This window comes from Pseudomonas sp. W15Feb9B (assembly GCF_000828175.1).
Lineage (GTDB): Bacteria > Pseudomonadota > Gammaproteobacteria > Pseudomonadales > Pseudomonadaceae > Aquipseudomonas > Aquipseudomonas parakoreensis.
On record NZ_JTKF01000017.1, the window covers coordinates 1 to 43,961 of the forward strand.

General features: G+C 62.9%; 16 protein-coding genes. 6 read left to right on the top strand and 10 right to left on the bottom strand.

Annotation, left to right across the window (positions count from 1 at the left end):
- Positions 1-322: 322 nt before the first annotated feature.
- The 4 genes from OC71_RS10230 to inhA all read right to left on the bottom strand — a co-directional run bounded on the left by OC71_RS10230 (position 323) and on the right by inhA (position 4,389).
- Positions 323-835 (bottom strand): hypothetical protein, encoded by a 513-nt coding sequence (locus tag OC71_RS10230; RefSeq protein ID WP_041068223.1) that lies wholly within the window; start codon positions 833-835, stop codon positions 323-325.
- A gap of 176 nt (positions 836-1,011) precedes the next feature.
- Complete coding sequence (locus tag OC71_RS10235; protein ID WP_003223402.1) at positions 1,012-2,577, bottom strand: PAS domain-containing methyl-accepting chemotaxis protein; 1,566 nt, start codon at positions 2,575-2,577, stop codon at positions 1,012-1,014.
- Between the two features lie 102 nt (positions 2,578-2,679).
- A complete protein-coding gene (locus OC71_RS10240) occupies positions 2,680-3,471 on the bottom strand; it encodes a CPBP family intramembrane glutamic endopeptidase (RefSeq protein ID WP_041068225.1) in 792 nt (263 codons plus the stop codon).
- Positions 3,472-3,702: 231 nt separating this feature from the next.
- A complete protein-coding gene (gene inhA / locus OC71_RS10245) occupies positions 3,703-4,389 on the bottom strand; it encodes an isonitrile hydratase (RefSeq protein ID WP_041068227.1) in 687 nt (228 codons plus the stop codon).
- 89 nt (positions 4,390-4,478) lie between these two features.
- On the opposite strand from inhA, the gene OC71_RS10250 reads away from it, so the two are divergent.
- On the top strand, positions 4,479-5,462 hold the full coding sequence (locus tag OC71_RS10250) for a GlxA family transcriptional regulator (RefSeq protein ID WP_041068229.1): 984 nt from the start codon (positions 4,479-4,481) through the stop codon (positions 5,460-5,462).
- On the opposite strand, the gene OC71_RS10255 is transcribed toward OC71_RS10250, so the two are convergent.
- From OC71_RS10255 to OC71_RS26795, 5 genes are all read right to left on the bottom strand, one after another.
- Complete coding sequence (locus OC71_RS10255) at positions 5,431-6,324, bottom strand: alpha/beta fold hydrolase (RefSeq protein ID WP_256198921.1); 894 nt, start codon at positions 6,322-6,324, stop codon at positions 5,431-5,433. The two genes, OC71_RS10250 and OC71_RS10255, sit on opposite strands and share 32 nt — an antisense overlap.
- Positions 6,325-6,500: 176 nt before the next feature.
- The gene (locus OC71_RS10260) at positions 6,501-6,890 is read right to left on the bottom strand and encodes a hypothetical protein (RefSeq protein ID WP_041068233.1); all 390 of its coding nucleotides are present in this window, start codon (positions 6,888-6,890) and stop codon (positions 6,501-6,503) included.
- Positions 6,891-7,282: 392 nt separating this feature from the next.
- Positions 7,283-9,109 carry a glycoside hydrolase family 15 protein gene (locus OC71_RS10265; protein WP_041068235.1) on the bottom strand — a complete coding sequence of 609 codons (1,827 nt, stop codon included), beginning with the start codon at positions 9,107-9,109 and terminating at the stop codon, positions 7,283-7,285.
- The gene (locus OC71_RS10270) at positions 9,102-9,902 is read right to left on the bottom strand and encodes a glucose 1-dehydrogenase (protein WP_041068237.1); all 801 of its coding nucleotides are present in this window, start codon (positions 9,900-9,902) and stop codon (positions 9,102-9,104) included. Before OC71_RS10270 ends, OC71_RS10265 begins: the two co-directional genes overlap by 8 nt.
- A gap of 87 nt (positions 9,903-9,989) precedes the next feature.
- Positions 9,990-11,537, bottom strand: a complete 1,548-nt coding sequence (locus OC71_RS26795; protein ID WP_052510589.1) for a family 2 encapsulin nanocompartment cargo protein terpene cyclase — start codon at positions 11,535-11,537, stop codon at positions 9,990-9,992.
- A 334-nt stretch (positions 11,538-11,871) separates the two neighbouring features.
- Between OC71_RS26795 and OC71_RS10280 the strand changes: the two genes are divergently transcribed.
- On the top strand, positions 11,872-13,044 hold the full coding sequence (locus OC71_RS10280) for an MFS transporter (protein WP_041068239.1): 1,173 nt from the start codon (positions 11,872-11,874) through the stop codon (positions 13,042-13,044).
- A 179-nt stretch (positions 13,045-13,223) separates the two neighbouring features.
- Here the strand turns inward: OC71_RS10280 and OC71_RS10285 are convergent, their stop codons facing one another.
- Complete coding sequence (locus tag OC71_RS10285; protein WP_041068241.1) at positions 13,224-14,357, bottom strand: cupin-like domain-containing protein; 1,134 nt, start codon at positions 14,355-14,357, stop codon at positions 13,224-13,226.
- 133 nt (positions 14,358-14,490) lie between these two features.
- Between OC71_RS10285 and OC71_RS10290 the strand changes: the two genes are divergently transcribed.
- From OC71_RS10290 to OC71_RS10305, 4 genes are all read left to right on the top strand, one after another.
- A complete protein-coding gene (locus tag OC71_RS10290; RefSeq protein ID WP_041068243.1) occupies positions 14,491-15,225 on the top strand; it encodes a thioesterase II family protein in 735 nt (244 codons plus the stop codon).
- Positions 15,226-15,454: 229 nt separating this feature from the next.
- Positions 15,455-27,775, top strand: coding sequence for a non-ribosomal peptide synthetase (locus tag OC71_RS10295; RefSeq protein ID WP_041068245.1), 12,321 nt, complete (start codon positions 15,455-15,457; stop codon positions 27,773-27,775).
- A complete protein-coding gene (locus tag OC71_RS10300; protein ID WP_041068247.1) occupies positions 27,775-42,771 on the top strand; it encodes a non-ribosomal peptide synthase/polyketide synthase in 14,997 nt (4,998 codons plus the stop codon). The genes OC71_RS10295 and OC71_RS10300 overlap by 1 nt, the downstream gene beginning before the upstream one ends.
- A gap of 67 nt (positions 42,772-42,838) precedes the next feature.
- Positions 42,839-43,798, top strand: a complete 960-nt coding sequence (locus OC71_RS10305) for an alpha/beta hydrolase (RefSeq protein WP_041068249.1) — start codon at positions 42,839-42,841, stop codon at positions 43,796-43,798.
- Positions 43,799-43,961: the final 163 nt, after the last annotated feature.

Below are 43,961 nucleotides of genomic sequence, written 5' to 3' on the forward strand. Positions count from 1 at the left end.
TGACAGCCGACCAATTTCTAACTGATGGCACCCGATCCCACTGTGGGAGCTGGCTTGCCAGCGATGGCGGCCTGACAGCCGACCAATTTCTAACTGATGGCACCCGATCCCACTGTGGGAGCTGGCTTGCCAGCGATGACGGCCTGACAGCCGACCAATCTCTAACTGATGAGACCTGATCTCACTGTGGGAGCATGCTTGCTCGCAAAAGCAGTCTGCCAGGCACCATGAGTTTCAGGCTGGCAATAAAAAGCCCGGACGCTTTCGCCGTCCGGGCTTTAAAAGTCAAAGGATCGCATCCTGCGGCCGCGCCTGCACGAAGTCATTCTTTCAACGGATGTTGAGGTGGGCTTGCCCGGAATTGCAGTGAGCCGGCTTCAGTCGGTCTCACCCGGGTCATGGTGAAAGTCCCCTTGGGCTTCAGACGATAGCGATTACTTTTGAACAAGGCCTCGAATGATCCGGTAGCGATGTCCGTTTCAGGGTCATATTTGATGCTGAGGGTCGCCGAGTCGGCGTCTATCGTAGCCATTCCGATGAATCCCGGTGGCGCAGGGATCCAATGGCTGTGTACACATGTCAGCCCTTGGTCGAGGTGATAAACACCTGTGAGAGTCTCATCGGATTGGTAGGGCAGAGTCATGGAGAAAGCAAAATAGTTTTCATCGTCGAAATTCCCTGTTCCACCGCTTATGGCCCAATAAAACTCCCCCAAAAACTCGCCTAGATAGAAGGAGCTGAATTCCGCTGTTTTCTGTTTGTCGCCCAATCTCCATTGAAACTGGTCATCGCGCACCGGTGGCGTTTTCGGAAGAAAAATAGCGTGAGTGGTCATTGTTAAACCTGCCTTTTCGAGTAAGAGGAGGTGTTACAACCGACTGCAATTACGGTTTCTCTTGATACCCGCTCGAACAGGTAGGCGTCTACTGTCAGATCTGACAGGTAGCACAGCAATAAAAAACCCGGAAGCTTTCGCTGTCCGGGTTTTCAGATGAAGCGGTGATCTTGCCTTTAGCGGTTAAACCGCTCCACCAACGAATACTGCGTATTCGCCGTCTTGGTCAGCTCTTCACTCAGCAGCGCCGAGTTATGCGCCTGTTCCGAGGTCTGGTCCGCCAGTTCCGAAATGTTGCTGATGTTGCGGCTGATCTCCTCAGCCACTGCACTTTGCTCTTCGGTCGCGGCGGCGATCTGGGTGGTCATGTCGGTGATGTTGGCCACCGCTTCGCTGATGCCGACCAGGGCCTGATCCGCTTCCAGTACCCGCGCTACACCTTCTTCCGCCTGACGATGCCCGGCTTCCATGGTCTGTACGGCACTCGAAGCGGTCTGTTGCAGCTTGGCGATCAGGGCGTGGATCTGGCCGGTGGATTCGCTGGTGCGTTGTGCCAGTTGGCGGACTTCGTCGGCGACCACGGCAAAACCACGGCCCATCTCGCCGGCACGTGCGGCTTCAATCGCAGCGTTGAGCGCGAGCAGGTTGGTCTGGTCGGCGATGCCTTTGATCACGTCGACCACGCCGCCGATTTCGTCGCTGTCCTTGGCCAGTTGCGTGACGGTCAGGCCGGTTTCCCCGACGACGACCGACAGGCGCTGGATGGCTTCGCGGGTTTCCCCGGCGATGTCGCGACCGCGACCGGTCAGGCGGTTGGCTTCTTGTGTCGCGTCAGCAGTGCGCTGTACGTGGCTGGCCACTTCCTGGGTGGTGGCGGCCATCTGGTTGACGGCGGTGGCGACCTGTTCGGTTTCCACGCGCTGACGTTCCAGACCGCTGGAGCTGTTGTGCGCCAGGGCGTCGGACTGTTTGGCCTGATCGGTCAGGTGCTCGGCGGTGTCCTGCAGACGGGTCAGGCAGGTTTTCAGGCGCGCTTCCTGGCTGAGGATCGACATTTCCAGACGCGCCTGCGCGCCACGGCTGTCGGTGTACATCTGCGCGATCAGCGGGTCGGAGGTGGTCTGTTCGGCCAGGCGCAGCAGGCGCTTGAGTCCGCGTTGCTGCCATTGCAGGCCCATCAGGCCCAGTGGTACCGACAAACCGGCCGCGAGGGCAAAGCCCCAGTGCGAGTTCAGCGTCGCGCCGATCACGAAGCTCAGCTGGCTGACCAGAATGAACGGCAACCAGTCCTGCAGCACCGGCAGCCATTTGTCGCTGGAAGGGATCGCCGACTTGCCCTGGTTGATGCGTTGGTAGAGCGCTTCGGCACGGCGGATCTGTTCGGCGGTGGGTTTGATCCGCACCGACTCGTAACCGACCACCTGATTGCCGTCGAACACCGGTGTCACGTAGGCGTTCACCCAGTAGTGGTCACCGGATTTACAGCGGTTCTTGACAATGCCCATCCATGGCAAGCCTTGTTTCAGTGTGCCCCACATGTGCGAAAACACCGCCGCCGGCACGTCGGGGTGACGGACCAGGTTGTGCGGCGCACGGATCAGTTCTTCACGCGAAAACCCGCTGATTTCGACGAAAGCGTCGTTGCAGTAGGTGATCACGCCCTTGGCGTCGGTTGTGGAAATCAACCGCTGCTGAGCCGGGAAAGTCCGTTCGCGTTGTGTAATGGGCTGGTTGTTACGCATGGTTTTTCAATCCGCAAGGCTTTGAAAGGTTGTCGGCGCTGTCAGGAAATTATTGAAGTTTTTTTTCAGATATCAGCACGGCGTCGCAAAACCGCGCTTGCTTCAACCGGCGAGCATCGGATAGGTGAACAGCGCAAAATGCAGCAGGTTCAGCCCAAAGTGCGTGGCGATCGCCGCCGCAAGCCCACCAAAGCGGTAGGCCAGACCATAGCCGACACCCGCCAGTCCCGCCAGCAACACCCAGTGCCATCCCGCGCCCAGATGCGCCAGGGCAAAGATCAGCGACGCCAGCAGCAGGGCGAGGTTGTCGCCGTGCGGCAGGTGCTTGAACAGGCGGCTCAAACCGCCCTGTATATAGCCGCGAAACAGCGCCTCCTCGACCAGCGTCACCAACAGCAGATTGTTCAGCAGCCACAGCCACGCCTGATCAGGCCACTTCGGTGCCCAGGCAATCATCCCGAATAACAGTGCGCCACCCAGGGCCAGGGTTGCGCTCAACATCAGGCCGAGGACGCTGGCGAATACCGTCAGACGCAGCGAGCGGGCGGCGACGATCCACGGGCAGGCCAAAAGCAGCCAGAAGCCGATCAGCGGTTTGTCCAGATTCAGGTACATCGCGAACGGCACGGCGTCATCGGTGAAACGCATCTTCGCGATGGCCCGACCGTTGTCGAACCCCGGCAACCAGTGCAGCGCCAGTGACAGGGCGAGGAAAACAAACACAGCGTGGCCCAGCAACCGCGCCACCGGCACCAGCTGTTGGCGCACGGCGAAACCGGCCACCAGCAACAGTCCGAAGGAGATCAGCGCAAGCCAGCCGAGTTGGCCAAAGCTCAACGCCAGTCCGTAACCAAGGCTGAGAAGCCCGAGATAGAGCCATGGCAAAGCTGTCATGGAAAGTCCTTGTGCACGATTTGTGGACAGGCTTTCTACACGGGTGGGGACGAGGGTACAAGTGAAGTTGAGGCGAGAAACCGGGACAACATGCAGACCTTTGGCTGACGCAAAAAAATGTGGGAGCTGGCTTGCCAGCGATGAGGCTTGTACAGCCGACATCTTCATCGCCTGATGTACCGCCATCGCTGGCAAGCCAGCTCCCACAGGGATTCGTGCAAGGCTGAAAGATCAGTGCAGGTTCAATTTCACCGCCGCGCGCTCGGTGATTTCAGTGCGCAACTTCAACGACGGAGCTGCACGCTTGCGGGCTTCTTCAACAACCGCACTCGGCGCCGTATCAGGACTGCCCGAATTGAACGGCGGCGCCGGCGCATATTCCAGTTGCAACTGAATCAACTGCGCCGCCTCGGCCCCTACCAGTTCAGCCGCCAGCACCAACGCAAAGTCGATGCCTGCGGTAATGCCGCCACCGGTAAACAGATTGCCGTCGCGTACCACCCGGTCCTGCACCGCAATCGCGCCGAGTTTCGGCAGCAGTTCGTGATAGGCCCAGTGGGTGGTCGCACGTTTGCCTTTCAGCAGTCCCGCCGCGCCCAGCACCAGCGAACCGGTGCAAACCGACGTTACATACCTGGCCTGCGCCGCCTGACGCCTGATGAACTCCAACGTCTGCTCATCTTCCATCAGCGGCCCGACCCCGGCGCCGCCGGGTATGCAGATCACATCCAGATTCGGGCAGTCCTCGAAGGTGGTGGTCGGTTTCAACAGCAGGCCGGTGCTGGCGGTGATCGGCACCAGATCTTTCCAGATCAGATGCACCTGCACGTCCGGCAGCGAGGCCAGTACGTCATAGGGACCGGTCAGGTCGAGTTGCTGCACCTGCGGAAACAACAGAAAACCGATCTGCAACGTCATGAATTCATCTCCGTGAAAAGGGCTGGACGGCTTCACTGTAGGCGCGTAGGTTTTGGCGCATACGCCAATCAGCCCACGAATTACGCCAAATGTCGAAAACCATCCACGTTCTCGCGTTCGCCAATGTGCAATTGCTCGATGTCACGGGCCCGTTGCAAGTATTCGCTTCGGCCAACGATATCGCCCGCCAGCAGGGTTTGCCTGCGCCTTACGCGCCAACGGTCATCGCCAGCGGCGGCGGGGCGGTGAACGCTTCCGCCGGGTTGGCGATGCTGGCCGAGCCGCTGCCGAATCAGCCCAGCGATACCCTGATCATCGCCGGTGGCTGGGGCGTTTACGCGGCTGCCGAAGACGCTGAATTGGTGAGCTGGGTGCGTGAACATGCCGGTGGATGCCGGCGTGTTGCCTCGGTTTGCACCGGCGCGTTTCTGCTGGCGGCCAGCGGCTGGCTCGACGGTCGCCGGGTCGTCACCCACTGGACGCGCTGCGAACAACTGGCGCGGCAGCACCCGCAATTGCAGGTCGAGCCCAATCCGATCTTCATCAACGACGGCCCGGTCTGGACCTCGGCGGGCGTCACCGCCGGCATCGACCTCGCGCTGGCCATGGTCGAAGACGACCTCGGTCGCGACATGGCCCTGGACGTCGCCCGACAATTGGTGGTGTTCCTCAAGCGCCCGGGCGGGCAGTCGCAATTCAGCGTGACGTTGTCACTGCAAAAACAAGGCAACCGTTTCGATGATTTGCACGCCTGGATCGCCGAAAACCTCACCTGCGACCTCGGCGTCCCGACCCTGGCCGAACAGGCCGGGATGAGCGAACGCAGTTTCATCCGCCACTACCGCGCCGACACCGGCCAGACCCCCGCCCGCGCCATCGAACTGATCCGCGTCGAAACCGCCCGGCGCCTGCTCAGTGACACCGGGCTGCCGGTGAAACGCATTGCGGCCAACTGCGGGTTTGGCAGTGAAGAAACCTTGCGCCGCAGTTTTCTGCGGACCATGGGCGTGACGCCGCAGGCGTATCGGGAACGGTTTTCGGTCAGTGCTGCAGCAGATCAAGTAACGCCTTGAGGGTTTGCTGGGGCGCCTCTTCGGGGATGTTGTGGCCGACGCCGTGCAGCACGCGCCTTTCATACGGGCCGGTGAAGTGTGCAATGTCTTGATCTTCTGCCGGTGCCGGACCGACCCCGTCATCGGCACCGCACAGGGAGATAGTCGGCACGCTGATCGGCGGTTGTTTGATCAACGCGTCTTCCATCCATTGCAGTGCCGGATCGCCTGCGGCATACATGAAGCGATGACGGTAGGAATGAATCACCACGTCCACGAAGTCAGGGTTGTCGAAGGCCGGAGCGCTCAGCGGATAACGTTCGGCGTTGCGTGCCCAGGTCGGTGACCACAAGCTCCAGAGCAGTTCACAGAGCGCCCGCCGGTTTTGCGTCAGGCCCGCGACGCCTCGAGGCGTGTGGAAATAGTACTGGTACCAATAGCGATGCTCGGACTCGGGATCCAGCGGCCGGGTCGAATTGGCGATGTCCTGCACGTTATAACCATCCCCCGTCACCAACCCGCGCACCCGTTCTGGAAACAGCGCCGCGACAATGCACGCTGCCCGACCACCCCAGTCGTAACCGCAAAGCGTGGCCTGTTCGACACCCAGTGCATCCATCAACTCCAGCAAATCCTGAGCCAGCGCCGCTTGCTGGCCAGAACGCAGCGTGTCCGGGCTATTGAAAAGGGTCGGGCCGTAACCGCGCAGATACGGCACGATCACCCGATAACCCTCGGCGGCAAGCACCGGGGCGATTTCGTCGTACGCCCGAGGCGAGTAGGGGAAGCCATGCAGCAATATGACCGCGTCGCCGTTGGACGGGCCATGCTGTTCAAAGGCTACGTTCAAGTTCGGTGTCAATACGCGTTGAATGTCAGACACGGCAGACTCCACAGCCATTGGGCGTCAGGCAACACTAGACCATTCCTTTGTGGCGAGGGAGCTTGCTCCCGCAGGCCTGCGCAGCAGGTCCATTGAAGTATGGGGTCGCTTCGCAACCCGGCGGGAGCAAGCTCCCTCGCCACAGGTGAAGCGTCACTTGCCGGGGTTGCTTCTCCTTAAGCCTCGGCTTCCGCCACCTGATTGAAATACTTCGTCCGATCCGGGGTAAACGTCACCCGCATCTTCGTCCGCGAGCAGGTCATCGAGCGTTCTTCACTCAGATCAATATCCAGGTCTTCGCCACGCAATCCTTGCCACTGCGCCAGGTATTTCAGCGAGCCGTATTTTTCGTTTTTCTTCAGGCTGCGGCTGACGCCACCTTTCCAGCCGAGTACTGGCAGTTCACCGGCGAGGCATTGTTGCGCGAGGTCGGGGAAGCGGCTGGCGCGCTGGCGGCCGATTTCCCAGCATTTGATCAGGCCTTTGTCGGCGGCTTCCCACAGTTGGGTGCGGGTCAGGCCGGTGCGCAGGGGCGTGGCGATGGTACGGTGGACGTGCTGGGTCATTCTGGTTCCTTGAATTCGGGTTTTATTGGACAGCTCCGCTGTGCCCGTTGCGGTGGATGGTAGGGGTGGATGTAACAGCTGGCAACAAGGTATTTCGGGGTGTAAGTGCAGGTTGCGGGGGAGGGATCGGGCGGGGATTGTTTAGACGAAGTAGGGGCTGAATGACCTGGCGTGTGGCGAGGGAGCTTGCTCCCGCTCGGCTGCGAAGCAGGCGCAAAGTCAGACAATTCGGGACTTCTGGAAAAATGGTGGCGCAGGGATTGGGGCCGCTTCGCGACCCGGCGGGAGCAAGCTCCCTCGCCACAGGAGTTCACCAATGTTTATTTGTGTGTAGGAATCAGTCCTGCAAAACCCGAGTTGTAAGGGATATTTCCGACAGAGTGCGGCGAATATTACGGCTGCCACTCACCCTTTTCCCCACTCAAACGCCGATCAAGAAAACTCGCCGCACTGATCAGCGCCAGATGCGTCAGCGCTTGCGGGGTATTGCCCAGATGGCGGCCCTTGCTGTCGAACTCTTCGGCGTACAGCCCCAGCGGGTTCGCGTAGCGCAGCAGTTGTTCGAACTCCAGATGGGCCTTTTCCACCTGACCGGCCCGGGCCAGGCATTCGACGTACCAGAACGAACAGGCGGCAAACGCGCCTTCGGTGCCGGTCAAACCGTCGATGTTGGCGTCATCGTTGCGATAGCGATAAACCATGCCGTCGCGCACCAGAGTCTTTTCGATCGCTTCAAGGGTCGATAGCCAGCGCGGGTCCTTGGCGCTGACGAAGCGCACCAGCGGCATCAGTAGCATCGAACCGTCAAGCGCGGTGCCGCCCTTGTACTGGACGAAATGCCCGCGCTCCTCATCCCAGAAGTTGTCCCAGATGTCGGCGTAGATCGCCTGCCGGGTCTGATCCCACTGGACGAACGGCGCCGGCAGCGAGCGTTTCGAGGCCAGGCGGATGGCCCGGTCAAGCGCCACCCAACACATCAGTCGCGAGTGCAGGAAGTGATGCTGCTCACCGCGCATTTCCCAAATGCCCACGTCGGTTGTCTGCCAGGTCTCACACACCTGATCGACCACTTCGCGCACGTGTTTCCAACCCTGGTGGGAAATCGCGTCGCCGTATTTATTGACCAGGTACACCGCGTCCATCAGTTCGCCGAAGATATCGAGCTGAATCTGATCGTACGCGCCATTGCCGATGCGCACCGGTTGCGCGCCGCCATGGCCGCAGAGGTGCGAGAGTTCGGTTTCCGGCAGTTGCTGGCGACCGTCGATGGCATACAGGATATTGAGTTTGGTTGAATGACCATGGCAATCGCTGACCCGCCCACGCAGCCAACCCATGTAGGCGTTAGCCTCGTCGACAAAACCCAGGCGCATGAACGCGTAGACGGTGAACGAGGCGTCGCGAATCCAGGTGTAGCGGTAGTCCCAGTTGCGCTCGCCGCCGGGGGTTTCCGGCAGGCCAAAGGTGGCGGCGGCGAGAATCGCGCCGTGCTTGCGCGAGGTCAGCAGCTTCAGCGCCAAGGCCGAACGATTGACCATCTCCCGCCAACGCCCACGGTAGTTGGACTGGCCGATCCAGTCGCGCCAGAACTTCAGCGTGCGCTCCAGGCACATTTTCGCGCCGTCATCCTTGAAGCGCGGATCGTCGGCGCCACCGAGGACGAACTCGGCGTTTTGATCCTGCTTCAAACTGAAGGAAGCAACGGCCGATTCGCCTTCAATGCGCAACGCCTGATCCGCCACCAGCCGCAACGACGGCTGACCCTCGGCGCTGAAAACCATCGATTGTTCATCCATCTGTGCCCGGGTGTTGGCGCGCGCGTAGTCATGGCGCACCGCGCAGCGCATGTGAAACGTCGCTTCACCGCTGACCACCCGCACCCGGCGCATCAGCAGCGGCAGGTCATCAACGCTGTCGCCGATCGGCAGCAGATCGGTAATTTCCACCACGGCCTGTTCGCTGAGCCAGCGCGTTTGCAGAACGTTGGTGTCCGGCAGATAGATTTGCTCGCGCCGGGCATCGGGCAAGTCCGGGGCGAGCTGGAAAATTCCTGCCTCGGGCGTGTCGAGCAGTGAACAGAAGATCGACGGGCTGTCGAATTCCGGCCAGCAGAAAAAATCCACGCTGCCCTTGTCGTTGACCAGTGCGGCACTGCGCAGGTCGCCGATGATGCCGTGGGCGTCGATCGGGCTTTGTCGTTCAGGATGATGCTCAGCCATTGCCACGAAACTCCGGATAAAGACTCATGCCGCCGTCGATGAACAGGGTGGTGCCGACGATGTAGTCGGCGGCGTCGGAAGCGAGAAACACCACCGCGTTGGCGATGTCCTCGACATCGCCAACGCGACCGTAGGGGATCAGCTCCAGCAGCTTTTCACCGGCGGCGCCTTCGGTGGCTTCTTTGTTGATTGCCGTGCGAATCGCCCCCGGCGCGATGCCGTTGATACGGATGCGCTGCTGGCTGACTTCCTGGGCGAGGGTCTGCATCAACTGATCGACGCCGCCCTTGGACGCCGCATAGTTGACGTGCCCGGCCCAAGGGATGCGCTGATGCACCGAACTCATGTGAATGATCTTGCCGGCGGCGCGGGACACGCCTTCACGCACGCCCTGACGGTTGAAAATCCGCAACGCGGCGCGGGCGCAGAGAAACTGGCCGGTGAGGTTGACGCCGATCACCGTGTTCCAGTCTTCCAGAGTCATGTCCACCGCAGCGGCATCCTTTTGCAGACCGGAATTGGCCACCAGAATGTCCAGCGCACCAAAGGCTTCGAGGGTCTCGGCGAACAGCCGTTCGACTTGGTCTTCCTTGGAAATATCGGCGCCGATGGCCAGTGCCTGACCGCCGTCGGCGATGATTTGCTGCGCCAGCGCTTCAGCAGGTTCGGCCTGACGGTGGTAATTGATGACGACGGCGGCGCCGGCAGCGGCCAGCGCTTTGGCGGCGGCATGGCCGATGCCGGAACTGGCGCCGGTGACCAGTGCTACTTGGCGGGCGAGGGAAATCTGCATGCTCGAAATGCCTGGGTTAAGGGCTCAGTCAGCTGACCCATGGCGAGCTGCGAGAGTTCATCCGCATGCATGAAAAGATCGACACGTTCAGACGTGATAGCGGCCACTGTGCCGGTGCCATTCAAGACTGCCGGAGACCCAGCTTTTTATGCCGGTCAGAAAACGCTGCAGCAGCGGCGATGCATCCGGCAGCACGGCTTGTTCCGCCGCTTCGTACAGGTGCACGATTTCGTCATGAACGTGCGCGCACTTGATCATCGCTTGTCGGGGCGTGCAATTGTGTTCGCGAGCCAGTAACAGCGGCAGATTGAAATCGCCGATTGCGGCCTGATTTTCCTTGTGTGCGGAATACAGATCGTTGGCGACGATCGTGGCGCTGGCGGCCAGCGTGGTCACGCGCCGCACGGCAGGGGCGCTGTAGATGTGTGCTGGCAGTTCGTATCCACCGATCACGTCGATCAATGACATGCAGGGTAGAAAACTGTTGGTCTGGCGTTGCGCGAGGTATTCCCAGATGGGTGGGGTCAATCCTTCCAGACGCCAGGCCGCTTCGGCAGTCATGGTGACAAACATGGCGATGATTTCGTGGCGTACCCTGGCCACTTGTACGGAAGATGCGAATGCCTGAACGCGGTCCATATAGGCGCGAAGCGCAACCAGTACCGGGTCACTGTTCAGTGCCTGATCAAGACCGCAACGAAAGCGAGAGGGCAGGTGCGCCGGCTCCAGTGCGGCCAGCGCCAGCGAAAGTCGGGGCCCTACCAGACGCGGTTCGGAGCCGGTTCGCTCGTCATCGCAGTAGTAATCATCCACGGCAAACAGGGCGGCGATGCACTGTGCCGAAAGCAGCAGGCGATCGGGATCGTGAGTGTCGGTATGGCAAAGCATGGCGAAGCGACCGAACCCCATGGCGCGGACCTTTTCGAGTTGTCCCGCAAATATGCCGACCTCCTTGATCCATGGCATAAGCCGATCTTCGACAGCTTCGGCCAGCGCCGTATCAACCCGAAACGGCGCCGGACAATACAACGGCGGGACGGCCCAGGGTGATCTTGCCTTTTTCCCAAAAGCATCAGGCATTGATCGTGCCGCTGACGCATCGTGGGCGGCCTCGAACCATTGCCTTACACCCCCTGTCCCGAACTGCTCGAACATCCGGCGAAACCAGATCGTGAACTGCTCGGGTGCCTGTTCGATCCGTTCGGTGATCTCCTCCAGCGACAGCCACTCCCAACTTTCGACTTCCTCGGGATTGGCTACCGGATCGAGCTGGCTGAGGCCGGCAAACACGTGGTCAAATTCATGCTCGATCAGTTCATTGGACATTTGCTCGTAATAGAGCATCGAGGCGACTTTTTGCAGTTTGCACGTCGTGCCCATTTCCTCCTGCAGTCGACGCAGGGCAGCGGCGGCCGTGCGTTCGCCGGGGCGAGGATGCCCGCAGCACGTGTTGGTCCATAATCCGCCGGAATGATATTTGCCCAACGCGCGTTGTTGCATCAGCATCCGACCTTGTGAGTCAAAGAGCAGAATCGAAAATGCGCGATGGCGCAGTCCCTGGTGATGCACTTTCATCTTTGAGGCTACACCGGTCTGGCGATCCTTGGGCGATACCAGAATAAGCTGTTCTTCCATGGCAAGGCTCCTTGGCGCGTGCGCTATGGGATAGTGCTCAAGAGCAGTTGCCCGTTCATTCAGGAGCGGTACGCCATTGAGTCAAAGCCTCATGAGAACTGCAATCGCATGAAAAGGCACCTGTAAAACCTGACAGGTGTGCGCGATTTTCGACGATTGGTTATGTGATTCCAGACGTCGGCGGCAATGCCATTGGTCTTGGGGAGCGATCCTGGGAGAGTGCCTGGAATCGCAAGGTGTCGAGTTTCGCGCCTTCACATTCCACCAACAATTGTGCGCTTCCACGCTCATCAGCCTTTGTGGCAACTTGGCCGCCCCTGATGAGGCTGTACCCATGGCAAACCCCTACCGCGAATTATTCACCGCCCCCGGCGCCCGGGCTTTTGTACTGGCCGGGATGATCGCGCGCATGCCGATTTCCATGACCGGCATCGGCGTGATCACCATGCTCTCGCAGCTCAAGGGCGGTTACGCGCTGGCCGGTGCGGTGGCGGCGACGTTTGCCCTGGCCACGGCGTTTTGTGCACCGCAGGTCTCGCGGCTGGTGGATCGTTACGGCCAGGGCAAAGTGCTGCCGTTGTCGGCGTTGATCGGTGGCGGGGCGCTGTTGATGTTGCTGCTGTGCACGCGTTTGCAGGCGCCGACCTGGACGCTGTTCATCTTCGCCGCGCTGGCCGGCTGCATGCCGAGCATGTCGGCGATGGTGCGCGCGCGCTGGACCGAGATCTATCGCGGCCAGCCGCAATTGCAGACTGCCTATGCGCTGGAATCGGTGCTTGATGAAGTCTGTTTCATCGTCGGCCCGCCGCTGTCGGTGGGTTTGTGCGTGGTGGCGTTTCCCGAGGCCGGGCCGTTGGCCGCGCTGTTGGCGTTGGCGATCGGGGTGACGGCGTTTGTCGCCCAGCGCAGCACCGAGCCGGCGGTGCATCCGCAGGAATCACAGCATCAGGGTTCGATCATTCGCTCGACCGACGTGCAATGGCTGCTGGCGTTGATGCTTGCCATGGGCGTCATCGTCGGTGTGGTCGATGTGGTCAGCGTCGCGTTCGCCCAGCAGCAGGGCCAACCGGCAGCGGCGAGCATCGTGTTGTCGGTGTACGCCATCGGCTCGTGTCTGGCCGGTATCGCGTTTGGCGCGATGCGCTCGAAACTGCCGTTGCCGCGGCTGTTTCTCTACGGTGGGGTGGCGACGGCGGTGACCACGCTGCCGCTGTTGCTGGCGAGCAATATTTTCGGTTTGTCGCTGGCGGTGTTTGTCGCGGGATTGTTCTTCTCGCCGACGCTGATTGTGGCGATGGCGTTGATCGAACGCATCGTGCCGCCGGCGAAACTGACTGAAGGCCTGACCTGGCTGGTGACGGGGTTGAGCATCGGCGTGGCGATCGGCGCCGCCGGCTCGGGCGCTCTGGTGGATGCTTTCGGTGCACGCAGCGGATTCTGGCTGGCGATTATGGCGGGGGCGGTGGTGTTGGCGTCGGCGTTTCAGAGTTATCGGCACCTGAAATAACCCGGCCATCGCGGGCTGTTGTGGTGAGGGGATTTATCCCCGATGGGCCGCGAAGCAGCCCCAAATCCAGCCAGCTCTTTCCTTCAGATGAAGCGTGCCGGGTGAGTTTGCGACTGCTGCGCAGTCGATCGGGGATAAATCCCCTCGCCACAGAGTTATCCATACAGGCAGCGAATGGGTTACCAACCCCGTCCCGAATTCACCCAGAAATTCACCGACAGTGACGTCGACACCGACTCCACCTGATGGAACCAGCCCTCGGGCAGAAACAGCAGATCCCCGGCCTCCAGCGTCACGCGCAGGAACGTCACATCGCGTGCTGCGGGAAAGCGCTGGTAGTCCGGCGCGTCGGGGTTGAAGTCGCAGCCGTCCAGGCCACCCTTTGGCGCTGTCGACCAGGTGCCCAGTGCTTCGCGGTGATGCGGGGCGGCGAGGGTGAACTGCTTCTGGCCCCAGACCTGCGCGAACAAATTATCGGTGTCGTCGCGGTGCAGCGGCGTCAGCGTGCCTTTGGGGCCGATCCAGATGCGTGGCGGGATGAACAGCGAGGCATCGAAGTAGGGCGGGTACTTGATCTGCTGCAGCAATTGCGCCGGCAGGATGTTGTTGCCCATGTAGGCCGGTGGTTCGCCGTCAGCCCTTTTGACTGCCGGTTGGTCGAGTGAGGCAATGAACTCGGCCATCGACGTCGAGCGGAAATCACGTTCGGTGGAAAAGGTCTTCTTCACGTAATCGCCGTGGCGGGTGATTCCCTGCAGTTCAGCGAAATGCACCAGCGATTCTTCGCGACTGAGCTTGAACAGCGGCCAGTCCTGCAAGGCATTGCTGATCACCACCGGGATGCCGTTGGGCAAGTATCTGCTTTTGAATTCGCTGACCGACAATTCATCGCGCGCATGGCGCTCGATGCGGGTCTGCACCGGCAGCCCGGCGGTGAGTTGTTCGCTGAAGCGTGGCGGGGTCGGGTAGCGCTTGTTCATGTCGACCTTTTGCGCCACGGCTCCACCGTGCATCGCATGCTCGATGATCTGCGGCAGCAGCGTCGCCAGGCCCATGTTGCCGCCGATTTTCAGGCGTCCGCTGGCGAACAATTCTTCGACATTGACCCGGCCGCCCATGATCCCGAGAAAATCACTCTCGGCGACTTCAATGGTCACGTCGGGGCTGGGGTGGCGACCGGGCGCGGTGCGACTGCTGGCCTTGACCTCCGACCAGTAGGCCTGCTGCGGGCCAAACACGAATTGGAAAACGCCTTCGATGCCGACGGCACCGGCGTTGGCGAACAACTTGCCCAGGATGCTCTGCAGGTCCACGGTGAATCCTCGTTATTGGTTTTGGCCTGAACAGTTAACGAGCGCCTGTTGACGCAATTTACCGGCGCGCGACTAATTTGCCGGGGGCGTAATCCGTTTCTCTCTACAGACAAATTTTTCGAGGAAAAGCCGGGTGAACAAGCTGACCCTGCTGTGCCTGCCGTACTCCGGCGCCAGCGCCATGGTCTATAGCCGCTGGCGGCCAAAACTGCCGCAATGGTTGCAATTGCAACCGGTGGAGCTGCCGGGGCGCGGTGCACGATTCGACGAGCCGCTGCACACGGATATGCGGGCGCTGGCGATGCAACTGGCCAAGGAATTGCGGCCGAATCTCAAAGCGCCGTATGCGGTGTTCGGCCATAGCCTGGGCGCGCTGCTGGCTTGCGAAATCGCTCACGCGCTGCGCGCATTGGGCTGTCCAGAACCGGTGGCGCTGTTTGCCTCGGGCACGGCGGCACCGACGATGCGCGCCGATTACGATCGCGGTTTCGCCGAGCCGAAAACCGACGCCGAGCTGATCGATCAATTGCGCACACTCAACGGCACCAGCGAAGAAGTGCTGGCCAATGCCGAGCTGATGAGCCTGACCCTGCCGATCCTGCGCGCGGATTTTCTGCTCTGCGGCAAATTCGAGCCGTTGCAGCGGCCGTTGCTCAACTGCCCGGTGCACGTGCTGGGCGGCAAGGCGGATCGCGCGACCACCGAACAACTGATCGGCTGGAGCAAGGAAACCCGCGGCAGCTTTTCGGTGGACATGCTCGCCGGCGGGCACTTTTTCATTCATGAGCATGAGGCCAAAGTGCTCAAGGTGATCAAGGATCAGCTGGAAGGACATCATCGCCGGCACAGCCTGGCCATCACCGCCTGATCCGCTCCCTGTAGGAGCTGCGGCACGCTGCGATCTTTTGATCCTAATCTTTAAAATCAAAAGATCGCAGCGTGCCGCAGCTCCTACAGGGTTGTGCGATACGACAGAAATTCCCTGCTCTGCCTCCCGCCTGACAGTTGTTCTCATTCGCTAATTTTTCCGGTCTGCATTCGTTTTATAGGGACGACGTGCCTTTGTGCTTCCTGCCTACTGATCCGGATGCTGAGAAATGAATGCTGAAGACTCCTTGAAACTTGCTCGCCGGTTTATCGGGTTGCCCCTGGAAAAGCGCCAGATGTTCCTCGCGGCCCTGCACAAGGAGGGCGTGGATTTCGCGCGGTTCCCGATACCCGTCGGCATCGCAGCCGAGGATCGTCAGGCGCTGTCTTACGCGCAGCGACGCATGTGGTTCCTCTGGCAACTCGACCCGCAGAGCGGCGCCTACAACCTGCCCGGTGCGGTGCGACTCAATGGTCGACTGAACCAGTCGGCGCTGGAGCAAGCTTTCGCCAGTCTGGTGGAGCGCCACGAAACCCTGCGCACGGTGTTCCAGCGCCAGGCCGATGACAGCCTGCTGCAAGTGCCAGCCACCGCGCCGCTGCTGATTAACCGGGAAGACTTCAGCGCACTGCCGGCCAGTGAGCGCGAGCAGGCGGTGATCCGTGCCGCCGAACAGCAGTCGCTGCTGCCATTCGATCTGGCGGTCGGCCCGTTGCTGCGCGTGACCTTGCTCAAGCTTGCCGAGCAGGAACACGTGCTGCTGCTGACCCTGCACCACATCGTGTCCGATGGCTGGTCGATGAACGTGTTGATCGACGAATTCATCCGTTGCTACGACGCGTTCGACGCCGGTCAGGCGCCGCAATTGCCGCCACTGCCGATCCAGTACAGCGACTATGCGCTGTGGCAACGCCGCTGGCTGGAGGCCGGTGAGCAGGCGCGCCAACTCGACTATTGGCAGGCGCAGCTGGGCGACGAACACCCGGTGCTGGAATTGCCGCTGGATCATTCGCGCCCGGCGATGCCGAGCTATCGCGGCACCCGCTATGAATTCGCGGTCGACGGCCAACTCGCCGAGCAACTGCGCAGCACCGCGCAACAGCATCAGGTCACCGTGTTCATGTTCCTGCTCGGCGCCTTCAATGCGCTGCTGCACCGATACACCGGGCAGACCGACCTGCGTGTCGGCGTGCCGATCGCCAACCGCAATCGCGGCGAAATCGAGGGCCTGATCGGCTTCTTCGTCAACACCCAGGTGCTGCGCACGCAACTCGACGGCCAGACCCGGGTCGACGAACTGCTGCGGGCGGTCAAGGAAACCGCGCTGGGTGCCCAGGCGCATCAGGATCTGCCGTTCGAGCAACTGGTCGAAGCGCTGAAGCTGGAACGCAGCCTCAGCCACACGCCACTGTTCCAGGTGATGTACAACCATCAGCCGCACGTGGCCGATATCGCCACCATTAGCACCGCATCCGGCCTGCAACTCGACAGTCTCGACTGGCAGAGCCGCACCACCCAGTTCGACCTGACGCTGGACACCTGGGAGCAGGGCGGCAAGCTGCACGCCGCGCTGACCTACGCCAGCGACCTGTTCGATGCACCGACCATCGAACGCATGGCGCGGCACTGGCTGCACTTGCTGACGGCGATGGTCGCCGATCCGTCGCAGCGTATCGGTGAGTTGCCGCTGCTGGAGGCAGACGAGCAGCGCACGCTGGTGCACGACTGGAACAACGTCCACGCGCAGTACCCGAGCGACACGCCGATTCACCAACTGATCGAAGCGCAGGTCGCGCGTACGCCGCAGGCCCCGGCACTGCTGTTCGGCGAACAGACGCTGAGCTACGCCGAGCTGGATGCGCGGGCCAATCGTCTGGCGCATCTGCTGCGCGAACAGGGCGTGCAGGCGGACAGTCTGGTTGGCGTCTGCGCCCTGCGTTCGGTGGAAATGGTCGTCGCGCTGCTGGCGATTCTCAAGGCCGGCGGCGCTTACGTGCCGCTGGATCCGGAATACCCGCAGGAGCGTCTGGCCTACATGATCGAGGACAGCGGCATTACTTTGCTGCTGACGCAACAGGCGCTGCTGGCAGCGCTGCCGACTGACGGCGTAAACGTCATCACCCTGGATCAGCCGGGGCTGCTCGACCGTTACAGCGATAGCCGTCCGGAGGTCAGCGTCGATCCGCTGAACCTGGCCTACGTGATTTACACCTCGGGTTCCACCGGCAAGCCGAAGGGCGCCGGCAACAGCCACGCGGCGCTGGTCAACCGTTTGTGCTGGATGCAGGAGGCCTATGCGCTGGACGCCAGTGATTCGGTGCTGCAGAAAACCCCGTTCAGTTTCGACGTGTCGGTGTGGGAGTTTTTCTGGCCGCTGCTGACCGGCGCGCGGCTGGTGGTAGCCGCGCCGGGTGCGCACCGTGATCCGCTGCAATTGATCGATAGCATCAACCGCCACGGCATCAGCACGCTGCACTTCGTGCCGTCGATGTTGCAGGCGTTCATCCACGAACCGGGCGTGGAAAGCTGTAGCAGTCTCAAACGGATTGTCTGCAGCGGTGAAGCGTTGCCGCTGGATGCACAGCTGCAAGTTTTCGCCAAGCTGCCGAACGCCAGCCTCTACAACTTGTATGGCCCGACCGAAGCGGCCATCGACGTCACTCACTGGACCTGTGTCGATGAAGGCGCGGACAGCGTGCCGATCGGCCGGCCGATCGCCAACCTGCGCACCCATGTCCTCGATGCCGAATTGCTGCCGGTGCCGAGCGGTGTCGCCGGTGAACTGTATCTGGGCGGCGCCGGGCTGGCGCGCAGTTATCACCAGCGTGCGGCGCTGACGGCCGAGCGTTTTGTGCCGTGCCCGTTCCATGACGGCGCGCGCCTGTACCGCACCGGTGACCGTGTGCGGCAGCGTGCCGACGGCGTGATCGAATACCTCGGGCGTCTCGACCATCAGGTTAAGTTGCGCGGATTGCGCATTGAGTTGGGTGAAATCGAGACCCGCCTGATGCAGCACTTGCTGGTGCGTGAGGCGGTGGTGCTGGTGCAGGGCGGCAAGCATCTGGTGGCTTATCTGGTGCTGGAACAGGCGCAAGCGGACGAACAGTGGCAGCAGGAGCTCAAGGCGTGGCTGCTCGGCAGCCTGCCGGAGTTCATGGTGCCGACCTACCTGATCACCCTCGACAAATTGCCGGTCACCGCCAACGGCAAGCTCGACCGCAAGGCCTTGCCACAACCGGATGCCGCGCCGCAACAGGCATTCGTGGCGCCACAGGACGCCATGCAAAAAGCCCTCGCGGCGATCTGGGAAGCTGTGCTCGGCCTCGACCGCGTTGGCCTCGACGACAACTTCTTCGAGCTGGGCGGCGATTCGATCATCTCGATTCAAGTGGTCAGCCGTGCGCGGCAGGCCGGGATCCGTATCAGCCCGCGTGACCTGTTCCAGTACCAGACCGTGCGTAGTCTGGCGCTGGTCGCGAGCCACGATCATCTGTCCTCGGTGGATCAGGGGCCGGTGACCGGCGACGTCGTGCTCGGGCCGATTCAGCAGGATTTCTTCAGCCGGGCGATGCTGGTGCGCGAGCACTGGAACCAGTCGTTGCTGTTGACTCCGCGTGAGGCATTGAACGCGCAATGGCTCGATGCGGCGCTGACCCACCTGATCAATCACCACGACGCCTTGCGCCTGCGTTTTGTCGAAGGCAGCGAAGGCTGGCAGCAAAGCCACGGCCCGCTGCTGACCGGCGCTGAGCTGTGGCAATGCGATGCCGAATCTGCCGAACAGTTGCAGGCGCTGTGCAACGAAGCCCAGCGCAGCCTCGACCTGCAAAACGGCCCGCTGTTGCGCGCGTTGTTGGTGACGATGGCCGACGGCTCGCAACGACTGGCGTTGATCATTCACCACCTCGCGGTCGATGGTGTTTCCTGGCGGGTGCTGCTGGAAGATCTGCAGCAGGCTTACGAGCAGCTCGCGGCGGGCGGCGGCATTCAGCTGCCGGCGAAGACCAGCGCATTCCAGAGTTGGACCGCGCGTCTGGCGCAGGACGCATCGCGCTTCGATGACCAATTGAGCTATTGGAAAGCCCAGCATCAGGGCGCCGAGGATCTGCCGTGCGACCGCCCGGATGGCAGCCTGCACAATTTGCATGGCGAGAAAATCGAATGGCGCCTCGACGCCGAGCGCACCCGCCAGTTGCTGCAACAGGCGCCGGCCGCGTATCGCACCCAGGTCAACGATCTGTTGCTTACCGCACTGGCGCGCACCATCATTCGCTGGAGCCAGCAGCCGGGCACGCTGATCGAACTGGAAGGGCATGGCCGCGAAGACCTGTTCGATGACATTGACCTGACCCGCACCGTGGGCTGGTTCACCAGCCTGTTCGCGGTCAACCTGACTGCGAGCGAGGATCTCGACGGTTCGATCAAGGCGATCAAGGAGCAACTGCGCGCGGTGCCGGACAAAGGTCTGGGTTACGGCGTGCTACGGCATCTGGCCGCGCCGTCGGTGCGTGCTGAATTGGCCGGGTTGCCGCAACCGCGCATCACCTTCAATTACCTGGGCCAGTTCGACCGTCAGTTCGACGAGGCGGCGCTGTTCGTGCCGTCGGTTGAAACCAGCGGCGTGGCGCAGGATCCGTCGGCGCCGCTGGGCAACTGGCTGACCGTGGAAGGTCAGGTGTATGGCGGCGAACTGTCGATGAGCTGGGGCTTCAGCCGCGAGATGTTCGACAGCGCCACGGTGCAGCACCTGGTCGATCAATACGCCATCGAATTGCAGGCGTTGATCGAACATTGCTGCACACTGCCCACCGCGCAAGCGACGCCGTCGGACTTCCCGCTGGCCCGCGTGACCCAGGCGCAACTGGATGCGCTGCCGGTGCCGGCCGGTCAGCTCGATGATGTCTATCCGCTGTCGCCGATGCAGCAGGGTTTGCTGTTCCATACCCTTTACGAGCAAGCGGCGGGTGAGTACATCAACCAATTGCGCGTTGACGTGCACGGGCTTGACCCTGAGCGTTTCCGCGCCGCGTGGCAGGCTACCGTCGATGCGCAGGACATTCTGCGCAGCGGGTTCGTCTGGCAGGGCGAACTGGCGCAACCGCTGCAGATCGTGCACAAACAGGTGCAGTTGCCGTTCAGCATTCTCGACTGGCGTCAGCGCGACGATCAGCCGGCAGCCCTCGCGGCGCTGGCCGATGCCGAACGTCAGCAAGGGTTCGATCTGAGCCATGCACCGTTGCTGCGTCTGGTGCTGGTGCAGACCGCTACCGAGCAATGGCACCTGATCTACACCCATCACCACATCCTGATGGACGGCTGGAGCAACTCGCAGTTGCTCGGCGAAGTGTTGCAGCGCTACAGCGGTCGCACCCCGGCCCATGGCGGCGGACGTTATCGCGATTACATCGCCTGGCTGCAACGTCAGGATGGCAAGCTCAGTCAGGACTTCTGGAGCGCTCAGTTGGCCGCGCTGCAAGAGCCGACCCGACTGGCTCGCGCCACTACCGGCGGCGAAGGCGACAGCGGCCACGGCGACCATTACCTGACGCTGGACGTGCCGCGCACCCAGGCGCTGGAAGCGTTCGCCCGGCAGCAGAAAGTCACCGTCAACACCCTCGTGCAAGCCGCGTGGCTGCTGTTGCTGCAACGCTACACCGGTCACGAAACGGTGGCGTTCGGTGCGACCGTGGCCGGGCGTCCGGCGGATTTGCCGGGCATCGAGCAACAGGTCGGCCTGTTCATCAACACCCTGCCGGTGATCGGCGCGCCGCGTCCGGATCAAAGCGTTGGCCAATGGCTGCAAGCGGTGCAGGCGCAAAACCTCAGCCTGCGCGACTTCGAACACACGCCGCTGGCGGACATCCAGCGCTGGGCCGGGCAGGGCGGGGAAGCGCTGTTCGACAATATTCTGGTGTTCGAAAACTACCCGGTCGCCCAGGCGCTGAGCCAGGCCGGGCAAGGCCTGCAGTTCGGTGATGTCGGCAACCTGGAGCAGACCCACTACGCCCTGAGCGTGGCGGTCACCCTCGGTCAGCAACTGGCGCTGCACTACAGCTTCGACCGCAGCCAGTTTGCCGGTGAAGTGATCGAAGGCATCAGTGCCCATCTGTTGCAATTGCTTGAGCAGTTTGCGCTGTCGGCCGAACGCAACCTCGGCGAAATCGCTCTGGCCAGCGCTGACGAGCATGCCCGCCAGCAAGCCGAAAACCAGCCGCAGCCGTACCCGCTGGAGATCGCTGTGCATCAGCGCATTGCTGCGCTGGCAGCCGAGCGTCCGCAGCGCACCGCAGTGATCTTTAATGGTCAGCACTTCAGTTATGGCGAGATCGAGCAGCGTGCCAATCAACTGGCTCAGGCGCTGATCGCCCGCGGTGTCGGCGCCGAGACTCGGGTCGGCGTGGCCCTGCCGCGCAGCGAGGCGGTGATCGTCGCGCTGCTGGCGGTGCTCAAGGCCGGCGGTGCCTATGTGCCACTGGACACCAGTTACCCGCGTGAACGCTTGGCCTATCTGATTGAAGATTCTGGGCTGGCGCTGCTGATCAGCGATTCATCGGTGTCGGCGCAGTTGCCGGTCGACGAATCGGTGCCGTTGCTGGAGCTGGATCGTCTCGACCTGCGCGAGTTGCCGATCTCGGCGCCACAGGTGCCAGTCGATCCGCATAACCTCGCGTACGTGATCTACACCTCCGGTTCCACCGGCAATCCGAAAGGCGTCAGCGTTGCCCACGGCCCACTGGCGATGCATTGCCAGGCCATCGGTCAGCGCTACGAAATGCGTGACAGCGACTGCGAATTCCACTTCATGTCGTTTGCCTTCGACGGCGCCCACGAACGCTGGCTGACCAGCCTGACCCACGGGGCTTCGCTGCTGATTCGCGACGACACGCTGTGGACGCCGGAGCAGACCTATAACGCGATGATCGAACACCGCGTGAGCGTGGTCGCGTTCCCGCCGGTGTACCTGCAACAATTGGCCGAACACGCCGAGCGTGTTGGCAACCCGCCGAAAGTGCGGATCTATTGCTTCGGCGGCGATGCGGTGCCGAACGCCAGTTTCGAGCGGGTCAAACGCGCGCTCGATCCGGACTACATCATCAACGGCTACGGCCCGACCGAAACCGTGGTCACTCCGCTGATCTGGAAGGCTGGCCGTGAAGAGCCATGCGGCGCCGCTTACGCACCGATCGGCAGCCGGATCGGCGACCGCAGCGCCTACGTGCTCGACGCCGATCTGAACCTGTTGCCGCAAGGCATGGCCGGGGAGTTGTACCTCGGTGGCACCGGTTTGGCGCGGGGTTATCTGAATCGTCCGGGGCTGACCGCCGAGCGTTTTGTCGCCGATCCGTTCAGCGCCCATGGCGGCTTGCTGTATCGCACCGGTGACCTGGTGCGCCAGCGCGTCGACGGCACGTTCGACTATCTGGATCGCATCGACAATCAGGTGAAGATTCGCGGGTTCCGTATCGAACTGGGCGAAGTCGAAGCGGCGCTGCAAGCGCTCGACGGCGTGCGTGAAGCGGTGGTCGTGGCGCAGGAAGGCAGCGCCGGCAGTGGCAAGCGTCTGGTGGCCTACGTGGTCGGTGATTCAGTCCGTGCCGACTTCACCGACCACCTGCGCGCGCAGCTCAAGGCCAGCCTGCCGGCGCACATGGTGCCGGCGTATGTCCTGCGTCTTGAGCGCATGCCGCTGACGCCGAACGGCAAGCTCGATCGCAAGAACCTGCCAAAACCGGATGTCAGCCAACTGCAACAGGCCTACCTCGCGCCACAGACGGCGCTGGAGCAACAACTGGCGGCGATCTGGCAGGACGTGCTCAAGCTTGAGCAGGTCGGCGTCAGCGACAACTTCTTCGAACTGGGTGGCGACTCGATCATCTCGATTCAAGTGGTCAGCCGGGCGCGGCAGGCCGGGATTCGCTTCAGTCCCAAAGACCTGTTCCAGCACCAGACCATTCAGGCCCTGGCCACGGTCGCGCAGACCGGCGAGGCGGTGCAGCCCATCGATCAGCATGCGCAAACCGGCGAAACCGCGCTGCTGCCGATTCATCAGGCATTCTTCGCCGAAGCGATTCCCGACCGTCACCACTGGAACCAGTCGGTGATGCTCAAGCCGACGCAGGCACTGGATGCTCAGGTACTGGAGCAAGCGCTGGATGCGTTGGTGGTGCAGCACGACAGTTTGCGTCTGGACTTTGTCGAGCAGGCCGCGGGTTGGTCGGCGCATTACCGCGACGTCGCCACGCAAGCGGGGGAAACCATTCTCTGGCAAGTCGAGGTCGCTGATCTCGCCGCCCTTGAGGCGCTGGGCAACAAGGCCCAGCGCAGCCTGCAACTGAGCGGCGGTTCGCTGATCCGCGCGGTGCTGGCGAACCTGGCTGATGGCAGTCAGCGCCTGCTGCTGATCGTCCATCACCTGGTGGTCGATGGCGTGTCGTGGCGGATTCTGTTTGAAGATTTGCAACGGGCTTACCGGCAGATCCGCGCCGGCCACGCCGTGCAGTTGCCGGCCAAGACCAGTGCGCTCAAGGCCTGGGCGGCGGCGTTGCAGGACTACGCTCAAACGCCTGCGTTGCAGGCCGAACTGGGCTTCTGGCAGCAGCAGTTGCAGGGCGCTTCGGCGGCTTTGCCTTACGACCGGCCGCAGGGTGGACAGCAACACGATCAGGCGCTGACCCTGCGCCGCAAACTCGATCAGACCCTGACCCGCCAGCTGTTGCAAGAAGCTCCGGCGGCCTATCGCACCCAGGTCAACGACCTGTTGCTGACCGCGCTGGCGCGGGTGCTGGTGCGCTGGACCGGGGACGACAATGCATTGGTGTTGCTTGAGGGTCATGGTCGCGAAGACCTGTTCGAACACATCGATCTGACCCGCACCGTGGGCTGGTTCACCAGCGTATTCCCGGCACGCCTGGCACCGGCCGCCGAGCTCGACGCGTCGCTCAAGCAGATCAAGGAACAGCTGCGGGCGATCCCCCACAAGGGCATCGGCTTCGGCGCACTCGCGCACCTCGGTGATGAGCCGACACGTACCGCCCTGCAAGCCTTGCCGGCGCCGCGCCTGACCTTCAACTATCTTGGCCAGTTCGATGGCAGCTTCGATGCCGCCAGCGATGCTCTGTTCGTGCCGACCAGCGAGTCCGGCGGCGCAGAGGTCAACCTGCAAGGGCCGCTGGGCAATCCGCTGGCGCTCAACAGCAAGGTGTTCGGCGGCGAGCTGGACCTGAGCTGGACCTACAGCGGTGCGATGTTCGACACCGCCACCATCCAGCGTCTGGCCGACGACTATGTGCAGGAACTGACCGCGCTGATCGGCCACTGCTGCGACACTGGCAACCGTGGCGTGACGCCGTCGGACTTCCCGTTGGCGCAACTGTCGCAAGCGCAACTCGACGCGCTGGTGCTGGAACCGCAAGGCATCGACGACATCTATCCGCTGTCGCCGATGCAGCAGGGCATGCTGTTCCACACCTTGCTCGAACACGGCAATGGCGACTACATCAACCAGATGCGCCTGGACGTCGACGGTGTCGATCCGCAACGCTTCCGCGCAGCGTGGCAGGCGGCGGTAGATGCCCACGACATCCTGCGCAGCGGCTTCTTCTGGCAAGGCGATCTGCCGCAACCGGTGCAAGTGGTGCAGCGTCAGGTCGAGGTGCCGTTCAGCGTGCTCGACTGGCACGGCAGAACTGATCTGGAGGCAGCGCTGCAAAACCTCGCCGATGAGGAGCGCGCACTGGGTCTGGACCTGAGCTGCGCACCGCTGATGCGTCTGGTGCTGGTGCGCACTGCAGCCGAGCGCTATCACTTGATCTACACCAACCATCACATCCTGATGGACGGCTGGAGCAGCGCGCAGTTGCTCGGCGAAGTGTTGCAGCACTACAGCGGCGAAGCGGTCGCCCGTGGCGCAGGTCGCTACCGCGATTACATCGCCTGGCTGCAACGCCAGGATGGCGCGGCGGCTGAAACCTACTGGCGGGCGACGCTGGGCAATCTGCAGGAACCGACGCGCCTGGCCAATGCCATCGCACGGCCGCAGGCCGGTTTGCCGAGCGTGGGTTACGGCGATCATTACCAGGTGCTGGACGCTGAGCTGAGCCAGCGCCTGGGCGAGTTTGCCCGGGCCGCGAAAGTCACCGTCAACACCGTGGTGCAAGCGGCGTGGCTGCTGCTGTTGCAGCGCTACACCGGCAAGGATTGCGTGGCGTTCGGCGCCACCGTCGCCGGGCGCCCGGCGGATCTGTCGGGGGCCGAAGCGCAGATCGGCCTGTTCATCAACACGTTGCCGGTGATCGCCGCGCCGCCCGCGCAGCAGAGCGTGATCGCCTGGCTGCAAGCAGTGCAGGCGCAGAACCTCGCCTCGCGCGAGTTCGAACACACACCACTGGCGGATATTCAGCGCTGGGCCGGGCAGGGCGGTGACGCGCTGTTCGACAGCCTGATGGTGTTCGAGAACTACCCGATCGGCGAAGCACTGGAACGCGGTGCGCCGCAAGGTCTGCGCTTCGGCGCGGTGGCCAATCAGGAGCAGACCAACTATCCGCTGACCCTGCTGGTGAACATGGGCGCGCAACTTTCGGTGCATTTCAGTTATCAGCGTGACAGCTTCGCTGCGGCCAGCGTGGCGCAGTTGGGCGCGCATCTGCAGCGTCTGCTGAGCCAGATGGCGGATGCTGGTGAGCGCACGCTCAGCGAGCTGAACCTGATCGAACACCGCCCGCCGGTGAACAGCGATTTCGCCACCGAGCAGTGCATCCATCAAGCCATCGCCCGTCAGGTGGCGGCGACCCCGGATGCCTTGGCGGTGACCTTCGCCCATACGCAACTGACCTACGCCGAACTGGACGCCCAGGCCAATCGGCTGGCGCACAAACTGCTTGAGTTGGGCGTCGGCCCGGAAGTGCGCGTGGGCGTGGCGATGCCGCGTTCCGAGCAGTTGCTCATTGCCTTGCTCGCGGTGCTCAAGGCCGGTGGCGCCTATGTGCCGCTGGACCCGGACTACCCGGCGGATCGCGTGGCTTACATGCTGGAAGACAGCCGTGCGCGGGTGTTGCTCACCGAGCAGGCCGTTGCCGCGACTCTGAGTGTGCCGGGCGATACCCAAGTGCTGCTGTTGGATCAGTTGTCGCTGAGCGGCTATTCGACGGTTGCACCACAGACTGCGGTGCAACCGGACAACCTCGCCTACGTGATCTACACCTCCGGTTCCACCGGCAAACCGAAAGGCGTGGCAATTGCCCATCGCAACGTCATGGCGCTGATCGACTGGTCCGCCAAGGTCTTCAGCCGCGACGACATCCAAGGCGTGCTGGCCTCGACGTCGGTGTGCTTCGACCTGTCGGTCTGGGAGCTGTTTGTCACTCTCGCCAACGGTGGTTCGCTGATCATCGCCCGTAATGCCTTGGAGCTGGCGCAACTGCCGGCGCGCGATCAGGTGCGCCTGATCAACACTGTGCCGTCGGCGATTGCCGCGCTGCAGCGTGCGGGGCAGATTCCGCCGAGCGTGCGCATCATCAATCTGGCGGGTGAGCCGCTGAAGCAAGCGCTGGTGGAGGCGTTGTATCAGCAGTCGACGGTCGAGCATGTTTACGACCTGTATGGCCCGTCGGAAGACACCACCTACTCGACCTGGACCCGCCGCAGTGCCGGTGGTCAGGCGCGGATCGGGCGCGCGCTCGAGCACAGTGCCAGCCATTTGCTGGATGCCGATCTGCACCCGGTGCCGCAGGGCGTTTCGGCGGAGCTGTACCTGTCCGGCGCCGGCATCACGCGCGGTTATCTGGGGCGAGCGGCAATGACCGCCGAGCGCTTCGTGCCGAATCCTTTCGGCGGCAACGGCGAGCGCCTGTACCGCACCGGCGACCTGATTCGTCAGCGCGAGGAGGGCGAGCTGGAGTACATGGGCCGGATCGACCATCAGGTGAAAATTCGTGGATTCCGCATCGAACTGGGGGAGATCGAGGCGCGACTGCTCGCCCAGCCGACGGTCAGCGAAGCGGCGGTGCTGGCCGTCGACAGCGACACCGGGGCGCAACTGGTGGCGTATGTGGTCGCTCCGCAACTGGAGATGCACGACGGGGACGCGCAGCGGCAACTGCGCGAGGGACTAAAGACTGGCCTCAAGTCTTCGTTACCTGACTACATGATTCCCGCGCACCTGCTGTTCCTTGAGCAGTTGCCACTGACCCCCAACGGCAAACTCGACCGCAAGGCCCTGCCGGCGGTCGATGCCAGCCAGATGCAGGCCGCGTATGTCGCGCCGCACAGTGAGCTTGAGCAACAGGTCGCGGCGATCTGGCAGCAAGTGCTCGAAGTGCAACGCATCGGTCTGAACGATCACTTCTTCGAACTCGGCGGGCACTCGCTGCTGGCGGTCAACGTGGTGTCGCGCATGGCTCTGGAACTGGGCCTGACGCTGACCCCGCAACTGTTATTCCAGCACCCCGTCCTGAGCGATTTTGTCGCTCGACTCGATACAGGAGGCGGGGCAATCAACGAACAGAAACTGAGCAAGCTGGAAGCCCTGCTTGACGATATGGAGGAAGTCTGATGGACAAGAGTGTTGCTTTGAGGGTAGCCAAGCGCTTTATCACTCTGCCGCTGGACAAACGTAAGCTGTACCTGGAAAAGATGCTCGAAGAGGGCGTCTCTCCGGCCAACCTGCCGATCCCGGAAACACGTTCCGGGTTTGCGGCGATTCCTCTGTCGTACGCTCAGGAACGTCAACTGTTCCTCTGGCAAATGGACCCGCACAGCACCGCGTATCACATCCCCAGCGCCCTGCGCCTCAAGGGGCGGCTGGATGTGGCAGCGCTGCAACGCAGCTTCAACGCCGTGGCGGCGCGCCATGAAAGCCTGCGCACCACTTTTGCCGAACAGGGTGAAAGTTTTTGCCAGGTGATTCACCCGCAGTTGCCGCTGAGCATCAGCCTGACGCCATTGCCGGAGGGCCTCGATGCCGCCGGGGAAGACGCCGCGATCAAGGCCTTCGCCGAGAGCGAAACCGCACGCCTGTTCAATTTGCAGCAGGGCCCGCTGCTGCGGGTGGCGCTGCTGAAAGTGGCGGAAGACGACCATGTGCTGGTGCTGATCCAGCACCACATCATCGCCGATGGCTGGTCGATAAAAGTCCTGGTCAACGAGCTGATCCAGCATTACGCCGCCGACACCGCCGGGCAGCCGCTGAGTCTGCTGGAACTGGAAATACAGTACGCCGACTACGCGATCTGGCAGCGCCACTGGCTGGAAGCGGGCGAGCGTGAGCGCCAGTTGGCCTACTGGGTCAAGACCCTGGGCGGCGAGCAGCCGGTGCTGGAACTGCCGATCGATTTCCCGCGTCCGGCCGTGCAAAGCCTGCGCGGTGCGCGGCTGGAACTGAACCTGCCGGCAGACCTCGGTGACGCCCTCAAACAGCTGGCGCAGCGCGAAGGTGCGAGCCTGTTCATGCTGTTGCTGGCGTCGTTCCAGGCGTTGCTGCATCGCTACAGCGGTCAGGCGCAGATTCGCGTCGGGGTGCCGACCGCCAACCGTAACCGGGTCGAGACCGAAGGCCTGATCGGCTTCTTCGTCAACACGCAAGTGCTGAATGCCGAAGTCAGCGGGCAATTGCCGTTCAACCAGTTGCTGGCTCAGGTCAAGCAGGCGGCGATGGATGCGCAGGCGCATCAGGATCTGCCGTTCGAGCAACTGATCGAAGCGCTGCAACCGGAGCGCAGCCTGAGCCACAGCCCGGTGTTCCAGGTGATGTTCAACCACCAGACCAGTCGCGATCAGGGCCGCAGCGCCGCGCAGTTACCGCAACTGAGTGTCGAGGACGTGCAGTGGGAAGGGCGCACCGCGCAGTTCGACCTGACGCTGAATACCTACGAGTCCAGCGACGGCTTTGCCGCCGAGCTGACCTACGCCACCGATCTGTTCAAAGCTGAAACCGTCGAGCGTCTGGCGCGTCACTGGCAGAACCTGCTGCGTGGCATCGTCGCCGCGCCGAGCCAGCGCGTCGGCGAATTGCCGTTGCTGGAAAGCGCCGAACACGGCGTGCTGTTGCAGGACTGGTTGCGCAGCGCCGACCGCAGCGCGCAAGCCGAATGCGTGCAGCAGGATTTCTCCCGGCGTGCACAGCAAACGCCGCAGGCCACGGCCCTGATCATCGGCGAAGACGTGCTGAGCTACGCCGAGCTGGATGCCCGCTCCAGTCAACTGGCGCACAAGCTGATAGAGGCCGGTGTCGGCCCGGATCAACTGGTCGGTATCGCCGTCGAGCGCAGCGTGGAAATGATTGTCGGCCTGCTGGCGATCCTCAAGGCCAGCGGTGCTTATGTGCCGCTGGACCCGGCGTATCCGCAGGATCGTCTGGCCTACATGATCGAGGACAGCGGCCTGCAATTGCTGCTGACCCAAAGCCATTTGCAGACGCAGCTGCCGATCCCGCCGGGCGTGCAAGCGCTGCTGCTGGATCAACCGCGCGAGTGGCTGGCGGCTTATCCACAGACCGCGCCGGACGTGGCAGTCAATGGCGAGCATCTGGCCTACACGATCTACACCTCCGGTTCCACCGGCAAACCGAAAGGCGTGATGGTGCGCCACGCGGCGCTGAGCAATTTTGTCGCGAGCATGATCGAACAGCCGGGCATTTGTGCCGCCGATCGCATGCTGTCGCTGACCACCTTCTCGTTCGATATTTTCGGCCTGGAAATCTACGCTCCATTGCTGGCCGGCGCCTGTGTGGTGCTGACCGGCAAGGATGTGCATCAAGACCCGCAAGCGGTGCTCGAACTGATCGAGCGTCATGCCGTGACGGCGCTGCAAGCCACGCCTTCGACCTGGCGCATGCTGCTGGACAACGAACAGGCGCCCATCCTTTCGGGCCGCACGTTCCTCTGTGGCGGTGAGGCGCTGCCGCAGGAACTGGCGCAACGCATGCTCGCACTGACGCCGAGGGTGTGGAACCTCTACGGCCCGACCGAAACCACTATCTGGTCGGCGCAGCACGCCTTGAGTGCGGACAACAGCCGTCCATTCCTCGGCGCGCCGATCGACAACACCGCGTTGTACATCCTCGGCAGCGACCTGGAGCTCAATCCGCTCGGCGCCCCGGGGGAATTGCTGATCGGCGGCGACGGCCTCGCTCGTGGTTACTTCCAGCGCCCGAGCCTGACTGCCGAACGCTTTGTCCCGGATCCCTTTTCGACAACCGGCGCGCGTCTGTACCGCACCGGCGACCTGACCCGTTACCGCGCCGAAGGCGTGATCGAGTACATCGGGCGGATCGACCATCAGGTGAAAATCCGTGGTTTCCGGATTGAACTCGGCGAGATCGAAGCGCGTTTGCTCGCCCTCGATAGCGTGCGCGAAACCGTGGTAGTCGCTCAGGACGGCCCGACCGGACCGCAACTGGTCGGCTATGTGGTGCCGACCGCCGACGCTTTTGATGAAGGCGAACTGCGCGCCGCATTGAAAGCCAGCCTCAAGGCCGAACTGCCGGATTACATGGTGCCGGCGCACCTGTTGTTCCTCGCGCAACTGCCACTGACGCCGAACGGCAAAGTCGACCGCAAAGCCTTGCCAGCACCTGACGCCAGCCAACTGCAATCGACTTACATCGCCCCGCAAACCGCCACTCAACACAGCGTCGCCGAGATCTGGCAAGCGGTGCTCAAGCTTGATCGCGTAGGCCTGAGCGACAACTTCTTCGAACTGGGCGGCCACTCGTTGCTGGTCACGCAAGTGGTCTCGCGCGTACGTCAGGCGCTGAACGTGCAGGTGCCGCTGCGCACGTTGTTCGAACACAGCACGCTGGAAGACTTCGTCGCCGCGCTGGGTGTCGATCAGGCGCATCGGGAGCCGCCGATTGTTGCCTTGCCACGCCAGCAACCGCTGGCGCTGTCCTATGCCCAGGAGCGTCAATGGTTCCTCTGGCAACTGGAACCGACCAGCACCGCTTATCACGTGCCGGCGGCGTTGCGTCTGCGCGGTGAACTGGATCTGCCAGCGTTGCAGCGCAGCTTCGACGCGCTGATCGAGCGCCACGAATCGCTGCGCACCTGCTTCGTCGAGCAGCAGGGGCAGACCCTGCAAGTGATCCAGGCTCACGGCACGCTCGATCTGCAGGTGCAGGACGTGGCGGCGGATCTCGACGAGGCGGCGCTGCAAGCGCTGGTCGCCGCCGAAACCCTGCACCTGTTCAATCTGCAGCAAGGCCCGTTGCTGCGGGTCAAACTGCTGCGTCTGGCCGCCGATGACCACGCGCTGGTGATCACCCTGCATCACATCGTCTCCGACGGCTGGTCGATGAATGTCATGGTCGATGAGCTGGTGGCGTTGTATGCCGCCTACAGCCAGGGCCAGAGCGTGCAATTGCCGGCGCTGCCGGTGCAATACGCCGACTACGCCGTGTGGCAGAAACAGTGGATGGACGCCGGTGAACGCGAGCGTCAATTGAGCTACTGGACCGCACAACTCGGCGATGGTGATCAACCGCTGCTGGAGTTGCCGACCGACCGTCCGCGTCCAGCCGAGCAGAGCTATCGTGGCGCCCGTCGCGAGATCCCGCTGAGCCTCGAACTGGCCACCGCGCTCAAGCACCTGGCGCAGCGCGAGAACGTCACGCTGTTTGCGCTGTTGCTGGCGTCGTTCCAGACCTTGCTGCATCGCTACAGCGGTCAGGCCGATATCCGCGTCGGAGTGCCGGTGGCCAACCGCAACCGGGTCGAGACCGAAGGCCTGATCGGTTTCTTCGTCAACACCCAGGTTCTGAAGGCCGAGTTCGACAGTCAGCAGACGTTCCGCAGCCTGCTGCAACAAGTGAAAAATACGGTGCTCGGCGCGCAGGCGCATCAGGATCTGCCGTTCGAGCAACTGGTCGACGCGCTGCAACCGGAACGCAGCCTCAGCCACAGCCCGCTGTTCCAGGTGATGCACAACCACCAGAGCCAGGTGCGTCAGGCGCAGGGCACCACACGTCTGCCGAAACTGGCGATTGAAGGCTTGCCGTGGGCGTCCAGTACTGCGCAGTTCGACTTGACCCTGAACACCTTTGAATCGAGCGACAACGTCTGGGCCGAGCTGACCTATGCCACCGACCTGTTCGACGTCGAGACCATCGAGCGCCTGGCGCAACACTGGACCCGTCTGCTGCAAGGCATCGTCGCCGACAGCACTCAGCGCATCGCCGAACTGCCGCTGCATGACGCCGCCGAACGCGCGGCGACCTTGCAGCAGTGGAACCCGGCCATCCGCGATTTCCCGAGCGAGCAGTGCCTGCATCAACGGATCGAACAACAAGCCGCCCGCGCCCCGCAAGCGATTGCCGTGAGCTGTGCCGGGCAGTCCTTGAGCTACGGCGAGCTCAACAGTCGCGCCAACCAGTTGGCCCACAAGCTGATTGCCAGCGGTGTCGGCCCGGACGTGCGCGTCGGTCTGGCGGTGGAGCGCAGCCTCGACATGCTGGTCGGTCTGCTGGCGATCCTCAAGGCCGGCGGCGCCTATGTGCCGTTGGACCCGACGTATCCGGAAGAACGCCTGAGCTACATGATCGGCGACAGTGGCATCGCCTTGCTGCTGACCCAGAGCCATCTGCTGGGGCGTCTGCCGGTGCCGGATTCGCTGCGCAGCCTGATGCTCGATCAGGAGCGTGACGGTCTGGAAGGCTACAGCGACAGCAATCCGCAGGTGCGTATGAGCCCGGACAACCTGGCTTACGTGATCTACACCTCCGGCTCCACCGGGCAGCCGAAGGGCACGTTGCTGGCCCATCGCAACGTGCTGCGCCTGTTTGAGGCCACTGATGCGTGGTTCGATTTCGGCGCCACGGATGTCTGGAGCCTGTTCCATTCCTACGCGTTCGACTTCTCGGTGTGGGAGATTTTCGGGGCGCTGCTGTACGGCGGCAAACTGCTGGTGGTGCCTTACGAGGTCAGCCGCTCGCCGGAAGATTTCTTCGCCTTGCTTTGCCGCGAAGGCGTCACCGTGCTCAACCAGACGCCGTCGGCGTTCAAGCAATTGATGCAAGTGGCCTGCGCCCCCGAACACGCGGCGCAAGCACTGGCGCTGCGTTACGTGGTGTTCGGCGGTGAAGCGCTGGAGGTCAAGAGCCTGCGTCCGTGGTTCGAGCGTTTCGGCGATCAGGCACCGCAGCTGATCAATATGTACGGCATCACCGAAACCACCGTGCACGTGACCTACCGGCCGATTACGCTGGCTGACTTGCAGCGTGACGCCAGCAGTCCGATCGGCGAGCCGATCCCGGACCTGTCCTGGTACTTGCTCGACGGTGATCTGAATCCGGTCGCCAAAGGTTGCATCGGTGAGCTGTACGTCGGTCGTGCCGGCCTGGCTCGCGGTTACCTGAACCGCGCGGACCTGACCAGCCTGCGCTTCATTCCCGACCCGTTCGCCGCCGATGGCGGGCGTCTTTACCGTACCGGTGACCTGGCGCGCTACCGCGCCGACGGCGTGATCGAATACATCGGCCGGATCGACCATCAGGTGAAAATTCGCGGGTTCCGTATCGAACTCGGCGAGATCGAAGCGCAACTGTTGGAACAGGCTGCCGTGCGCCAGGCCGTGGTGCTGGCGCAACCGGGGCTCAGCGGCCAGCAACTGGTGGCGTATCTGGTGCCAGGCGATGCCGCGCTGCTCGACGCAAGCCCGGCCGAACAGGCGCTGTGGCGTGACAGCGTGCGCGCCGAACTCAAGGCCAATCTGCCGGATCACATGGTCCCGGCGCACCTGTTGCTGCTGGCGCAATTGCCGTTGACCGCCAACGGCAAACTCAACCGCAACGCCTTGCCGTCACCGGACGCCAGTCAGGCGCAGCAGACCTATCAGGCGCCGCAAAGCGCGATGGAGCAGGGGCTGGCGGCGATCTGGCAGGACGTACTGAAGCTGTCGCAAGTCGGGATCCACGACAACTTCTTCGAATTGGGCGGCGACTCGATCATCTCGATTCAGGTGGTCAGTCGCGCCCGTCAGGCCGGCATTCGCCTCAATCCCAAAGACCTGTTCCAGCACCAGACCGTGCAGCGTTTGGCGCTGGTCGCGCAGTGGGGTGGCGACGAATCGACCATTGATCAGCAAGCCGCAAGCGGTGCAGCGTTGCTGCTGCCGATCCAGCAGCAATTTTTCGCCGACGACATTCCGCAGCGTCACCACTGGAACCAGTCGGTGCTGCTGCAACCGCGGCAGACGCTGGATGCTGAGAAAATCGAGCAAGTGTTGCGCGCCCTGGTGGCCCATCACGATGCCTTGCGCCTGAGTTTCACCCAGCACGATGGCGTGTGGCAGGCCGAGCACCGCGCGGTCGAAGCGCTGCCGCAGAAGCTGCTCTGGCAGGAACACGTTGCTGATGCCGCCGCCCTTGAAGCCTTGGGTAATCGCGCGCAGCGCAGCCTCGATCTGCAACACGGGCCGTTGCTGCGTGCGGTGCTGGCAACTGTGGCCGATGGCACGCAGCGTCTGCAGTTGGTGATTCATCACCTGGCGGTGGACGGCGTGTCGTGGCGGATTCTGCTGGAGGACCTGCAAAACGCTTATCAGCAACTGCTTGATGATCAGCCGTTGAGCCTGCCGTCCCGAACCAGCGCCTTCAAGGACTGGGGCGAGCACTTGCAGCGCTACGCCAACAGCCCGGCGTTGCAGGCCGAACTGGATTATTGGCAGGCTTGCCTGAGCGATGTGAGCACCGATCTGCCGTGCAAGCGCGTTGACGCCAGTCAGGACAATCGTCTGGCCCAGACCGTGCAGACCAGGCTCGGCACCGAGCTGACACGGCAACTGTTGCAAGAGGCCCCGGCGGCATACCGCACTCAGGTCAACGACCTGTTGCTGACGGCGCTGGCGCGGGTCATCGGCCGCTGGAGCGGGCAGGCGTCGACGCTGATCCAGCTCGAAGGCCATGGCCGCGAAGAACTGTTCGACGGTGTCGATCTGACCCGCACGGTGGGCTGGTTCACCAGCCTGTTCCCGGTGCGCCTGACGCCGGCAGACACGCTTGGCGAGTCGATCAAGCAGATCAAGGAACAACTGCGCTCGATCCCCAACAAGGGCATCGGTTTCGGTGCCTTGCGTTACCTCGGTGATGCCGGAGCGCAGCAGCGCCTGCAGGCCTTGCCGAGCCCGCGCATCACCTTCAACTACCTTGGGCAGTTCGACGGCAGTTTCGCTGGCGACGAGGCGGCGCTGTTTGTGCCGTCGCCGGACAACGCCGGCCTCGATCAGAGCCCGGAGGCGCCGCTCGGCAACTGGTTGACCCTCAACGGTCAGGTGTATGGCGGCGAGCTGCGGGTGGGCTGGACGTTCAGTAGTGAGCGCTTCGACAGCGCGGTGATCGAAGCCCTGGCCGCAGATTACGCCGCAGAACTCGCAGCGTTGATCGGCCATTGCCTGACCCCGGGCGTCGAAGGCCTGACCCCGTCGGACTTCCCATTGGCCGGCCTGACGCAGGCGCAGCTCGATCAGTTCCCGCTGGCGCCACGCCAGGTCGCCGATGTGTATCCGCTGTCGGCGATGCAGCAGGGCATGTTGTTCCACAGCCTCTACGAGCAGGCCTCCAGCGATTACATCAACCAGGTCCGGCTCGATGTCGAAGGCCTCGATCCGCAACGCTTCCAGCAAGCCTGGCAAGCGGCGGTGGACAACCACGACATCCTGCGCAGCAGCTTTGTCTGGCAGGGTGAACTGGCGCGTCCGGTGCAGGTGGTGCACAAGCAGCTGGACATGCCGTTCCGCGTGCTCGACTGGCGTGATCGCGACGATTGTCAGAGCGATCTGAATGCGCTGGCCGCAGCCGAACAGGCGCAAGGTTTCGACTTGAGCCAGGGGCCGCTGTTGCGCATGGTCGTGGTGCGTCTGGACGAGCAGCGTTGCCATTTGATCTACACCAACCACCACATCCTGATGGACGGCTGGAGCAACTCGCAGTTGCTCGGCGAAGTCCTGCAACGCTACAGCGGGGTTGCCCAACCGCCACTGGCCGGGCGTTATCGCGATTACATCGAATGGCTGCAGCGCCAGGACGTGCAGGCCAGCGAACGTTACTGGACCGCGCAACTGGCTGACCTGCAAGCGCCGACCTTGCTCGCGCAAGCGTTGCAGGCGCAGCGCGGCGATGCACCGCGCGACGGCCACGGCGAACATTTCTGCGTACTCGACGCTGAGCAGACGCGGCGTCTGGGCGAGTTTGCGCGCCAGCAGAAAGTCACCCTCAACACGCTGATTCAAGCGGCATGGCTGCTGCTGTTGCAGCGCCTGACCGGCCAGCCGTGTGTGGCGTTCGGCGCCACGGTGGCGGGGCGTCCGGCCGAGCTCAAAGGGGTCGAGCAGCAGATCGGTCTGTTCATCAACACCTTGCCGGTCATCGCCAGTCCGCATTCGCCATCGAGCGTTGGCGAATGGTTGCAGAGCGTGCAGGCGCAGAACCTGGCCTTGCGCGAGCATGAGCACACCCCGCTGTTCGACATTCAGCGCTGGGCCGAGCGCAACGGTGAGGCGCTGTTCGACAACATTCTGGTGTTCGAGAACTACCCGGTGTCCGAGGCGCTGGCGCAGGGCGCACCGCAAGAATTGCGCTTCGGTGAAATCCACAATCATGAGCAGACCAACTATCCGCTGACGCTGTTGGTGCACTTGAGCGACGAGTTGTCGATGCACTTCAGCTACCAGTGCGAAAGCTTTGCCGCGCACAGCGTGGTGCAACTGGCCGGGTATCTGCAGCGCTTGCTCGGGCAGATGAGCGAGTCGGGGCAGCGTTCGCTCAGTGAGCTGAACCTGATCGAGCACAGCCCGCAGGCGAACACCGACTTCTCCACCGATCTATGCATCCATCAAGCCATCGCCCGTCAGGTGGCGGCGACCCCGGATGCCTTGGCGGTGACCTTCGCCCATACGCAACTGACCTACGCCGAGCTGGACGCGCAGGCCAATCGTCTGGCGCACAAACTGTTAGAGCTAGGCGTCGGCCCGGAAGTACGGGTGGGCGTGGCGATGCCGCGTTCCGAGCAGTTGCTGATTGCCTTGCTCGCGGTGCTCAAGGCTGGTGGTGCGTATGTGCCGCTGGACCCGGATTACCCGGCGGATCGCGTTGCCTACATGTTGGAGGACAGCCGAGCGCGGGTGTTGCTCACCGAGCAGGCCGTTGCCGCGACTCTGAGTGTGCCAGGCGATACGCAAGTGCTGCTGATGGATCAGCTTTCGTTGAGCGCTTTTCCGAGCAGCGCGCCGCAAACATCGGTCGCTCCGGACAACCTCGCCTACGTGATCTACACCTCCGGTTCCACCGGCAAACCAAAAGGCGTGGCGATTGCCCATCGCAACGTCATGGCGCTGATCGATTGGTCGGCCAAGGTCTACCGCCGCGAGGACATTCAAGGCGTGTTGGCCTCGACGTCGGTGTGCTTCGACCTGTCGGTCTGGGAGCTGTTTGTCACTCTCGCCAACGGTGGTTCGCTGATCATCGCGCGTAATGCCTTGGAGCTGGCTCAACTGCCGGCGCGCGATCAAATTCGTTTGATCAACACTGTGCCGTCGGCGATTGCCGCGCTGCAGCGTGCGGGGCAGATTCCGTCGAGCGTGCGCATCATCAACCTCGCTGGCGAGCCGCTGAAACAAGCGCTGGTGGAGGCGTTGTATCAGCAGCCGACGGTCAAGCACGTTTACGACCTGTATGGCCCGTCGGAAGACACCACCTATTCGACCTGGACCCGCCGCAGCGCTGGCGGTCAGGCGCGGATCGGTCGTGCCCTCGAGCACAGCGTCAGCCATCTGCTCGACGCCGATCTGCACGCGGTGCCGCAGGGCGTTTCTGCCGAGCTGTACCTGTCCGGCGCCGGCATCACGCGCGGTTATCTGGGACGTGCGGCGATGACCGCCGAGCGCTTCGTGCCTAATCCTTTCGTCGACAACGGCGAGCGCATGTACCGCACCGGCGACCTGATTCGAGAGCGCGAGGAGGGCGAACTGGAGTACATGGGCCGGATCGACCATCAGGTGAAAATTCGCGGCTTGCGTATCGAGCTGGGCGAAATTGAAGCGCGTCTGCTGGCGCATGCCGCCGTGCGTGAAGCGGTGGTCGTCGCCAGCGAAGTGTCGGGCAGTCAGCAACTGATTGCCTATCTGGTGCCGAGCGATCCGGCGATCATCGACGCCAGCGCCGAGCAACAGGCCGCACTGCAGCAAACCCTCGGCAACTGGCTGGGCGCGACCCTGCCGGATTACATGGTGCCGAACCATCGCCTGTGGCTGGCGCAATTGCCGCTGACCCCCAACGGCAAGATCGATCGCAAGCGCCTGCCGGCACTGGAGCTGAGTTCCGCGCAGTTGCATGTCGAACCGGCGAATGCCACCGAGCAGGCGCTGGTGGAGATCTGGAAGGAGGTATTGGGCCTTGAGCAGGTCAGCACCCATGACAGTTTCTTTGCCTTGGGCGGCGATTCGATCATCTCGATTCAGGTGGTCAGTCGCGCCCGTCAGCAAGGGCTGGAGCTGAGCCCGAAAGACCTGTTCCAGCAACCGACCATTCAGCAACTGGCCCTGTGCGTGCAAGCTGCCGAAGGGCGTGTGGCGCCGGAGCCGGCGCTGATCGACCTGCCGCTGCACGGCTTGAGCGAGGCGCAAGTGGCGCAACTGCCACTGCCGGCGGGGCAACTCGACGGGCTCTATCGCTTGTCGCCGATGCAGCAGGGCATGCTGTTCCTCGGCCTGAATTCGCCGGAATCGGACCTGTACGTCAACCAGTTGAGCGTTCCGGTGCAGGGCCTTGAGCCGCTGCGTCTGCAAGCTGCGTGGGAAAGCGTCAGCCGTCGCCACGACATTCTGCGCACCGGCTTCCTCTGGCAGGACATGGCCGAGCCGCTGCAATTCGTCCTCGCCGATCCGCAGTTGCCGTTCAGTCTGCTTGACTGGCGTGAGCAGGATCATTCGGCCGAGGCCTTGCAAGGCCTGGCGGATGCCGAGCGGGCCAAGGGCTTCGACCTTGACCGGCCACCGCTGCAACGGCTGACGCTGGTGCAAGTCAGCGAGCACAGCTATCAGCTGATCTGGACCTACCATCACATTCTGATCGACGGCTGGAGCAGTTCGCAGTTGATCGGTGAGGTGCTGAGCCAGTATTCCGGACGACCACTGGCCGACGCGGTGCCGTATCGCGGTTACATCAACTGGCTGCAACAGCAGGACGCGAACGCCAGCGAAGGTTTTTGGCGTCAGCACCTGAGCCTGCTCGACGAGCCGACCTATCTGGCGGACGCGGTGACGCGCACCGGCAGCGGTCGCGGTCACCAGGCGCTGTACAGCCGTCTGGGCGAGGCCCGCACCGAACAGTTGAAAGCCTTTGCCCAGTCGCAGCAGGTCACCCTCAACACCTTGGTGCAGGGCGCGTGGCTGGTGCTGCTCAGCCGTTACAGCGGCCAGCGTTGCGTGGCGTTCGGCGCCACGGTGGCGGGGCGTCCGGCGAGTCTGCCGGCGTCGGAATCGATCCTCGGCCTGTTCATCAACACCTTGCCGGTGATCAAGGACGTGCCGGCCGAGCAGGCCGTGGGCGCCTGGTTGCGCGAGTTGCAGGATTTCAACCTGGAGATGCGCGAGCGCGAATACACCCCGCTGACCGACGTCCAGCGTTGGGGCGGGCGTGCCGGGCAGTCGCTGTTCGACAGCATCATCGTGTTCGAAAACCACCCGATCGATCAGGCGCTGCGTGAGTGGCGCGATGATTCGCTGAAGTTTGGCGAGATCAATAACTCGGGCCTGACCAACTTCCCGATGGACCTGATGGTCACCCTCGAAGACGGATTGGTGATCGAGTACATGTTCCTGCGCGAACACTTCGATCTGGCGACCGTGGAAGGCATCCGCAGCAACATGGAAGGCCTGCTCACCGCACTGGTTCAGGACGCCGGGCAGGCGCTGGGACGCATCGGTCTGCCGACCGGGCAAGTCGCGTCCACGCCGGACGTTGTCGCGCAAACGCAGACCACGCTGGTGCACCAGCGCATTGCCGGTTGGGCCGCACAGCGTGCCGAACAAACCGCCGTGATCTTCAATGAGCAAGCCTTCAGCTACGGGCAGATCGACGCGCGGGCCAATCGTCTGGCACATGCGCTGATCGCCGAAGGTGTCGGTCCGGAAGTGCGGGTCGGTGTGGCCCTGCCACGCAGCGAAAACATGATCGTCGCGCTGTTGGCGGTGCTCAAGGCCGGTGGTGCCTACGTGCCGCTGGACGCGACCTATCCGCGCGAACGCTTGAGCTATTTGATGCACGATTCGGGCATCGCTTTGCTGCTCAGCGATTCGAGTCTGCGTCAGGTGCTGCCGACCCAGGCCAACCTGCAGGTGCTGGAACTCGATCAGCTGGATCTGCGCGCTCAGCCGGATTCGGCGCCGCAGGTCGCGGTGCAGCCGGGCAACCTGGCTTACGTGATCTACACCTCCGGCTCCACCGGTCAGCCGAAAGGTGTCGGCGTGGCGCACGGGCCGCTGGCGATGCACTGCCAGGCGATCGGTCAGCGTTACGAAATGAGCGCGGCCGATTGCGAATTGCACTTCATGTCGTTCGCCTTCGACGGCGCGCATGAGCGCTGGCTGACCACCCTGACGCACGGCGCTCGTTTGCTGATTCGTGACGACAGCCTGTGGACGGCCGAACAAACCTTCGACGCCCTGCACCAGCACGGCGTGAGCGTGGCCGCGTTCCCGCCGGTCTACCTGCAACAACTGGCCGAACACGCCGAACAACACGGCAATCCGCCGCCGGTACGGATCTACTGCTTCGGCGGAGATGCGGTGCCGGTGGCAAGTTTCGAACTGGCCAAACGCGCACTGCAACCGCAGTACATCATCAACGGCTATGGCCCGACCGAAACGGTAGTCACGCCGCTGATCTGGAAGGCTGCGGTGGATGATCAATGCGGCGCGGCCTATGCGCCGATCGGCAGCGTGGTCGGCGAGCGCAGCGGTTATGTGCTCGACAGCGATCTCAACCCGCTGCCGGCCGGCATTGCCGGTGAGTTGTACCTGGGTGGCGCGTTGGCGCGCGGTTATCTGGGGCGTGCCGGTGGCACCGCCGAACGGTTCGTTGCCAACCCATTCAGTGCCGACGGCAGTCGCCTGTACCGCACCGGCGACCTGGTGCGCCAACGTGCCGACGGCACTGTCGACTATCTCGGGCGGATCGACCATCAGGTGAAAATCCGTGGTTTCCGTATCGAGCTGGGTGAAATCGAAGCGCGCCTCAAGCAGCAGCCGGGCGTGCGTGACGCTGCCGTAGTGGCCCGCGAGGGCGTCAGCGGCAAGCAACTGCTCGGCTATGTACTGGCCACTGCCGAGACGCCAGCCGACGGCTTGGGCGACCGTCTGCGCGAGCAACTCAAGGCGAGCCTGCCGGATTACATGGTGCCAGCACACCTGATGGTGCTTGAGCGCATGCCGCTGACGCCGAACGGCAAACTTGACCGCAAGGCCCTGCCGAATCCGGACGCCGAACAGCGGCTGGCCTACGTCGAGCCGCGCACCGAGCTGGAAAAAGCCCTGGCGAAGATCTGGCAGGAGGTGCTGAAAATCGAACGGGTCGGGCTCACCGACAATTTCTTCGAACTGGGTGGCGATTCGATCCTCAGCCTGCAAGTGGTGGCCCGCAGCCGCGTGCTCAAGGCTCAGGGCCTGAGCCTGAAACTGCGCGACCTGATGCAGAAACCGAGCATCGGCGAACTAGTGGCCAGCGTTCAGGGCACGGCGGAAAAAGCCTCCGGGTTGCTGGCGATGAACGCCGAGGTCAGGGGCGTGGCGCCGTTGTTCTGCCTTCATGCCGGCTTCGGCACGGTGTTCGACTACGAGCCGCTGGCGCGGCGCCTGAGCGGTCAACGCCAGGTGTTGGCGATTCAGTCGCGGATGCTGCTGGATCCGGCGTTCAACGACACCTCGCTGCAGGAAATGGCCAGTGATTACCTGGCGCAGATTCGCCAGAAACAGCCGCAGGGGCCGTATCACCTGCTGGGCTGGTCGCTGGGCGGAACGCTGGCGATGTTGATCGCCGCGCAACTGGAACAGGCCGGGCAACAGGTCAAGTTTGTCGGGCTGGTCGACAGCTTCGTGCCGTCGGCGGCGGTCGATGCCGGGGCGGTCGATGACTGGCAAGCCGACCTGCGCGATTTCCTGCAGGTGACGCTGCCGGACGCCGCACCGGGCCTGTCCATCGACGGTGAAGAAACGCCGCACAACCTGCGTGCGCTGTTCCAGCGTGCCATCAGCGCCGAGCGCGGGGCGTCGACCTATGTGGCGCTGGGCGCCGAAGAACTGGCGCATGTGTTCAGCGTGGCGCGCCGGCTCAAGCAGTTGTCGCTCAAGCTTGAGCGCTGTGCGCCGCTGACCGTCAACCCGACGTGCTGGTGGACCTTGGGTCGCGAAGCCGAGGCACTGGAGCTGGCGGCGCAACTCGACCAGCCGGGCATGGGCTGTGAATGGCTGGATTGCGGGCACTTCCAGATCCCGCGCGATGAAACTTTCCTGTCCGAGGCTGAAGAAATGCTCGGCCAGATCGTTGAATCAGTAGTCATGTCCTGAAACCTGCTGTGAAACCCAAGTAAAACCGATCGGGCGCTGATGGCGCCCGATCGGTTTGGAGATTTGAATGTCATTGAATCCTGATATCGCCGCATTTCTGCAACTGGTCGGCAACGGCCGGGCCAGTGGCAAACGCGTCGGCATGCATGAGCTGACCCCGAGCGAGGCCCGCGAACAATTTGATCAGTCTTCGTTGCTGATGGACGCCGGCGGTGAAGAACTGGCCGTGGTGGATGAGCTGCAATTGCCGGTGCGTGACGGCGCACTGTTGCACGCGCGGATCTACAGCAATCATCCGTTGCAGGCGGGTGCGGGTCGTCCGGCACTGTTGTATTTCCATGGCGGCGGCTATGTGGTCGGCAGCCTCGATTCGCATGATTCGCTGTGCCGCGCGTTGGCTTCGTTGGCTGATTGCGTGGTGCTGTCGGTGGCGTACCGACTGGCGCCGGAACATCGCTTTCCGACAGCGGCCGATGATGCCCGCGATGCCTGGGACTGGCTGCTGGCGAGTGCGGCTGATCTGGGCATCGACACGGCGCGGCTGGCGATTGCCGGCGACAGCGTCGGTGGCAGCCTGGCCACGGTGCTGGCTGCGCAACTGACGGCTGCCGCTGTGCAGCCGCGTTTGCAGGTGTTGATTTATCCCGTTGCAGATGCCAGTCGCAGCACGCCGTCGATCGAGCGTTTTGCCGAAGGCTATCTGCTGGAGAAGGCTTCGCTGCAGTGGTTCTACGCGCACTATCAGCGTGATGCCAGCGATCGTCTTGATCCACGTTTCTCGCCGTTGCTCGGCGAAGTTCCGGCCGATGTCGCGCCGGTGCTGATGGTGTTGGCCGAGTGTGATCCGTTGCACGATGAGGGCGTGGCTTATGCCCGGCATTTGCAGGCGGCGGGGGTTGTTGTGGATTTGCAGGTGTACTCGGGCATGACCCATGACTTTATGCGGATGGGGGCGATTGTTGATGAGGCTGAAGAGGCGCTGGGGTTGATTGCTGGGCGCTTGGTGGAGGTGTTTGCTTTGGCTTGACCGGGGTGGGGGGGAATATCCGTTGCTGCGGTAACGGCCACCTAGGGTTCCGCCCTGACGGCGGGTCACTTTGGCAAACGCCCCAAAGTAACCAAAGGGCTTTACCCTGACGTTCGGCCCTCGCTCAGGCTCGGGTTCCTTCGCTGCGGGATTCATCCGGGGG

Excerpts from the sequence above, each read along its gene's own strand:
- OC71_RS10305 (WP_041068249.1), top strand. The coding sequence starts at position 42,839 with ATGTCATTGAATCCTGATATCGCCGCATTTCTGCAACTGGTCGGCAAC.
- OC71_RS10230 (WP_041068223.1), bottom strand. The coding sequence starts at position 835 with ATGACCACTCACGCTATTTTTCTTCCGAAAACGCCACCGGTGCGCGAT.
- OC71_RS10265 (WP_041068235.1), bottom strand. The coding sequence starts at position 9,109 with ATGGCTGAGCATCATCCTGAACGACAAAGCCCGATCGACGCCCACGGC.
- OC71_RS10235 (WP_003223402.1), bottom strand. The coding sequence starts at position 2,577 with ATGCGTAACAACCAGCCCATTACACAACGCGAACGGACTTTCCCGGCT.
- OC71_RS10250 (WP_041068229.1), top strand. The coding sequence starts at position 4,479 with ATGTCGAAAACCATCCACGTTCTCGCGTTCGCCAATGTGCAATTGCTC.
- OC71_RS10270 (WP_041068237.1), bottom strand. The coding sequence starts at position 9,902 with ATGCAGATTTCCCTCGCCCGCCAAGTAGCACTGGTCACCGGCGCCAGT.
- inhA (WP_041068227.1), bottom strand. The coding sequence starts at position 4,389 with ATGACGTTGCAGATCGGTTTTCTGTTGTTTCCGCAGGTGCAGCAACTC.
- OC71_RS10300 (WP_041068247.1), top strand. The coding sequence starts at position 27,775 with ATGGACAAGAGTGTTGCTTTGAGGGTAGCCAAGCGCTTTATCACTCTG.
- OC71_RS10240 (WP_041068225.1), bottom strand. The coding sequence starts at position 3,471 with ATGACAGCTTTGCCATGGCTCTATCTCGGGCTTCTCAGCCTTGGTTAC.
- OC71_RS10260 (WP_041068233.1), bottom strand. The coding sequence starts at position 6,890 with ATGACCCAGCACGTCCACCGTACCATCGCCACGCCCCTGCGCACCGGC.
- OC71_RS26795 (WP_052510589.1), bottom strand. The coding sequence starts at position 11,537 with ATGGAAGAACAGCTTATTCTGGTATCGCCCAAGGATCGCCAGACCGGT.
- OC71_RS10295 (WP_041068245.1), top strand. The coding sequence starts at position 15,455 with ATGAATGCTGAAGACTCCTTGAAACTTGCTCGCCGGTTTATCGGGTTG.
- OC71_RS10280 (WP_041068239.1), top strand. The coding sequence starts at position 11,872 with ATGGCAAACCCCTACCGCGAATTATTCACCGCCCCCGGCGCCCGGGCT.